Source organism: Ulvibacter sp. MAR_2010_11, from assembly GCF_002813135.1.
Lineage (GTDB): Bacteria > Bacteroidota > Bacteroidia > Flavobacteriales > Flavobacteriaceae > Altibacter.
In genome coordinates this window covers 2,304,897-2,362,346 of record NZ_PHTY01000001.1, presented here as the reverse complement: position 1 = coordinate 2,362,346, position 57,450 = coordinate 2,304,897, and the positions used below count along the sequence as shown (strand labels likewise).

General features: G+C 39.5%; 59 protein-coding genes, 1 tRNA gene and 1 riboswitch (2 of these 61 running past the window's edge). Of the genes, 37 read left to right on the top strand and 23 right to left on the bottom strand.

Features of this window, described 5'->3' with window-relative positions; genetic code table 11:
* Positions 1-1,374 carry the 5' portion of a zinc-dependent metalloprotease gene (locus ATE92_RS10825; RefSeq protein WP_100803727.1) on the bottom strand. 1,035 nt of this gene lie to the left of the window's left edge, so the window shows 1,374 of its 2,409 coding nt (coding positions 1-1,374); it begins with the start codon at positions 1,372-1,374; its stop codon lies beyond the left edge, outside the window.
* A 373-nt stretch (positions 1,375-1,747) separates the two neighbouring features.
* Here ATE92_RS10825 and prfB point away from each other — a divergent pair.
* The 9 genes from prfB (at position 1,748) to hisIE (ending at position 10,121) form a co-directional block, all read left to right on the top strand.
* Positions 1,748-2,855 (top strand): peptide chain release factor 2 gene (gene prfB / locus ATE92_RS10820; protein WP_157809621.1). Its coding sequence is split into 2 segments (ribosomal slippage): positions 1,748-1,810 and positions 1,812-2,855, totalling 1,107 coding nucleotides; the frame shifts between segments, so codons are not numbered across the junction.
* Between the two features lie 380 nt (positions 2,856-3,235).
* Entirely contained in the window at positions 3,236-4,093 is an 858-nt protein-coding gene (gene hisG / locus ATE92_RS10815) for an ATP phosphoribosyltransferase (protein WP_100803726.1), read from the top strand.
* Complete coding sequence (hisD, locus tag ATE92_RS10810; protein ID WP_100803725.1) at positions 4,093-5,391, top strand: histidinol dehydrogenase; 1,299 nt, start codon at positions 4,093-4,095, stop codon at positions 5,389-5,391. Before hisG ends, hisD begins: the two co-directional genes overlap by 1 nt.
* On the top strand, positions 5,375-6,406 hold the full coding sequence (gene hisC, locus ATE92_RS10805) for a histidinol-phosphate transaminase (RefSeq protein WP_100803724.1): 1,032 nt from the start codon (positions 5,375-5,377) through the stop codon (positions 6,404-6,406). The genes hisD and hisC overlap by 17 nt, the downstream gene beginning before the upstream one ends.
* Entirely contained in the window at positions 6,403-7,494 is a 1,092-nt protein-coding gene (gene hisB, locus ATE92_RS10800) for a bifunctional histidinol-phosphatase/imidazoleglycerol-phosphate dehydratase HisB (RefSeq protein WP_100803723.1), read from the top strand. Before hisC ends, hisB begins: the two co-directional genes overlap by 4 nt.
* A complete protein-coding gene (hisH, locus tag ATE92_RS10795; protein WP_100803722.1) occupies positions 7,491-8,069 on the top strand; it encodes an imidazole glycerol phosphate synthase subunit HisH in 579 nt (192 codons plus the stop codon). Before hisB ends, hisH begins: the two co-directional genes overlap by 4 nt.
* The gene (gene hisA / locus ATE92_RS10790) at positions 8,066-8,779 is read left to right on the top strand and encodes a 1-(5-phosphoribosyl)-5-[(5-phosphoribosylamino)methylideneamino]imidazole-4-carboxamide isomerase (RefSeq protein WP_100803721.1); all 714 of its coding nucleotides are present in this window, start codon (positions 8,066-8,068) and stop codon (positions 8,777-8,779) included. The genes hisH and hisA overlap by 4 nt, the downstream gene beginning before the upstream one ends.
* Positions 8,773-9,525: an imidazole glycerol phosphate synthase subunit HisF gene (hisF, locus tag ATE92_RS10785; protein WP_100803720.1), complete on the top strand. Its 753-nt coding sequence runs from the start codon at positions 8,773-8,775 to the stop codon at positions 9,523-9,525. Before hisA ends, hisF begins: the two co-directional genes overlap by 7 nt.
* Entirely contained in the window at positions 9,522-10,121 is a 600-nt protein-coding gene (gene hisIE / locus ATE92_RS10780; protein WP_100803719.1) for a bifunctional phosphoribosyl-AMP cyclohydrolase/phosphoribosyl-ATP diphosphatase HisIE, read from the top strand. The genes hisF and hisIE overlap by 4 nt, the downstream gene beginning before the upstream one ends.
* A 319-nt stretch (positions 10,122-10,440) precedes the next feature.
* Here the strand turns inward: hisIE and ATE92_RS10775 are convergent, their stop codons facing one another.
* Entirely contained in the window at positions 10,441-11,052 is a 612-nt protein-coding gene (locus ATE92_RS10775; RefSeq protein WP_100803718.1) for a TetR/AcrR family transcriptional regulator, read from the bottom strand.
* A 121-nt stretch (positions 11,053-11,173) separates the two neighbouring features.
* Here ATE92_RS10775 and ATE92_RS10770 point away from each other — a divergent pair, with 121 nt between their 5' ends.
* The 7 genes from ATE92_RS10770 to ATE92_RS10740 all read left to right on the top strand — a co-directional run bounded on the left by ATE92_RS10770 (position 11,174) and on the right by ATE92_RS10740 (position 18,535).
* Positions 11,174-11,950, top strand: a complete 777-nt coding sequence (locus ATE92_RS10770) for a sterol desaturase family protein (protein ID WP_100803717.1) — start codon at positions 11,174-11,176, stop codon at positions 11,948-11,950.
* A 118-nt stretch (positions 11,951-12,068) separates the two neighbouring features.
* Positions 12,069-13,154 carry an alkene reductase gene (locus ATE92_RS10765; RefSeq protein WP_100803716.1) on the top strand — a complete coding sequence of 362 codons (1,086 nt, stop codon included), beginning with the start codon at positions 12,069-12,071 and terminating at the stop codon, positions 13,152-13,154.
* A gap of 114 nt (positions 13,155-13,268) precedes the next feature.
* Entirely contained in the window at positions 13,269-13,700 is a 432-nt protein-coding gene (locus tag ATE92_RS10760; protein ID WP_157809620.1) for an ester cyclase, read from the top strand.
* 15 nt (positions 13,701-13,715) lie between these two features.
* Positions 13,716-14,726 (top strand): NAD(P)-dependent alcohol dehydrogenase, encoded by a 1,011-nt coding sequence (locus ATE92_RS10755; RefSeq protein WP_100803714.1) that lies wholly within the window; start codon positions 13,716-13,718, stop codon positions 14,724-14,726.
* Between the two features lie 56 nt (positions 14,727-14,782).
* A riboswitch (TPP riboswitch) is annotated at positions 14,783-14,879 on the bottom strand.
* Positions 14,880-15,064: 185 nt separating this feature from the next.
* A complete protein-coding gene (locus ATE92_RS10750; protein ID WP_100803713.1) occupies positions 15,065-15,541 on the top strand; it encodes a hypothetical protein in 477 nt (158 codons plus the stop codon).
* 83 nt (positions 15,542-15,624) lie between these two features.
* Positions 15,625-15,966, top strand: coding sequence for an arsenate reductase family protein (locus tag ATE92_RS10745; protein ID WP_100803712.1), 342 nt, complete (start codon positions 15,625-15,627; stop codon positions 15,964-15,966).
* An 85-nt stretch (positions 15,967-16,051) separates the two neighbouring features.
* Entirely contained in the window at positions 16,052-18,535 is a 2,484-nt protein-coding gene (locus ATE92_RS10740) for an outer membrane beta-barrel family protein (RefSeq protein ID WP_100803711.1), read from the top strand.
* Between the two features lie 68 nt (positions 18,536-18,603).
* Here the strand turns inward: ATE92_RS10740 and ATE92_RS14050 are convergent, their stop codons facing one another.
* Positions 18,604-18,804, bottom strand: a complete 201-nt coding sequence (locus ATE92_RS14050) for a hypothetical protein (RefSeq protein WP_157809619.1) — start codon at positions 18,802-18,804, stop codon at positions 18,604-18,606.
* Between the two features lie 158 nt (positions 18,805-18,962).
* On the opposite strand from ATE92_RS14050, the gene fumC reads away from it, so the two are divergent.
* Both fumC and ATE92_RS10730 read left to right on the top strand, forming a co-directional pair.
* Positions 18,963-20,357: a class II fumarate hydratase gene (gene fumC, locus ATE92_RS10735; protein ID WP_100803710.1), complete on the top strand. Its 1,395-nt coding sequence runs from the start codon at positions 18,963-18,965 to the stop codon at positions 20,355-20,357.
* Between the two features lie 152 nt (positions 20,358-20,509).
* Positions 20,510-21,823 carry a 7TM-DISM domain-containing protein gene (locus ATE92_RS10730; protein ID WP_100803709.1) on the top strand — a complete coding sequence of 438 codons (1,314 nt, stop codon included), beginning with the start codon at positions 20,510-20,512 and terminating at the stop codon, positions 21,821-21,823.
* A 64-nt stretch (positions 21,824-21,887) separates the two neighbouring features.
* Here ATE92_RS10730 and ccsA read toward each other — a convergent pair whose 3' ends face one another.
* From ccsA to ATE92_RS10715, 3 genes are all read right to left on the bottom strand, one after another.
* A complete protein-coding gene (gene ccsA, locus ATE92_RS10725) occupies positions 21,888-25,058 on the bottom strand; it encodes a cytochrome c biogenesis protein CcsA (protein WP_100803708.1) in 3,171 nt (1,056 codons plus the stop codon).
* A gap of 71 nt (positions 25,059-25,129) precedes the next feature.
* The gene (locus ATE92_RS10720) at positions 25,130-25,528 is read right to left on the bottom strand and encodes a group III truncated hemoglobin (protein WP_100803707.1); all 399 of its coding nucleotides are present in this window, start codon (positions 25,526-25,528) and stop codon (positions 25,130-25,132) included.
* A 2-nt stretch (positions 25,529-25,530) separates the two neighbouring features.
* The gene (locus ATE92_RS10715) at positions 25,531-25,818 is read right to left on the bottom strand and encodes a hypothetical protein (RefSeq protein WP_100803706.1); all 288 of its coding nucleotides are present in this window, start codon (positions 25,816-25,818) and stop codon (positions 25,531-25,533) included.
* A 153-nt stretch (positions 25,819-25,971) separates the two neighbouring features.
* On the opposite strand from ATE92_RS10715, the gene ATE92_RS10710 reads away from it, so the two are divergent.
* The 8 genes from ATE92_RS10710 (at position 25,972) to ATE92_RS10675 (ending at position 34,753) form a co-directional block, all read left to right on the top strand.
* Complete coding sequence (locus ATE92_RS10710; RefSeq protein WP_100803705.1) at positions 25,972-26,736, top strand: Rossmann-like and DUF2520 domain-containing protein; 765 nt, start codon at positions 25,972-25,974, stop codon at positions 26,734-26,736.
* Complete coding sequence (locus ATE92_RS10705) at positions 26,720-27,253, top strand: HAD family hydrolase (protein ID WP_100803704.1); 534 nt, start codon at positions 26,720-26,722, stop codon at positions 27,251-27,253. The genes ATE92_RS10710 and ATE92_RS10705 overlap by 17 nt, the downstream gene beginning before the upstream one ends.
* A 17-nt stretch (positions 27,254-27,270) precedes the next feature.
* The gene (locus ATE92_RS10700; protein WP_100803703.1) at positions 27,271-28,185 is read left to right on the top strand and encodes a geranylgeranylglycerol-phosphate geranylgeranyltransferase; all 915 of its coding nucleotides are present in this window, start codon (positions 27,271-27,273) and stop codon (positions 28,183-28,185) included.
* A 79-nt stretch (positions 28,186-28,264) separates the two neighbouring features.
* The gene (locus ATE92_RS10695; protein WP_100803702.1) at positions 28,265-28,852 is read left to right on the top strand and encodes a Maf-like protein; all 588 of its coding nucleotides are present in this window, start codon (positions 28,265-28,267) and stop codon (positions 28,850-28,852) included.
* Between the two features lie 34 nt (positions 28,853-28,886).
* Positions 28,887-29,828 (top strand): septum formation inhibitor Maf, encoded by a 942-nt coding sequence (locus ATE92_RS10690; RefSeq protein WP_100803701.1) that lies wholly within the window; start codon positions 28,887-28,889, stop codon positions 29,826-29,828.
* Between the two features lie 6 nt (positions 29,829-29,834).
* Positions 29,835-30,395, top strand: coding sequence for a mechanosensitive ion channel domain-containing protein (locus ATE92_RS10685; protein ID WP_100803700.1), 561 nt, complete (start codon positions 29,835-29,837; stop codon positions 30,393-30,395).
* A 57-nt stretch (positions 30,396-30,452) separates the two neighbouring features.
* Positions 30,453-32,951: a PIG-L family deacetylase gene (locus ATE92_RS10680; RefSeq protein WP_100804417.1), complete on the top strand. Its 2,499-nt coding sequence runs from the start codon at positions 30,453-30,455 to the stop codon at positions 32,949-32,951.
* 113 nt (positions 32,952-33,064) lie between these two features.
* Entirely contained in the window at positions 33,065-34,753 is a 1,689-nt protein-coding gene (locus ATE92_RS10675; RefSeq protein ID WP_100803699.1) for a sodium:solute symporter, read from the top strand.
* A gap of 25 nt (positions 34,754-34,778) precedes the next feature.
* Here the strand turns inward: ATE92_RS10675 and ATE92_RS10670 are convergent, their stop codons facing one another.
* The 6 genes from ATE92_RS10670 to ATE92_RS10645 form a co-directional block, all read right to left on the bottom strand.
* Positions 34,779-36,128 carry an NAD(P)/FAD-dependent oxidoreductase gene (locus ATE92_RS10670; RefSeq protein WP_100803698.1) on the bottom strand — a complete coding sequence of 450 codons (1,350 nt, stop codon included), beginning with the start codon at positions 36,126-36,128 and terminating at the stop codon, positions 34,779-34,781.
* A gap of 39 nt (positions 36,129-36,167) precedes the next feature.
* Positions 36,168-37,025 (bottom strand): DUF2207 domain-containing protein, encoded by an 858-nt coding sequence (locus ATE92_RS14235; protein ID WP_100803697.1) that lies wholly within the window; start codon positions 37,023-37,025, stop codon positions 36,168-36,170.
* On the bottom strand, positions 37,010-37,843 hold the full coding sequence (locus tag ATE92_RS14230) for a DUF2207 domain-containing protein (RefSeq protein WP_157809618.1): 834 nt from the start codon (positions 37,841-37,843) through the stop codon (positions 37,010-37,012). Before ATE92_RS14230 ends, ATE92_RS14235 begins: the two co-directional genes overlap by 16 nt.
* Before the next feature lie 108 nt (positions 37,844-37,951).
* A complete protein-coding gene (locus ATE92_RS10655) occupies positions 37,952-38,512 on the bottom strand; it encodes a LemA family protein (RefSeq protein ID WP_100803695.1) in 561 nt (186 codons plus the stop codon).
* 151 nt (positions 38,513-38,663) lie between these two features.
* Complete coding sequence (locus ATE92_RS10650; RefSeq protein WP_100803694.1) at positions 38,664-39,512, bottom strand: YitT family protein; 849 nt, start codon at positions 39,510-39,512, stop codon at positions 38,664-38,666.
* Positions 39,513-39,845: 333 nt separating this feature from the next.
* Complete coding sequence (locus ATE92_RS10645) at positions 39,846-40,688, bottom strand: DUF2911 domain-containing protein (RefSeq protein ID WP_100803693.1); 843 nt, start codon at positions 40,686-40,688, stop codon at positions 39,846-39,848.
* 110 nt (positions 40,689-40,798) lie between these two features.
* Here ATE92_RS10645 and ATE92_RS10640 point away from each other — a divergent pair, with 110 nt between their 5' ends.
* The 3 genes from ATE92_RS10640 to ATE92_RS10630 all read left to right on the top strand — a co-directional run bounded on the left by ATE92_RS10640 (position 40,799) and on the right by ATE92_RS10630 (position 42,550).
* Positions 40,799-41,464 carry an MIP/aquaporin family protein gene (locus ATE92_RS10640; RefSeq protein ID WP_100803692.1) on the top strand — a complete coding sequence of 222 codons (666 nt, stop codon included), beginning with the start codon at positions 40,799-40,801 and terminating at the stop codon, positions 41,462-41,464.
* 163 nt (positions 41,465-41,627) lie between these two features.
* Positions 41,628-41,864 carry a (4Fe-4S)-binding protein gene (locus ATE92_RS10635; RefSeq protein WP_100803691.1) on the top strand — a complete coding sequence of 79 codons (237 nt, stop codon included), beginning with the start codon at positions 41,628-41,630 and terminating at the stop codon, positions 41,862-41,864.
* An 89-nt stretch (positions 41,865-41,953) separates the two neighbouring features.
* Complete coding sequence (locus tag ATE92_RS10630) at positions 41,954-42,550, top strand: tRNA (guanine-N1)-methyltransferase (protein ID WP_100803690.1); 597 nt, start codon at positions 41,954-41,956, stop codon at positions 42,548-42,550.
* 30 nt (positions 42,551-42,580) lie between these two features.
* On the opposite strand, the gene murA is transcribed toward ATE92_RS10630, so the two are convergent.
* The 3 genes from murA to ATE92_RS10615 all read right to left on the bottom strand — a co-directional run bounded on the left by murA (position 42,581) and on the right by ATE92_RS10615 (position 44,928).
* Positions 42,581-43,894 carry a UDP-N-acetylglucosamine 1-carboxyvinyltransferase gene (gene murA / locus ATE92_RS10625; RefSeq protein ID WP_100803689.1) on the bottom strand — a complete coding sequence of 438 codons (1,314 nt, stop codon included), beginning with the start codon at positions 43,892-43,894 and terminating at the stop codon, positions 42,581-42,583.
* Between the two features lie 17 nt (positions 43,895-43,911).
* Positions 43,912-44,571 (bottom strand): DUF4290 domain-containing protein, encoded by a 660-nt coding sequence (locus ATE92_RS10620; RefSeq protein ID WP_100803688.1) that lies wholly within the window; start codon positions 44,569-44,571, stop codon positions 43,912-43,914.
* A gap of 66 nt (positions 44,572-44,637) precedes the next feature.
* Positions 44,638-44,928 (bottom strand): DUF493 family protein, encoded by a 291-nt coding sequence (locus ATE92_RS10615; RefSeq protein WP_100803687.1) that lies wholly within the window; start codon positions 44,926-44,928, stop codon positions 44,638-44,640.
* 83 nt (positions 44,929-45,011) lie between these two features.
* Between ATE92_RS10615 and ATE92_RS10610 the strand changes: the two genes are divergently transcribed.
* From ATE92_RS10610 to ATE92_RS10590, 5 genes are all read left to right on the top strand, one after another.
* A complete protein-coding gene (locus tag ATE92_RS10610) occupies positions 45,012-45,548 on the top strand; it encodes an AAA family ATPase (protein WP_100803686.1) in 537 nt (178 codons plus the stop codon).
* A gap of 5 nt (positions 45,549-45,553) precedes the next feature.
* Positions 45,554-47,452 (top strand): ATP-dependent DNA helicase RecQ, encoded by a 1,899-nt coding sequence (locus ATE92_RS10605; protein ID WP_100803685.1) that lies wholly within the window; start codon positions 45,554-45,556, stop codon positions 47,450-47,452.
* Positions 47,453-48,400 carry a methionyl-tRNA formyltransferase gene (gene fmt, locus ATE92_RS10600; protein WP_100803684.1) on the top strand — a complete coding sequence of 316 codons (948 nt, stop codon included), beginning with the start codon at positions 47,453-47,455 and terminating at the stop codon, positions 48,398-48,400.
* 185 nt (positions 48,401-48,585) lie between these two features.
* On the top strand, positions 48,586-48,858 hold the full coding sequence (locus tag ATE92_RS10595; protein ID WP_100803683.1) for an HU family DNA-binding protein: 273 nt from the start codon (positions 48,586-48,588) through the stop codon (positions 48,856-48,858).
* 138 nt (positions 48,859-48,996) lie between these two features.
* A complete protein-coding gene (locus tag ATE92_RS10590; protein WP_100803682.1) occupies positions 48,997-49,557 on the top strand; it encodes a YqgE/AlgH family protein in 561 nt (186 codons plus the stop codon).
* On the opposite strand, the gene ATE92_RS10585 is transcribed toward ATE92_RS10590, so the two are convergent.
* The gene (locus ATE92_RS10585) at positions 49,554-50,390 is read right to left on the bottom strand and encodes an aminotransferase class IV (protein WP_100803681.1); all 837 of its coding nucleotides are present in this window, start codon (positions 50,388-50,390) and stop codon (positions 49,554-49,556) included. The genes ATE92_RS10590 and ATE92_RS10585 overlap by 4 nt on opposite strands.
* 84 nt (positions 50,391-50,474) lie before the next feature.
* On the bottom strand, positions 50,475-50,861 hold the full coding sequence (locus ATE92_RS10580) for an START-like domain-containing protein (protein WP_100803680.1): 387 nt from the start codon (positions 50,859-50,861) through the stop codon (positions 50,475-50,477).
* Between the two features lie 229 nt (positions 50,862-51,090).
* On the opposite strand from ATE92_RS10580, the gene ATE92_RS10575 reads away from it, so the two are divergent.
* Positions 51,091-51,164: transfer RNA gene (locus ATE92_RS10575), tRNA-Met, on the top strand.
* A gap of 28 nt (positions 51,165-51,192) precedes the next feature.
* Here ATE92_RS10575 and hisS read toward each other — a convergent pair.
* Positions 51,193-52,560, bottom strand: coding sequence for a histidine--tRNA ligase (gene hisS / locus ATE92_RS10570; RefSeq protein ID WP_100803679.1), 1,368 nt, complete (start codon positions 52,558-52,560; stop codon positions 51,193-51,195).
* 131 nt (positions 52,561-52,691) lie between these two features.
* Between hisS and ATE92_RS10565 the strand changes: the two genes are divergently transcribed.
* A complete protein-coding gene (locus ATE92_RS10565; protein ID WP_100803678.1) occupies positions 52,692-53,933 on the top strand; it encodes an ABC transporter permease in 1,242 nt (413 codons plus the stop codon).
* 52 nt (positions 53,934-53,985) lie between these two features.
* On the opposite strand, the gene ATE92_RS10560 is transcribed toward ATE92_RS10565, so the two are convergent.
* From ATE92_RS10560 to rpsF, 4 genes are all read right to left on the bottom strand, one after another.
* Entirely contained in the window at positions 53,986-54,459 is a 474-nt protein-coding gene (locus ATE92_RS10560) for a DUF6495 family protein (RefSeq protein WP_100803677.1), read from the bottom strand.
* A gap of 122 nt (positions 54,460-54,581) precedes the next feature.
* The gene (gene rplI / locus ATE92_RS10555) at positions 54,582-55,034 is read right to left on the bottom strand and encodes a 50S ribosomal protein L9 (protein WP_100803676.1); all 453 of its coding nucleotides are present in this window, start codon (positions 55,032-55,034) and stop codon (positions 54,582-54,584) included.
* Positions 55,035-55,049: 15 nt separating this feature from the next.
* Positions 55,050-55,346, bottom strand: a complete 297-nt coding sequence (gene rpsR / locus ATE92_RS10550) for a 30S ribosomal protein S18 (RefSeq protein ID WP_034258573.1) — start codon at positions 55,344-55,346, stop codon at positions 55,050-55,052.
* 3 nt (positions 55,347-55,349) lie between these two features.
* Complete coding sequence (rpsF, locus tag ATE92_RS10545) at positions 55,350-55,691, bottom strand: 30S ribosomal protein S6 (protein WP_100803675.1); 342 nt, start codon at positions 55,689-55,691, stop codon at positions 55,350-55,352.
* Positions 55,692-55,915: 224 nt separating this feature from the next.
* Between rpsF and ATE92_RS10540 the strand changes: the two genes are divergently transcribed.
* The gene (locus ATE92_RS10540) at positions 55,916-56,629 is read left to right on the top strand and encodes a LytTR family DNA-binding domain-containing protein (protein ID WP_100803674.1); all 714 of its coding nucleotides are present in this window, start codon (positions 55,916-55,918) and stop codon (positions 56,627-56,629) included.
* Here the strand turns inward: ATE92_RS10540 and priA are convergent.
* Positions 56,626-57,450 carry the final stretch of a primosomal protein N' gene (gene priA, locus ATE92_RS10535; RefSeq protein ID WP_100803673.1) on the bottom strand. The gene runs 1,626 nt beyond the window's last position, so the window shows 825 of its 2,451 coding nt (coding positions 1,627-2,451); its start codon lies beyond the right edge, outside the window; it ends in the stop codon at positions 56,626-56,628. The two genes, ATE92_RS10540 and priA, sit on opposite strands and share 4 nt — an antisense overlap.

The following is a 57,450-nucleotide window of genomic DNA, read 5'->3' as shown; positions in this document are numbered from 1 at the left end:
TCCTGTAGCATATGCGCTACTAAAATCTACTTCTCCGTTTCTCAAAGTGAGGGTTGGATGCGGATAATCCATCACGCTGGCTCTGCTAGTAGTACTTGCGGCAAAGTTGTGTGCAAATCCCAGGGTGTGTCCAACTTCATGTGCCGAAAGTTGTCGTATTCGAGCCAAAGCCATTGACAGCATTTGGTCATGATTGTCGTCTCTTTCTGCAAAGGGTTTGTTCATTAGGGCCTGAGCAATCATAAAATCCTGACGAATTCGCAGACTTCCCAAACTCACATGCCCTTTAATAATTTCACCGGTGCGCGGATCGTTGATGGTAGAACCGTAGCTCCAACCACGAGTAGATCGATGTACCCACTGAATTAAATTGTAACGCACATCCATTGGATCTGCATCTTCCGGCAGCAATTTCACCTGAAACGCATTTGTATATCCAATGGCTTCAAACGCCTCGTTCCACCAACGCGCTCCTTCCAAAAGTGCGGAACGAACAGGTTCGGGAGTTCCGGGATCCAGATAATAGATTATAGGTTCGACCGCCTCACTTTTTGCAAGTGCCGGGTTTTTCTTTTCCAAATGGTGGCGTGTTATAAAACGTTTGGTAATAGGCTCCCAGATTGGCGTGCTGTAGTCCATGTACGTCATGGGATACGACCCGCATCGCGAATCGAAAGCACGAGGTTTGTAGTTGTTTTTTGGCAATTCCACAAAACTGTGGTGCTGAATCACAGAAACCGAATTGGCATTAGGTGCCACAGTTGGTAAATTAGGCCCGGTGGACTCTCCTACAAAGGTGAGCATGGCTTCAAACTCCACATTCTTTGGAAAAGCCTTGGTGCGTTCCATCCATAATGCGTTGCGATCTTTATCCAATTTGTAAGTACCCTCTTTTCCTTTTTTAAGATTTTCGGCAATGCCGTGTGCATCAAGCAGTAAAAAAGGAGTGAGATCTATTATATGAGTTTTTCCTTTCGTCTCTTTAATTTCGAAACCGAATAAGACCGACTGTGCAAAGGCTTCGGTGATGGATTTTTTTTCAAGTTGGTTATCGGTATTGGCCCGATATTGCATGTTTGGCTGTATAAGCAGCAATTTGTTCCCGGCCTTGACAAATTTTACAAGTTCTCCCCCACCCAATTGTCCGCGATCCAGACCAATATCATTGGAACCCAAGCCGGTGCGTAACGAATGCACGTATAAAAATTCTTCATCTAAGGTATCGACTTCAAGGAAAATAGATCCTTCGGCTTCGGCGTAGTGAAAATTAAAAAACCCTTCAAATTTTTGCAGGTTCTTCTTTTTTTCCAAAAATTGTGCGGTTACGGTGGTTATTCCGAAGAAAACTACTAGAATAAATGTAACATACCTCATAATCAATCCATTTCGTTAGTAATTCTTCAATTAACGCGAACCTATCGAGTTTGCGGTAAGAACTACTTTACAGTTAGCTAGGGCTAAAACTATAAAATTCGACGCAGCTTTTTAAAAATTTAGCTAAAATAATGCGATTAGCATTTCCATTTCTTCCCGCCTGAACGTAGAGTACTGTACACCCAGGTTGATTCGTTTTCTTGGGACAAGACAAATGCGAAGCATTCATGAATTCAGAAAAGTAATATTAAGGCATAAATGAAGAAAATGAATGAAATAAAAAAATAAATAAGATTTTTACATTGTACAAGTATGCGCTACTTTTACACCAATAAGTTCAATAAAATTCTACCCGCTTTTGCGGGCAATAAATATGATAACACAAGATCAGATTAGAGATCTTAGAGATCGCCAGGATGCGTTAAGGAGGTATCTTTGACGTTGCCGGTAAACGTATTGAAATAACCAACGACGAAGAGAAAACCTTCGATCCCAATTTTTGGAACAATCCGCAGGAAGCCGAAGCCTTCATGAAGGTTCTTCGGAATAAAAAAAAGTGGGTAACCGACTATGAAACGGCTGTCACACTCACTGACGACGCCGAAATTCTATTCGATTTTTTTAAGGAAGGGGAAGGAACTGCCGAAGCTGTAGAAGCACGTTTTGCTGAAGCACTGGAAACCACCGAAGCTTTGGAGTTCCGTAACATGTTAAGCGAGGAAGGAGACGACCTGAGTGCGGTGTTGCAAATCACTGCCGGCGCAGGCGGCACTGAAAGCTGCGATTGGGCACAGATGCTTATGCGCATGTACCTTATGTGGGCCGAAAAGAACGGTTATAAAGTAAAGGAACTCAACTTTCAGGCCGGTGATGTGGCAGGAGTGAAAACCGTCACCCTCGAAATTGAAGGCGAATATGCCTTTGGATGGTTGAAAAGTGAAAACGGCGTACATCGTTTGGTACGTATCTCTCCCTTTGATAGTAACGCCAAGCGACATACCAGTTTTGCGAGTGTCTATGTTTATCCATTGGCCGATGATAGCATTGAGATAGAAATAAGCCCCAATGACATTTCCTGGGATTTTGCCCGCAGTAGCGGCGCCGGGGGACAAAATGTAAACAAAGTGGAGACCAAGGCAATTTTGACGCACAAACCTTCGGGAATTGTAATTCACAATTCGGAAACCCGTTCCCAGTTAGATAACCGAGAAAAAGCCATGCAAATGTTGAAATCGCAGTTGTACGAAATAGAATTGCGGAAGCAGCAGGCGCAGCGAGCAGAAATAGAGAATAGCAAGATGGCGATAGAATGGGGATCTCAAATTCGAAATTATGTATTGCATCCATACAAATTGGTAAAAGACGTGCGTACCGGCTACGAAACCGGTAATACCGAAGCCATGCTGGACGGATATATTGATGAATTTCTAAAGGCGTATTTGATGATGACAGGGCAGAAAGCGAAGAGTGATGAGTTGTAAAACGATTGTAGATTTACGATCGTAGATTTACGATTTGGGATTTGGGATTTGGGATTTGGGATTTCGGATTTACGAATTACGATTTACGATTTACGATTTAAAAAATTTATACCTTTTTCGCGTTTCGCTATTCCCCGTTCACTGCTCACGACTCAACAAAACCCCTAAATGTTTTGGAGAATAAAAAAATTAGTCTAGCTTTGCCCCTCAATAAACAAACATGAATTTTAATCAATTACATCATCATCATTTTCATACTTGCTCTCAGGCGAGGTGTTGATGATATGTGTTGAATTCACAATATATTATAAACCCGTCTGAGTAATCAGACGGGTTTTTTGTTACTCTTCGGTATTACTCAGGCGTTATTTCAAAACAAAATGAGTATCCTAAAAATTGCAATCCAAAAAAGCGGCCGACTCAATGAAGAGTCCATCAAATTGCTCGAATCCTGTGGTATTAAAATCGACAACGGTAAAGACCAGCTAAAAGTCGCTGTCCCTAATTTTCCAATAGAATTGCTATACCTGCGTAATTCGGACATCCCGCAATATCTGGAGGACGGGGTTGCCGATGTCGCCATTGTTGGGGAAAACCTCCTTGTAGAAAAAGAAAAAGACGTGGCCATTGTGCAACGACTCGGATTTTCGAAATGTCGAGTGTCCCTGGCAGTTCCCAAAGAGGTGTTGATAGACGATTTGGAGTATTTTAACAACAAGAAAATTGCCACTTCCTACCCCAATACGCTGAATGCTTTCCTAAAGAAAAATAATATTCAATCTGAATTACACGTGATTTCCGGCTCGGTCGAAATCGCTCCCAACATTGGGCTCGCAGACGGCATCTGCGATATCGTTAGTTCGGGTTCTACTCTATTCAAAAACGGTTTGCGGGAAACTCAGCTTATTTTAAAGTCTGAAGCTGTGCTGGCAAAATCGAACAATTTATCGGAAGAAAAAAACGAAATACTCGAACGTTTACTTTTTAGAATCCGCGCCGTGTTAAAAGCAAAAAACACCAAATACATTTTAATGAATGTCCCTAACGATCGTGTGGAAGAGGTGAGTCGTATCCTTCCGGTACTCAAATCACCAACCATTCTTCCTCTGGCCGAAGAAGGCTGGTGTTCATTGCATTCCGTAATAGATGAAGACACCTTTTGGGACGTAATTGACGAGTTAAAAATTGCAGGTGCTGAAGGAATTCTAATTGTACCCATCGATAAAATCGTATTGTAATGAAGCTATTTAATCAACCTCCGAAACAAGAATGGGACGCTTTGTGCCGCAGACCGGTACACGCTCAGGAATCAATGGATGAAACTATTTCCGAAGTGCTGAAAAATGTAAAAAGATATGGAGATGTGGCGCTTCAGACTTACTCCAAAAAATTTGACGGTCTAGACGTATCAAATTTTTCAGTAAAAACAACCGAATTTCTGCAGGCAGAGAAGGCAATCAGTTCTCAATTGAAAGACGCCATCAATCTGGCAAAGCGCAATATCGAAAAGTTTCATACTGCGCAAAAAGAGGCTGTAACTGTTGTCGAAACTACTTCAGGCGTTGCCTGCTGGAGAAAAAGTGCTGCCATCGAAAAGGTCGGGCTGTATATTCCGGGAGGAACCGCTCCCCTCTTTTCAACCATTCTCATGCTTGGAATTCCGGCGAATCTTGCGGGATGTAGGGAAATCGTTCTATGCACTCCACCCAATAAAGCAGGAGAAATTGATCCTGCCATCCTTTACACCGCACAACTTGTGGGTATTACTAAAGTTTTCAAAGTGGGTGGCGCCCAAGCCATCGCAGCTATGGCTTATGGTACGAAACAAATTCCGCAGGTCTATAAAATTTTTGGCCCCGGAAATCAATATGTTACAAAAGCGAAAGAATTGGTGCAACAAGGCGGAATCCCCATCGATATGCCGGCCGGACCCAGCGAATTGCTGATCATTGCAGATAGATCTTGCGTCCCGGAATTTGTAGCTTCCGATTTGCTTTCACAGGCCGAACACGGAGCCGACAGTCAGGTACTTCTTTTATGCGAATCGAAGCAAGTTATCGAGAAAGTCATGAATGAGGTCAAACAGCAGCTGTTGAAGCTACCTCGAAAAGCAATTGCCGAAAAAGCGCTGGCAAATAGCATGGCAATTTGTTTCAACTCATTGGAGGAATGTATCGATTTCAGCAACAGTTATGCCCCCGAACACTTAATCATCGCTACGGAGAATGCTACAAGTTTGGCTGAATCCATTATCAATGCCGGCTCTGTATTCCTTGGAAATTATAGTTGTGAAAGCGCAGGTGACTACGCCAGCGGAACCAATCATACCTTACCCACCAACGGATTCGCCCGAAACTACAGCGGTGTTTCTCTGGAAAGTTTTGTTAAAAAAATTACGTTTCAAAAGCTTTCGGCCGAAGGACTTGCGAATATTGGCCCCAGTATCGAGCTGATGGCAGAGGCTGAAGGACTTTATGCACACAAAAATGCAGTGACAATCCGATTAAAATCTTTACAAAATGATGGAACTAAATAAACTGATACGAAAGAATATATTGGCTCTCAAACCATATTCCAGTGCACGCGACGAATTTTACGGAGACATCGGTATATTTCTGGACGCCAATGAAAACCCGTATGGAACTTTAAATAGATATCCTGATCCTTACCAGCGAAAATTAAAGGCTGTGCTCAGCGAACAAAAAGGAGTTGCGCCCGATTCGATTTTTATTGGTAATGGCAGTGACGAAATAATTGATTTGTTGTTCCGTATGTTCTGTAATCCGGGGCAGGATAAAGCCCTAACCTTCTCCCCTACATACGGAATGTACGATGTTTCAGCTTCAATCAACGACGTGGAACTTTTAAAAATTGAACTGAATGCGCAATTTCAAATCGATCTTGATTCACTGCCGCCGTATTTAAATGATTCAAGTTTAAAACTCATTCTGCTATGTACTCCCAACAATCCCACATCAAACTGTATCAATCCTGAAACTATTGAAGCGATTTTAAAGACTTTCTGTGGAATTGTATTGGTCGATGAGGCGTATATCGATTTTAGTGAAAAACCCTCATATATTGAAAAGCTCAGTGAATATCCTAATTTGGTCGTGAGTCAGACACTCAGTAAGGCGTACGGTCTTGCCGCTGCGAGAATTGGAATCGCTTATGCAAATCCGGAGATCATTTCTTTTCTGAATAAGGTAAAACCGCCTTATAACATCAGCGCGTTAAATCAGCAAGCTGCAATAGACGCGCTGCTCGATAAAGAGAAGTATGAATCTAACAGTCAACTCATTCTAACCGAAAAAGAAAATCTGGTTCAGAGACTCAATTTACTTCCAATCGTGTATCGAATTTACCCTTCAGATACCAACTTTTTATTGGTTGAGACGGAAGATGCAAATTTAATTTACGAGCAATTAGTAAGCATGAATATTATTGTTCGCAACCGAAACAATGTAATACGAAACTGCCTGCGAATTACCATAGGCACTCCTGAAGAAAACCAGCTACTTATAAATGCTTTAGCAACTATTAAATTATGAAAAAAGTACTTTTTATTGATCGTGACGGAACCCTTGTAATGGAACCACCGGTTGACTTTCAATTAGACAGTTTAGAAAAACTCGAGTTCTATCCCGGAGTGTTTAGCGGATTGTCGAAAATTGCACGTGAACTCGATTTCGAACTCGTCATGGTTACCAATCAGGACGGACTCGGCACCGAATCTTTTCCGGAAGAGACCTTTTGGCCTGCCCACAACAAGATAATAAAGGCTTTCGAAAATGAAGGCATTATTTTTAAAGCGGTGCTTATTGACAAGAGTTTTCCTGAAGAAAATGCCACAACGAGAAAACCGGGAACCGCATTGCTTAACAAATATATGTACGGAAATTACGATATGACGAATTCGTTTGTGATTGGAGATAGAGCGACCGACATTCAACTTGCTCAAAATTTAGGCGCTCAGGGAATTTTTATTGGCGAAAATTGTGAGCTAGAGACCGCCTTGACAACAAAAAGCTGGGAAACTATCCATCAATTTCTTGCAGCTCAGCCCCGTAAAGCAAAGCGAATCCGAAAAACAAATGAGACCAATATTGAAATTGAACTGAACTTGGATGGAATAGGGAAAAGTAAAATTGACACCGGAATCGGGTTTTTTGACCACATGTTGGAACAGCTTTCAAAACACGGCATGATGGATCTTGATATTTCGGTGGAAGGAGATCTTGAAATTGACGAACATCACACCATTGAAGATGTCGCAATCACGCTGGGAGAGGCGTTCGCTGAAGCCTTGGGTTCAAAAAAAGGAATTGAACGCTATGGCTTCCTCCTCCCTATGGACGATTGTTTGGCGCAGGTTGCTATCGACTTTGGCGGGCGTCCCTGGCTAGTATGGGAAGCCGAATTTCAGCGTGAAATGATTGGAGACATGCCTACCGAAATGTTTATGCATTTTTTTAAATCTTTCAGTGATGGTGCCGAATGCAACCTCAACATTAAAGCGGAAGGCAACAACGAACACCACAAAATAGAATCTATTTTCAAGGCTTTTTCAAAAGCTATAAAAATGGCGAAACAGCAAACAACCGATTATTCAATCCCAAGTACTAAAGGAATCTTATGATAGCCATAGTAAAATACAATGCCGGAAACATTCGCTCCGTTCAGAATGCGATCAACCGATTGGGATATGCTTCGGTCATTACGGATGATCCCGAGGAAATTAACGCTTCAGAAAAAGTAATTCTTCCGGGTGTAGGGGAAGCCGCTTCGGCTATGAGATACCTCAAGGAACGGAATTTGGATACGGTTATAAAAAACTTGCAACAACCTGTACTGGGGATATGCCTGGGGCTTCAGTTGCTGTGTTCTGAAAGTGAAGAAGGAAATACACAATGTCTCGGTGTATTTGAAAATAACGTGAAACGATTTGAAGGAAGTGAATTGATACCGCAGATGGGATGGAATGAATTGAGCGAATTGAAAAGTCCGTTATTCCGAAATATTACAGCCGGGGCCGATGTCTATTTTGTACACAGTTATTTTGCTGAATTAAGTCAAGAAACGATCGCCACCTGCAAGTACATCCAACCATTTAGTGCGGCACTGCATAAAAACAACTTCTTCGCAACACAGTTTCACCCTGAAAAGTCGGCAGATGTTGGTGAACAAATTTTACGAAATTTTTTAAAGTTATGAGAATTATCCCTGCAATTGATATTATAGATGGTAAGTGCGTACGTCTTACGAAAGGCGATTATAGCACAAAAAAAGTATACAATGAAAATCCGTTGGAAGTGGCCAAGCAATTTGAAGCCGCCGGACTTCGCCACCTTCACCTGGTAGATTTGGACGGCGCCAAATCGGAAGGCATTGTAAACTACAGGATCCTAGAGCAAATTGCAAGTGAAACAAGTTTACAAGTAGACTTTGGCGGCGGATTAAAAACCGATGAAGATTTGCGTATCGCCTTCGAATCGGGCGCCAAGCAAATCACCGGAGGGAGTATTGCAGTGAAAAAAAGGGAGCTATTTCTATTATGGCTCAGAAAATATGGTCCTGAAAAAATTATACTCGGAGCAGATTGTTTGCAAAGAAACATTGCTACTAATGGGTGGTTGAATAATTCGACCCTGGATGTAATTGAATTTATTCAGGATTATGAAACCAAAGGAATTAGAAATGCAATTTGCACGGATATCGCGAAGGACGGCATGCTGGCAGGACCTTCCATCAAATTATATCAGGAAATATTAGCTGAAACAAACATCCGACTTATTGCCAGTGGCGGTGTTTCAAGTATTGAAGACTTAATTGAATTAAAAGAAATAGGCTGTGAAGGGGCTATTCTGGGCAAAGCCATTTACGAAGGAAATATCACGCTTAAACAATTAGAAAAATTATGTTGAAAAAAAGAATAATTCCCTGTCTTGATATCCAGAATGGGCGGACAGTTAAAGGAGTCAATTTTGCAGGAATTCGGGATGCCGGTGACCCAATTGAACTCGCCAAAAGATATGTTAAGGAAGGAGCAGACGAGCTCGTTTTTTTGGATATCACTGCCACAATCGAAAAACGTGAAACTTTGATCGAGTTGGTTGAAAAGATTGCTGCTGAAATTAATATTCCTTTTACCGTGGGAGGAGGAATTAATTCGGTAGAAGATGTATCGAGAATCATTGTAGCGGGAGCCGATAAGGTTTCCATAAACTCTTCAGCAGTAAAAAGACCAGATTTGATTCAGGAAATTGCGATGGCGTTCGGGAGTCAGTGTGTGGTAGTTGCCATAGACACAAAATTTATAAATAGCGAATGGAAAGTCTTTGTGCACGGAGGAAGAATAGCAACAGAGCTTAAGACAGTAGATTGGGCGATCCAAGCCGAAGATTATGGCGCAGGTGAAATTTTGTTAACCTCCATGAATAATGACGGTACAAAGGAGGGTTTTGCTTTAAACATTACAGCCCAGGTTTCTGAAAGTGTGAACATTCCTGTAATTGCTTCCGGCGGGGCTGGCAGTAAGGAAGACTTCGCAAAGCTCTTCATCACAACGAGAGCCACCGGCGGATTAGCGGCTAGCATATTTCACTACAACGAAATTCGCATCCCTGAACTTAAAAATTATTTAAAAACCAAGCAAATACCCATACGATGAAGATTGATTTCAAAAAAGGCAACGGATTAATTCCTGTGATTATTCAGAATAATACCACGTTACAAGTATTAATGTTGGGATATATGAATGAGGAAGCTTTCAATACAACCAAATCTGAAGGAATTGTAACTTTTTACAGCCGAAGCAAAAAACGGTTATGGACCAAGGGCGAGACTTCGGGAAACAGTCTAATCGTAAAAGACATAAAAGTGGATTGTGACAACGACACCTTGTTAATTAAAGCCCAGCCCCAAGGACCTACTTGTCATACCGGTGCAACATCGTGTTTTGGGGATGGAACTAAAGGTTTTTTATATAGTTTGGAGCAAACAATTGCCAAGCGAATCGAAGAAAACAATCCAGAATCCTATACCAATCAATTGTACAAAAGAGGCATTAATAAGGTGGCCCAAAAGGTTGGTGAAGAGGCAGTGGAAGTAATTATTGAAGCCAAAGACGACAATAAAGAATTATTTAAAAATGAAGTCGCAGATTTGTTATATCACCTGTTGCTGTTGCTTCGAATAAAAAATGTTTCACTAAGTGATATTGAAGATGTGCTTAGGAAAAGAGGCGGTGAAAATGTTGGTAAATGATGTAAGAGGCTAGAAAAAAGCGGAAAGATCAAAGAATAAAGACAATTCAGTATTTACGATCTACGATTTGGAATTTGGGATTTGGGATTTGGGATTTACGATTTAAGATTTAAGATTTAAAAAATCTATTCCCTTTTGGCTTTTCGCTTTTCGCTATTCCCCGTTCACTGCCTACCTACGGTAGGTAAACTCACTACTCACTACACACTACTCACTACTCACGTTTAGCTAATTCACTAATCCTCTAATTAACCAATCCCTATTCCCTATTCCCTATTGACTATTCCCTATTGACTTCTCACCATTCACGATTCACGATTCACTTTTTCTCAAAAAGCAATTCAAGATAATTTTTAAGGTGGTGTAAATGTCGGACAGTGATATCTGGATCATTCATTGCTCTTGCAACTACAAAGGCACCTTCAAATACCACGGTTACGTGGTCTGCAAGGGATTGGACATCAATATCGGTTTTGGTCTTATAATCTTTGAGTACTTCCTGAATCAGTTTGGCAATTGTCGTTCTCCACAGAACAATTGATTCTAAGATACGGTCCAATACTTCCGGCTCAAACTGCTGTGGTTCATAAAGGTAAGATGCATAAAGACATCCGGGAGGTTCGTTTTGACCCGTTTCCGCATCAATAAACACTTGAATATATTCTAAGAGACGATTCAGTGAATTACCCTTAAACGACTCCGTCCTCTCCAATGCATCGTTCAATCTGGCCGTGTCTTCCTTGGCAAACTCCTCAATTAATGCCATTGCGAGGGCATTCTTGGTCTTAAAATGATAAAAAAATGCACCCTTTGTAATACCTGTCTTTTCTAATATTTGATCGATACTCGTACCCGAAAAACCGTGCTTGAATATCAGCGCTTTCGATTCGAGTAAAATTTTATCTCTAGTAGGTTTTCCATCTCTTGCCATACCGTAAATATAAAAATTTTAAACAAACTAGTTGGTTTAATTAAAATAAATTTTATTTTTGTACCGTCTAGTCGGTTTACCGATGTGACTAAAAAAATTTAATCAATTAAAACAATACACAATGGAACAGATTATTTCGCAATTACCCACTCCTACTGAGGTGATCTTTAATCCGATCTCGTATATGGTTTTCGCCATATTCGGAGGATTAATGTTATGGGAAGCATTTTTCCCTGCAAGAGAATTACCAAAAGTTAAATTTTGGAAATTAAAAGGCATCCTGGCCTTTATTCTCTTTTTATTCCTTTCCTCCTATCTGCCGCTCCTTTGGGATGGTACTATGGCAAAATACCAGCTATTCAATCTTACCGGTCTGGGAACATTAGGGGGTGCGGTTGTAGGTGTGATACTATACGAATTTGGCGAATATGTTTGGCATCGATCTTTACATAAGAGTGATTTTTTATGGAAAGGATTACATCAGTTGCATCACAGCGCAGAACGTGTCGATACTTTTGGAGCATTTTATTTAAGTCCGTTAGATATGATAGGCGGCACGATTGTCACCAGCTTCTGTTTGGTATTTATAGCCGGTTTTTCCGCGGAAGCGTCAACCTTAATAATAATCATAACAACGTTTCTATTTATTTTTCAGCATAGCAATATCAAGACGCCTACATGGATTGGTTATGTAGCGCAACGTCCGGAAGCGCATACTGTCCACCATGCAAAAGGCATACACGCCTTCAACTATGCAGGACTCACCTGGTTCGATATCATCTTCGGCACTTTTAAGAATCCCAAAAACCATGAATATGAAACAGGATTTTACCCGGGAGCTTCCGGCCGAATTAAAGATATGCTCTTATTCAGGGATATTTCAGAAGAAAAGAGTTGAAAATGCCTTTCTAGATGCAACTTCAAAGTTGTCATATACAAAACGCAGGGTTAAACACCTCCACCTTTTCTTTAAGCATAAACCAAAGACCGAAAAAGTAAATAATTACTAAAGCAAAATGAAAAATTCTAAATTACTTACAGCGTTCACATCCAAAACATTACAACTAAAAAATCATGTCGTTATGGCACCTATGACAAGGTCCCGTGCTTTTGGAAATGTCCCGAATGACATAATGGCAACTTATTACACCTTACGCGTAGAAGCCGGGTTAATTATCACAGAAGGAGTATCTCCCTCAAAAAACGGCTTGGGCTACCCTAACATTCCCGCTATATACTCTGAGGAACAAATAGTCGGATGGAGAAAAATAGCTCGGGCCGTGCACGAAAAAGGAGGTAAAATTTTCTTGCAAATCATGCATACCGGCCGAATTGCACATGAATTGAATTTGCCTCAAGGAGGAGAGATTATAGGTCCGTCGGCCATACAAGCTCCGGGAGAAAATTATACCATCGAGGGACCTAAGGCCAATGGCGTGCCACGGGAAATGACAAAACAAGATATCGAGCAAACGCAAAACGAATATGTTCAGGCAGCTAAAAATGCCATAACGGCCGGTTTTGATGGTATTGAAATTCACGCGGCCAATGGCTATTTACCCAATCAATTTTTGGACAAAGGGGCCAATCAAAGAAAAGATGAATACGGCGGATCTGTGGAAAACAGATGCCGATTCGTCCTCGAAACCACTCAAAAGATCGCAAACGCTATTGGCGCTGAAAAAACAGGAATTCGAATTTCACCCTTAGGTGAGTTTAATGGCATGGTTTTTTATATGGAAATTTATCAAACATACAACTACTTAGTGGAGCGGTTAAATTCATTAAACCTATCTTATTTACATTTGGCAAAAATGTCTGATGCCGTCCCCGATGAGTATTTAGAAGAATTAGCAACTACATTCAATGGCGTAGTTATCTTTAACGGAGGATATGGCTATAATCTTTCAAAAGCAGAAAAAATTCTTTTAAAAAATGACAGGTATTTAGTTTCAATTGGTTCCCCTTTTGTTTCTAATCCGGATTTAATAAAGCGAATTGAATTAGAAGCCGAGTTAAACGAAGTTGATGTAAATACATTGTATACTTTAGGGGAAGAAGGGTACATAACGTATCCGACCTTAGAGCAGTGTTTGAAATAATTTTTTAATTCAAATAATTGCTATTCTAATTGTAATAGCGGATTATCCACTGAATTTCTAATCGAGATTTATAACTTAAATAATGCAACCATGAAGAATTCACAGCAACATTCCGTGAGACGGAATCCCGAGGAACTCGTACTCGAATTTTTTGACAGAGTCTGGCATGCACCCCATGAACTGGATGCGATTGACCAATTAATGACTGAAAACTATGTAATCACCACTGCCGGTAAGGTCATCACTGGACGGGCTGCATTTAAAAATTGGGTAGCAGAATTTCATCGACTCTTGCTCGATGCAAAAACGGAAAGTCTGGACATTTTCTACAACGAGGATCATGATAAGGTTGTTTCACGTTGGATTTGCTCAGGCAGAAACAATGGATTATTCGCGCTGGAAGCCGATGGTAGATTCGTTTCATTTTCGGGGATCGCCATATGGTCGATCCGTGAAAACAGACTATCTGAATGCTGGGCCGAACGCAGCGCGCATGAATTATATCAAGAATTAATATCAGGAAAAAAGGAAAATAATTTTGTGTAACACTTACCACAAACTATGAAAATATATAGAATTCAGAATAATAAGCTTGAGCTTACTGAAGAAAACATTCCGAACATCAAGAACAACGAAGTTCTTGTAAAAATTAAGGCATTATCCTTAAACTACAGAGATTTGCTGGTCACCGAAGGCATTGCACATTGGAAACCAAAAGAAAATAGAGTTCCATTTTCTGATGCTGCCGGTGAAATCGTTGAAATTGGCGAAAGCACCAGCCGATTTAAAGTAGGTGACAGAGTTACCAGTTTGATTCTCCCGAATTGGGAACAGGGTAAACTATCTCCCGAAAAAATAAATGTTGCAATTGGTGGAGCTTCCAGTGACGGTGTTTTGGCCGAATATGTTGCCTTTCCCGAAAATTACTTTTGTAAAATCCCGGATTATCTTAGCTACGAAGAAGCTGCCACGCTTCCTGTTGCTGCGCTCACGGCTTGGAATGCAGTTATTGAGCAATCTAACTTGAAGCTAGGAAATACCATTCTTATTATCGGTACCGGAGGCGTTTCATTATTTGCCTTACAGTTTGCAAAACTGGCAGGTTATAACATCATCATTACTTCGAGTAGTGATGATAAGCTTAAAAAAGCCAGGGCTCTAGGGGCGCATCATACTATAAATTATAAAACCCATAAAGATTGGATACAGGAAGTATTGGATCTTACCGCGGGCCAAGGTGTGGATCAGGTAGTAGACGTTGTTGGTGGCAGCCATATTAGCGAATCCTTAAAATGCATTAAAAGCGAAGGAATTATAAGTATGGTTGGTGTTATTGACGGTACAACAGTTGGCTCAATAAATACCGGGACCATTATGTATAAATCAGCAAAAATTCAAGGTATTGAAACCGGTTCAACCGAAATGTATCAGCGTATGTTAATTGCAATGGATCTGCATAAAGTTAATCCTGTTATTGAAAAAATATTTGCTTTCGATAAAGTTGATGAAGCGTTAAATTACTTAAAAAAGGGAAGTCATTTCGGTAAAATTTGTATTGAATTACCGGAATAGGATGTGAGAAAAAAGAAGTAAAAAACAAAGGGAACAAGATATTTGAAAATCTAGCTCCCTTTGCAAATCATATTCCTTCTGCTGGCATTATCCTTTTCGAAGTTCAACGGGTATAATCTCAGCTGTTAGACTTAAGCACCCCGATATGATAGTCCAATAAAAGTACATAAAAATATCATACCATCAATCTCTTTATCAAAACTTTAACAGTAGAGTTTAATGAATTTCCTTTTGAAATTAAGCATGGCTTTATTATACATGGCCTATTGTAAAAACTGTGACAAATTAGTCTGATTAATATTGAGTACTTTTGGGCTTTGGTAATTCGAAACATCTCTATGAAACCTGCAAGCCTCGCACAACTTAAAAAAGAACTGAAGCACAAGTCAAGTGATGAGCTCGAGGCGCTAGTTTTACGACTTACCAAGCACAAAACCGAAAACAAGGAACTCCTCACCTACCTGCTCTTTGAAGCGGACGATGAGCCCGGTTTTATTGAACGTGTAAAGAAAGATTTAGACGGCCTGTTCGAAGAAATTAATACCAAGAACATGTACTACATCAAAAAAGGAATCAGAAAAATTCTGCGCACCCTTAAACGATACATCCGATATTCTCAAAACAAAGAAACCGAGGTAGAACTCCTCCTCTATTTCTGTGAAAAGATGGCGGCTTTCCACCCTTCCGTTGCAAAGAATCAGGCTATGCTATATGTTTTTCAGAAACAAAAAGAAATGATTGCAAAAAAAGTAGAGGCCTTACACGAAGACCTGCAATACGATTATACATTAGAGCTGGAACGAATTGAAATGTAACTGTTGAAAAAAAATAAAACACAAGAGAGAAGAGAAAAAAGACCTCGCACATCGTAAACCTCAAAACCCAAAACCCAGTACCCATGATTACCATCTATCATAACCCCCGCTGCAGTAAATCCCGAGAATGTCATGTTTTTTTAACATCAAACAGAAAGGACGTCCGGATAATCAATTATATGGAAACCCCATTTAGCAGAGACCAACTTAAGGAACTCATAAAAATGTTGGGGATAAAACCGAAACAATTGGTGAGAACATCAGAGCCTCTTTGGAAAGCGAAATTTAAAGGCCTGAATCTATCGGACGCAAGAATTATCACCACCATGTTAAAAAACCCGGTTTTAATTCAGCGGCCCATAGTAGTAAACGGCAGTAAAGCCGTGATTGCGCGTCCGTTAGAACGTATCGATTCAATTTTATAATTTCAATCTCCTTTTTTAACACAAATTTGGCACAATAGGGTTAAACCCACCCCTATTTTCGCAGTCCAATCTGCTAAAACCACTTATGAAAAAGTATTTTCAGCTATTGTTGCTACTCGTTGCAACTATTTCACTAGCTCAGCGTCCGCAAAATGACTCCCCGGTAACTATCACGGGTAAAATTATGGAAGAAGGTACCAACCTTCCCTTAGAATATGCGACTGTTGCGTTTATAGACAAGGATTCGAAAATAGTAAACGGTGGTATCACAGACGATAAAGGTGAATATAGTCTCCAAATTATCCCGGGAATTTATACAGTACAGTTCGAATTTATATCCTATAAAACCAAACAACTAACAAATCAACGGTTGTTTCAAAATAGCACGCTTACTACGATGACGCTTGCTTTGGATGCCTCGAGTTTAGACGAAGTGGTTATTAGAGCCGAAACTACCGAAGTTCAGGTGCGTTTGGATAAAAAGATTTACAACATAGGAAAAGACCTTACTACCAGCGGTGCAACCGTGAGTGATGCACTCAACAATGTTCCTTCCGTAAATGTTGATGTGGAAGGTGCTATTAGCTTGAGAGGGAATGAAAACGTACGCATCCTTATCAACGGTAAACCTTCGGCAATTGCCGGATTTGGATCTACCGATGCTTTACGCCAGCTGCCTGCCGAAGCTATTGACCGTGTGGAGGTGATTACATCTCCTTCAGCGAGATACGATGCAGAAGGAACCGCAGGCATTATTAATATCATTCTTCGTAAAGAAAAAACACTGGGCCTTAACGGCTCTCTTCAAACCAATTTAGGCTGGCCACTCAATAGCAGCGCAACGGGAAATATTAATTTACGAACCGATAAGTTTAATATTTTCAATACAACAGGAGTGCGTTACAGCGATGCTCCCGGAAACGCTTATTTCGAAAATTTATATTTTTCTGAAACACGTGAAAATCCGTTTGTGACTGAAAAACGTGAGTATGACAGATTGCGAAAGGGAATAAATACCAATTTGGGGATTGAATATTTTTTAACAGATGATTCCTCAATAACAGCTACAGGATTCTTCAGAACCGGTGATAATTCGACCGAAACAACCAATATCACCAACGAATTTAATCAGTCGAACGATTTAGCCGTCACGCGTATACGTACAGAAACTGAGGCCGAAGATGATAAAAGCTATCAGTTTTCATTGAATTACGTGAATAATTTCAGCGATGATGGGCATAAGCTTACTGCCGACCTGCAATACGAAAACGATACCGAAACAGAGTTATCTCTAATTGAAGAGATGAATACCTTTCCTTCTTTTGAACGCCTTTCTTCGGAAGACATTACTACCAAGGAAAAGCAAAAGGAGTATTTGGCACAGATAGACTATGTTTTGCCAATAGGTGAAAACGCTCAATTTGAAGCAGGTTACCGTGGAAATTTTGAAGAAACCGTTACAGATTATGTGCTTTTAGAAGAAGTAGGAACTTCCGGTACTTTTGTTCGGAATGATAGCCTCTCGAACATTTTTACGTACAATGAGAATGTAAATTCGGTGTATTCTCAATATGGAAACAAGTTTGGGCAATTTTCATTTTTGTTGGGTTTACGTGTTGAAAACACACAGTTGAAGGGAAAAGTGAATGCAGATGATGTCACAGATACCAACGATGATATCAATATCAACTTCGATAAAAATTATACCGGCCTCTTCCCTACCGTGAATTTAATTTACGAGCTTGGCGAACGAGAAAATATTACATTAGGATATAACAGACGTATTAACAGACCGCGTAACTGGTATATCAATCCGTTTCCATCGAGATCCAGTGAAGCCAATGTGTTTCAGGGGAATCCCGATTTAAATCCGGCCTACGCCAGCGCATTCGATTTAGGATATTTGCGACGATGGGATAAAATTACACTTACAAGTTCTATCTACTATCAATACGAAACAGATGCCTTTGAGCGTATTCAGGAAGATACCGGAGAACTTACTTCAAACGGAATTCCTATTATTAGAACACTTCCTATTAACTTGTCTACCAATCAACGGTACGGTTTTGAAGCCGGTGTATTGTACAATCCCACAAATTGGTTACGATTAAATGGTAGTTTCAACTTTTTCAAGTTTGTGACAGAAGGAGTTTTTAACGACGTGGATTATGGCGCCGAAAATACAAGCTGGTTTGCACGTGGTAGCGCAAAAGTTACACTTCCGGGGAACGTAGATTGGCAAACCAATGCTTTTTATATGGGGCCTTCTAATAATTCGCAAACTGAGACAGAAGGTATGCTTTCGGTAGATTTGGCCTTGAGTAAAGATATCATTAACGACAATGCGACGTTGGGATTTAATGTAAGTGACTTATTCAATACAAGAAAAAGAAAATCATTCACCGAGACCGATACGTTTAGGAGTAATAGTGAATTTCAATGGAGACAGCGACAATTTACACTTTCCTTTACCTATAGATTTAATGAGAAGAAGAAACGTGAGAGAGGTCGTGGTGAAAGTGGTGGTGAAGACTTCGAATTTGAAGGCGGAACTAAGGCAATCCCGTAATACTCAGTTAATTGCAAAAAAAAAGGATCTGTTTTCACAGATCCTTTTTTAATATTTTAAATTGCTAATTAGCTGATTTTTTCATTCTTCTTTGCTTCACGCTTTAATTTCCAGTTTTCATACAACGCACCACCAATCCAATACGGAATAAAGGAAATTAAAAAAATCATCAACCAAAATCCAATGGTCAAGATGGTCAAAAATGCTAAAAATCCTAGGTACTGATCAAAATCGAACATAATAAAGTGTGTTTTTTTATGATGGTTCAAAGATAGTAGGATTTTTTCAGAAAAAATAAAACATTTTAAAAATCTTACATTTTATTATTCTGAAGAATTCCCAGCCGGTTCTACACAAATCTTCGGGTTTTTCACTTCCAACTTAGGCGATAAAAAAGTACCTTTGTACTGCGTTTGAAACAACTAATATGGACTACAGAATAGAAAAAGATACCATGGGCGAGGTACATGTGCCGGCCGATAAATTGTGGGGAGCACAAACGGAGCGTTCCCGAAATAATTTTAAAATTGGATCGCCGGCATCCATGCCTTTGGAAGTGGTATATGGGTTTGCTTATTTAAAGAAGGCTGCAGCCTATTCCAATTGTGAATTGGGAGTACTTTCGGAAGAAAAAAGAGATTTCATTGCTAAAGTATGCGATGAAATTTTAACCGGAAAACACGATGACCAGTTTCCGTTGGTGATTTGGCAAACCGGAAGCGGCACCCAAAGCAATATGAATGTAAATGAGGTTATTGCAAACAGAGCACATCAAATAGCGGGAAAAACTATTGGTGAAGGTGAAAAAACACTTCAACCCAATGACGATGTGAACAAATCGCAGTCGTCCAACGATACCTTTCCTACAGGGATGCATATAGCAGCCTATAAAAAATTAATTGAAGTCACAATTCCGGGAGTACAACAGTTGCAAAAAACCCTGACTAAAAAAGCATCCGACTTCAATAATGTTGTAAAAATAGGTAGAACGCACCTTATGGACGCCACTCCCCTAACCTTAGGGCAAGAATTTAGTGGTTATGCAGCGCAGCTGGATTATGGTTTAAAAGCGCTTAACAATACCTTATCTCATTTATCAGAGCTTGCTTTGGGAGGTACGGCTGTAGGAACAGGAATTAATACACCCAAAGGTTATTCGGAAAATGTAGCGGGATATATTGCGAAATTTACCGGATTACCCTTTATAACGGCCCAAAACAAATTTGAAGCTCTGGCAGCACATGACGCCATCGTAGAATCACATGGAGCTTTAAAACAACTGGCAGTATCACTTAATAAGATTGCAAACGATATTCGAATGTTGGCCAGTGGTCCGCGTAGCGGCATTGGTGAAATTACTATTCCTGCAAATGAGCCGGGATCTTCCATCATGCCCGGAAAAGTGAATCCAACCCAATGCGAAGCCTTAACTATGGTTTGTGCACAGGTAATTGGTAACGATATGGCGATTGCTGTAGGCGGGATGCAGGGACACTACGAATTGAATGTATTTAAACCCCTAATGGCAGCTAATTTTCTACAATCTGCCCAATTATTGGGCGATGCCTGCGTATCTTTTGATGAGCACTGTGCAAAGGGCATAGCACCCAATTATGATGTAATAAAAAAGCAATTACACAACTCTTTGATGTTGGTGACTGCCTTAAATACTAAAATTGGCTATTATAAGGCTGCCGAAATTGCCAATACTGCCCACAAAAATGGAACAACGCTTAAAGAAGAAGCTGTCGCATTGGGATATCTTACTGCAGAAGAATTTGATGCCTGGGTAAAACCAGAAGATATGGTAGGCGAAATATAGCCGGTAAGAGAATTTGGCCATAAAATTGCAAAAAGAGCTTTTCGTACGAGAAGCTCTTTTTTTATGTTTATTATCGATTAAATGCAAAAAAGTTAGATGAAATGTAAATTTTGTGTATATTCGAGTACCCAAATTATTAAACCCTACTTATTATGAGGCTACGATTTTTACCCCTCGCGTTGTGTCTTCTATTCGCTTTTTCAGGAAAAACCACTATGGCTTTTACTCCCGAAAAATCAACTGCTGTTATCTTTAAAAGCCTTGAATTTAAGGCACTTTCAGAGAAAGCAAAGACGGATAAACTTCTGAGAAAAACATCAGAAATACAACTTGAAAACACATCCTACAAATCGCCCAAAACGAGTATCGCTTACAACGATGTCGCCGGCGCTCGAGAATCCTTATTTTCAGAAAATGAGGAATTTTCCTACAAAAATGATCAATTAATTTCCAGTGAAATTGTAAGTACTCGCGAAAAAAGTAATGCATCGAGTACCGTTTTGGTTCAAAATTCAGCACAAACCTTTAAAAATGGAATGTACTACGGTTTTGCCCTCATGGTTATCTTGTTAAACCTTGTATGCTATTTCCTATTCGACGAAAAGATCTTTTTACATTATTTTTTAGCACTCACCGGAATTGGTTGCACATTTTTACTCAATGATGGTTTGATAATGACCATTGGAGCTGACAATGCAGCAACCTTTATTACCATCCAATCGGGTTTTCTACTTATCACAGTAGGATTTGCCGCCTGGTTTGCTTCAAAATACCTATCACTTAGTGAATTTTACCCTAAACTTCGATGGACTACCATGGCCCTGTTGGGCACGGTATCAGTGATTATTGCTATGGCATGGGTGACAGAAAGTATTGTACTTGCAAGCATCGCAAATAGCTTGTCACTTGGAATCATGGTTTCTTATTTTGTAGCCGGTGTTTTACTATTCAGCAAAAAGAACTATGCGAAATTCTATGTAATTGCTTCGGCCATTCCTTTGCTTTTTGCAGTCGACTTTTTTGTGTTGAAAAACTTCGGATTTGAATTTTTAGGAACACAACCCGTACACTTAAAAGCTGCCGTGTTAGTAGAAATGCTGGTTTTAACCTATGCTATTATGTATCGTATGAAAGCAATCAAGGAAGAAAGTATGCTTCGCCAAACCGAATTGCGCATCTTTTTGAAACGCCAGGAAGTGATGAACCGGAAGAATGCGGCCAAGCTTATGGAAGATGTGTATCTTGAAAACTTAATTATGCATTACGATCTTGACGGTTTGGAAATAAAGTTACTTCAGTACATTTCGGAAGGGAAAGACAACTCTAAAATTGCCAGAAAGCTCAAAACGACCGAACACGACATTGAAGAGCTCACCAAAGAACTGTATACAAAACTTGAAATTAGTGAACACATACAGGAAGATTATCGCATGGTGGACACACAACCAGACTATATTTATAATTAGCCCCCCAATATATCCCCAAATCTATTCCAACTAAATAGAAAGAGAAGGGTAAGCCGTTAAAAGCTTATCCTTTTTTTATGTAGTATTTTTTATAGCTGAAATAGGCTGCAATACTCAGTAAAACTGCAAAACTTACAATGTAGTACACAAAGGTTGGTGTGGCCGGTGCATCTCCGCTCGCATACGAATGCAAGCCGCTTAAATAGAAATTCACGCCAAAATACGTCATCATAATGGATGCGTAGGCAAACATTGCCGCAACATTAAACTGCCATCTACCGCGTAAGCCCGGAACCAAACGCATGTGAATTACAAAAGCATAAATCATAATACTTATCAATGCCCAGGTTTCTTTCGGATCCCAACCCCAATAACGTCCCCAGCTTTCATTGGCCCACATGCCTCCCAGGAAATTACCAATGGTAAGCATCACCAAACCAACGGTAAGGCTCATTTCGGTAATGATGGTGAGTTCCTTAATATTGAGGTCCATTCGCTTATGGTTATTCTTTGTTGTTAGCAACATAAGCAATAAAGTGGTAGCCGCTAGAATCATCCCTAGCGTAAAGGGGCCATAACTGGCAACAATCACCGCAACGTGAATCATCAACCAATAACTGTCTAATACGGGCTGTAAGTTGGCGATAGCAGGGTCTAGCCAGTTTAAATGGGCTGCCCATAGAATTATAGATGCCACAAATGCCGTTGATGCGACAGTAAGATCACTTTTCCTTCCAAATGCGAGTCCGAAGAAGACCGTAGCCCATGCCACATACACTACCGACTCGTACGCATCACTCCACGGGGCGTGTCCGCTTATATACCAGCGCATCGCCAAACCAATCGTCATAAGTGCAAAAAGAGCCCAAATAATGTATTTAAACACTTTTACAATACTGTTAACCACTTTTGCTTGGGTAAAAATCTGAATGATGATAAAAAGAAACATCAATGCACCCAGTGTCACAAAATATTTATACAGGCGGTTAAATAAATCGACCCGATTGTATATTATTTCGGCTTTGATTTTATTTTCTGAAGGCATTACCTCTTCTCCGTATTTCTTCTGAAACTTGGTAATTCCCGCTAAAATCTCTTCAGCTTCGGTATAATCACCCGTTTTTCGGGCCTCCCTGAGTGTTTGAAAGTAAATAGGAAGAATGGTTCTTGTTACTGTAGAATCCATTCCTTTGAAATTTGCTTCGTTCAATTCGGGGTACGAAACCCATTTGTTGTTTTCACTATTGGGCAACGGAAAAATTTTCAAAATACTCCCGCTCAAAGCCTGATTCAAAACATAAAAGTTCTCATGCGCCTTGATAAAATCTTTTTCAAACTGATTGGGATTCGTCTTTTTGGTCGCAGCCTCAAGATAGGGTTGCAGTTTGTAGTTTGCGTTTTCGTCGAAGAGATCCAGTAACGAAATTTGACTAACATCTTCCGCAGCTCCTACAACATGGCGGATGCTGTCGTTTCCTCGCTTTAAAGCAATAATTGGAACCTGAGACCACAATGCGGGAAATTCGGTCATGGATATAAACACCTGATTGGCATCCAGACCTTCGTAACTGTCTTTTTTACTCACTTTACGCAACAATTCGCTGGCAAAGGTGTTTATGGGCTTCATTCGCCCGTTATCCTGAATAATAAGGTGTGCAAACTTGGCGGCGTGATCCTTACTAACCGCATTGGCCAACAATACCGAATCTATCTGAGTTTTGGTCGCTTTGGTGTGCTTCGGGTTTATATTATTTTGTGCGAACCCTGAAAAAGAAAATAAAATCAGAAACATTGTTAATAGCTTCGATTTTTTCGATTTTACCTTGTCGAGCATTCTTTTAAGCGCTCCGAAGCGCGAGTTTCGATCGAACAAGATGGCCATGAGTCCGAAATACAACAACAAATAACCAATGTAGGTAATCCAGGTACCCCAGGCATCTTTGTTGATGGAAAGTACCGTTCCTTTTTCATCGGGATCGAAAGAAGCCTGAAAGAAGCGATAGCCCTTATGGTCCAGCACATGATTCATATAAATATCGTAATCGAAAAAGTCGGTTTCAGAATCATTTACTGTAATCTTACTTTTAAACGCCGAGTAACTGTTCTCGGTTCCCGGGTATTTGTCGGCTATAAAATCGTTCAGCGTAATGCTGAAAGGCAAATCGTATTGTTTGGAACCATAGGTGAGATATACAAACATCCCTCCTATTTCAGTTTTTACGGGGTCGGGCAGGTTGCCTTTTCCTCCCAGCAACTCTACTGTTTTGGTTTCAGTTCCTGTTGCAACATCTACAATAAGCGCATCCTGATTGGTGGGTTCGGTTTTAGGAGCTTGAACAATGCCGTAACTTCCTTTTGTTACCGGTTCAGGGACTACAAATGACATGCCTCCCAATTGATACAACGACCGAAGCTGTAGCGGCTGCGTACTATCTTTAACTACTATGCCCTGCATTTGGTCTGCCATTCTCATAAAACTGCCTTCAAAAGGAGCATCGATGGTATAACTGCCATCCGGGTGATATCCTATGTTTATAGCCCCTTCGGTAGGCAAGTTTACTGCAAACAGGATATTGTGAATATTGGTAATCTGGCCTAATTTAATCCAATGATCATGTCGGCTTCCATCTCCGGCTTCCACAATTTTCAAATACTCTTCCCCTTCTTCGGACGGAATTAAACCTTCCTTGGCATTTTTTATAAAATCTTTGTAGGTAATGGTTACGGGTTGCTGATTGTAATCGGTTGTGATAGTAAAATCATTGTCCAGGCGTTCCGAGAGCAATAGTTTTTTGGGTGCCACCTTTCTTCGCTGCGGCACGCCATCCACCACGTAATCCCCATCGATAAAGGCTGTGAGATAGGTTTGATCTGAAAGCATTCGGTTTTCGGTAGCCCCTTCACGAATACGAATAACCCCCTCATAACCGATATAACGGGTAATAAAAGCACCCATGAGAATTAAGATAAACGCAAGGTGAAGTGAAAGGGTTGTCCATTTTTCTTTTTTGTAAAGTCTGAACCGAAAGATATTTCCCAAAAAGTTAATTACAAAAATTCCCATAATGGCTTCGAACCACCATGCGTTGTAAATAAGAGTTCTAGTGTAAGGTGTAGGAGATGTTTCGGCAAAGCGATCCAACCATGTTCCCGCGGCCATAGCAGCGGCAAAAACCAAAAATAAGACAGCGGTAAGACGTGTTGAAAAAAGGATAGCAGCTAATTTCTTTTGCATGAGGCTAATTTTGGGTGCAAATTTAGGTAATTACAACCATTTAAGCTACTTAATTTTATGTTAGAAATAGATTAAATGGACTCACTTTTTCTTGCCTCAAACATACTAATATGAAGAAATGTTCCCATGTTCCGCGCTCTGTTCTTTGCTATTTGTGCTGTTTCGCCTTCAAATAACTCATCAATGGTCTGAAACCACAGATTGAGCCAGGTTCCAAAGTGTAATTCATTAATTTTCCCGTCTACTTTTTTATCGACTTCAATATGTTTCAGGATAGGATTTCCCGAATACGATTTTTTGAAGAAAAGATTCGTTTCCCAAAAATCGCTAAGGTGTTCAAAATGATGTTCCCAGTCCCTGATAATTCCGTTAAATATAGGACCCAAAAGCGCGTCTGCTCTTACCTTTCCGTAAAAGGTAGTCACCAAAAAGGCCACGTCTTCTCTGGTAGATAAATCGGTTTTTTCCAATGTTAAATTAAATTGATAATTATAAATAAAGTGTTCAATAACAAACTTACAACTAATAAGCCAAATGAAAATTTTGGTTTCAATTGTGCCAAAAGTGCAGCGTTGTAAAGCATACTTAAGGAAACGCACAAGGTTAATTCAATAAAAGTGACCGCAGAGAAACCATTGGAGAGAATTAACATGGCTGCAATCGAACCCACACAGCTTTGCAAAATAATGGTGAGAGGGATATACATATAGTAATCTTCTTTAAAATCGGCCAACAAGTGATCTAAGGTTGCAACTTTCATAGTAGTATGGTTTAATTTTAAACAAATTTACGTCTGTAACAACCTGCTTTTCTATGATATTTATCATACTCACTATGAAATTTTATGAAGTCCCGCCGATAATTTTAAAACGGGGAATTTAAAAGAGGCAACAAAAAGTTTTACCTTCGCCCCATGATTCGAATTGTTTTTATAGGATTTGGAAATGTCAACTATCATTTATGTAGTACTTTATATAATATGAGCAATGTTTCTGTTAATCAAATATATAACAGAAATAAAGTTGAAATAAAATCTGTTCTGAAATCAATTCCTGTTACCTCACAATTATCCAAAATAGAAGAAGCAGATATTTATATTATCGGCATCCCGGATGATGTTGTAGGTTCGTTTTCGGAAACGCTACCATTTAAAAACAGGCTTGTAGTTCATACATCTGGTGGCGTTGCAATGGAGGTACTTTCGAAACAAAACCGAAGCGGAGTGTTTTATCCTCTGCAAACTTTTTCGAAGGAGCGGGTTGTGGATTTTAAGGAAATTCCAATCTGTGTGGAAGCCGAAAATGCATCCGATTTAAAACTTTTAAAAACCCTTGGGGAAACCATTTCAGAAAAAGTGGTGGAAATTAATTCGGAAGAACGTGCAAAACTCCATCTGGCCGCAGTGTTTGTGAATAATTTTGTCAATCATTTGTATCGTGTAGGGCATGAAATCACTTCAGAAAATAACCTGCAATTCGATTTATTACAACCGCTTATTGCTGAAACAGCCCGCAAAATTGAAACGCTAACCCCTTCCGAAGCGCAAACCGGGCCCGCAAAACGCAACGATTTAAAAACAATTGAAAAACATTTACATTTGCTGAAGGACAGTTCGCATAAAGAATTGTATCAACAACTAACGCAAGCCATACAAAAGACCTATGGAAAAAAGCTATAAAGAATACTTACAGCATATTACCACCTTTGTTTTTGATGTGGACGGGGTGCTTACCGACGGGACCATACAGGTAACAACAAGCGGCGAGCTGTTTAGAACCATGCATACCAAAGACGGATTTGCTCTAAAGACCGCTTTGGAACAAGGGTTTAAGGTGTGTATTATTTCGGGTGGCACAAATGAAGGTGTTCGAAACAGACTGCAAGGTTTGGGCTTAACCGATATTCATCTAGGCGCCCACCACAAAACCGAAACTTTAAACCGATATCTCCAAAGCGCGAATGTAAAACGGGAAAATGTTTTGTTTATGGGCGATGATATTCCCGATCTGGAAGTTATGCAACAAGTAGGTCTGCCTTGTTGTCCGCAGGACGCCGTTCCGGAGATTAAAGAAATTTCTACGTATGTGTCCCATAAAAATGGCGGAAAAGGCTGTGTACGCGATGTGATTGAACAGGTACTGAAAGTGCAAGGAAAGTGGCTTTCTAACGGTGCAACCAGTGCCAAATACGATTAACTGAGGTTTCGTTGTCCATGAATATACTTAAACTAATTCGTCCGCTTAATCTATTGTTAATTGCTTTTATGCAAGTGGCCCTAAAATTCGGACTCTTCCTTCCCTTTGAAGCCGCAACTACATTAACTACTTCTCAATTTACCCTCTTAGTAATGGCTACGCTGTGCATTGCCGCCGGAGGAAACGTCATCAACGATATCTACGATGTGGCGATAGATCGTATTAATAAACCCTCTAAAGTACTCGTGGGCACTAAAGTTTCAGAAAACACTGCCAATCGTTGGTACCTAATATTAACAACAGCAGGAGTCGGCATCGGATTTTACCTGGCAAACAGCATCGAAAAACCCGGTTTTGCAGCGTTATTTGTGATAATTGCTGCTCTTCTCTATTTATATGCATCCTACATTAAAGCGATGCTTCTTGCCGGAAATGTATTAATTTCTGCTCTGGTAGCTATGAGTATTCTAATTGTAGGACTGTTTGAGTTGCTGCCTGCGATTGTGCCCGAGAATCAGGCGTCACAGTGGGTCATTTTTAAAATACTACTGGATTTTGCAATGTTTGCCTTTGTACTGAATTTAATTCGGGAAATAGTAAAAGACCTGCAGGATATCAATGGCGATAAAAAGGGAGAAATAAATTCGTTAGCCATAGCCCTTGGACGAAAAAGAGCGACTACGATCGTGTTTGTACTCGGCGTTTTTACCATGTGCGGTATCATCTATTATATGTACGTAAACCTGTACAGCTCGCAACTGGTGATTGGATATTTTTTATTGTTCATTATAGGCCCACTACTTTATTTTTGTACAAAGGCCTGGAGTGCGGCAACAGAGAAGGATTATACCAAACTTTCATGGCTTTTAAAAGTAATTATGTTCTTCGGAATAGGTTCCATGCTATTGTATAGATTTGTTCCAATTGCATGATTCAATTTTATAAACACAAGAAAAATTCCAAATACCAAATACCAAATTCCATAACCCAAGACTCAGAACCCCGGTAAAAATGCTAAAGACACACCTTAAAAACTACAACATAATTCTCGCCTCGGGATCACCACGTAGGCAGGCATTTTTTAAAGATCTGGATGTCGATTTTGCTATTGAGGTACGTGAAATTGAAGAATCCTACCCCGATTCACTAGTGGCTTCTGAAATTACCGATTATCTCGCACAATTAAAAGCTTCGGCCTTTGAGGATCTTGCCGAAAATGATGTGTTAATCACCAGTGATACTATTGTATGGAAGGACGGAGTCGCCATCGGAAAACCCAAAGATGCTGAGGATGCTAAAAACATGCTGCGCAATTTAAGCGGGGAATTGCACGAAGTAATCACCTCTGTTTGCTTCACGAGTAAGAACTTTCAGAAAACAATTCACGACACAACCAAAGTATGGTTTAAATCTCTTTCCGAAGCTGAAATAGAATACTATCTCAACACCTACCAACCCTACGACAAGGCAGGAAGTTACGGCGTACAGGAATGGATTGGCTATATCGCCATTGAAAGACTGGAAGGTTCCTATTTTAACGTAATGGGATTGCCAACACATCTTGTTTACAAAACGTTAATGGGGCTGCCTTTACGCTGATTTTGTAGTATTTTTACGTTAAAATCCAATGCTAATGAAATTTCTTCTTTACAACACGCTCGTAATATTCTTATTCCTCACCCTTATAACATCTTGTAATTCTGTTGAAAAAGACACAGATCCTTTGGGAGTTTCAAATTCCAAAAAGGACAAAAGGGAGCCGAAGCCCCGAAATTTAAGCGAAGAATTTAAAGCGTATTGGTACAATGGAACGGCCGAAATTACATCTTATGACCTATCGCAGGAACGCTACGGAGAAATACGGGAAGGGAGCGCAGTGACAATTTTTGTAACGGAAGACTTTTTGCCTTCGGAGCAGGTAAAAGCAAATAACTATTCTGAAGAAAATATTTCGGTACTGAAATTAAATCAGATGAAAAACTTTCTCACCGGCATTTACCCATATTCTATCATGTCCAGCACATTTAGTCCTGTAAAACACACGGGGCATGCGTTAAAAGTGAGTAATTCGGTGCAGGAATGGTGCGGTATGGTATATGCGCAACTCAACAATAAAAATGATTTTGAAATTGAGGCATATTCTTATTTTGAAGGAGAGGCCGACCAATCCATTAAATTGCCTAAAGCCTGGTTGGAAAATGAATTGTGGAATCTAATCCGTATTAACCCCGAAGAACTCCCAACCGGTGATATCTCGATTATTCCATCGTTCGAGTACTTGCGATTACGGCACAAAAAGTTAGATGCATATCCTGCATTTGCCGGTTTAAAACAGGGTGATTCTCTTACCTCGTATTCTATCAATTATCCCGAATTGCAGCGACAACTGGTGATTTACTTTAACAGTACCTTTCCTTACGAAATTGAAAAATGGGAAGAAACCAACGCTACACAGCCTCACGACACTTTGAGATTAAAAACAACCGCTACAAAAATGAAGCGAATTCGTACCTCCTATTGGACACAAAACAGCAATAAAGATGTAATTTTACGGGATTCACTTGGTATAAAATAAAAGACAATGTTTTTAGAAGAATATCTTCCACAACTTATTAAAACTGCAGCTCATATTGTAATATTTATCATATTGCGATTGATTCTAATAATGCTGGTAAGGCGTTTCGCAAAAAATTCGGAAAGAATAGAACACCGTACAGGACTTATTCTCAAGTACATTGACTTCGCTATTATCTTTCTTATGATAATGGGAATGATTCTTATTTGGGGAGTAGAATTTAGTGATTTGGGATGGGTAATGTCTTCTGTTTTTGCAGTTATAGGAATCGCATTTTTTGCCCAATGGTCTATCCTTAGTAATATAACCAGCGGTATAATCATGTTTTTTACCTTTCCATATAAAATTGGAGATTATATCAAAGTTCACGATAAAGAGTTTCCGATGGAAGGTATAATTGAAGATATAAAAACATTCCATTTGGTATTACGAACCAATCAAGGAGAATTTGTAACATACCCCAATAGTTTAATGCTTCAGAAAGGCGTAAGTGTCATAAAACCCGATCACATTGATGACTTTTTGCATGAAGACGATAAAAATGTTAAAGAACAGCCAATAGATTAATCTCCTTTTTGAATTTGGGTATATTTGGGAATACAAGAAAAATTCAAAGAAGTACACATGCGTAAATTTTTAGTTCCTCTCTTTCTTTTATTGTTTTGCTTTTCAACAATAAACGCCCAATCTCCTCAAAAACCTTCTGCTTCCGAAATATATCACAGCCTTCAAAAATTAAATTTTCTGGGCTCGGCATTGTACATTGCAGCACATCCGGACGACGAGAATACCCGTCTAATTTCGTTTCTTTCCAACGATGTAAAAGCCCGAACTGCCTACCTTTCCTTGACGCGAGGCGATGGCGGACAAAACCTTGTAGGACCCGAAATTCGTGAATTGCTAGGGGTGATTAGAACTCAGGAATTACTGGCTGCCCGACGCGTAGACGGCGGACAACAAATCTTTACACGCGCCAACGATTTTGGATATTCAAAACATCCCGATGAAACTTTGGAAATCTGGAATAAAAACGAAGTTTTAGGCGATGTGGTTCTTGCCATCCGAAAATTTAAACCCGATATTATTATCAATCGGTTTGATCATCGCAGTCCGGGAAGTACACACGGCCATCATACTTCTTCTGCCATGTTGAGTTTTGACGCATTCGATATGGTTGGAGATACCACAAAATATCCCGAAACGGTTAAAACCTACGGTGCCTGGCAACCCCGGCGCCTCTTTTTTAATACTTCGTGGTGGTTTTATGGGAGTCAGGAGAATTTTGATAAAGCCGATAAAACCAATTTAGTGGAGGTTGAAACCGGAAGTTATTATCCTTCATTGGGTCTATCGAACGGCGAAATTGCGTCGTTAAGCCGAAGCATGCACAAATCGCAAGGCTTCGGAAGTACCGGAACACGTGGGAGTCAGACCGAATATCTCGAATTTTTAACAGGAGATTTCCCCGCAGACAAATCGAATTTATTCGACGGAATCAATACCACCTGGTCTCGTTTGGAAGGTGGCGCTGCGATTGGAACCATTTTGGCGAAGGTTGAAAAAGATTTCAATTTTAAAAATCCTTCAGCAAGTATCTCGGAATTGTTAAAAGCATACGATTTAATTAGAAAACTTCCCGAAGGCTACTGGAAAACGGTAAAGATGGAAGAAATTAAAGATCTTATTGCCGACTGTGCCGGCTTGTATTTGGAAGCAGTGGCAAATGAGCAAAGCATATCCCCTAAGGGTGCTGTAAAGGTGACCATCGAAGCAATAAACCGTTCGAATGTTCCCATAAAACTTAACTCGGTGGCGTCTTCGGTAATTGTGTTTCCTGCTTCACTGCAAGCCACTACCCTAACTCAAAATACACCTTATACCCTCGAAAGCGTCGATGGGACATTTTCAGCAACAAAATACAGTGCGCCCTATTGGCTGAGTGAAACAGGCACCTTGGGAATGTATAGAGTGGATGATACTAATTTGATTGGTCTGCCTGAACAGACCAATCAATTTCCTGTGACGTTTCATCTTACTATTGAGGGAAGACAAATAAGTTTTGACCGTAACATAGTGTATAAGTTTAACGATCCTGTAGACGGGGAAGTGTATCGTCCATTTGAAGTAATCCCGGATGTAACCTCCTCTATCCCCGAAAAAGTACTCATTTTCGCAACAGAAGCCTCAAGAGAAATTCCGGTAATTGTACAATCGGGCCGTGATAATATAAATGGAACCGTCACACTTCAGCATCCAAAAGGATGGGTGGTCTCCCCTGCTCAACATGTTTTCAATATTGCCAAAAAAGGACAACAACAAACCCTTGTCTTTACTGTACAGCCGCCAAAGGAACAAAATGACGGCTATTTCAAGCCTTTATTGCAAATTGGCGATGTGTTTTACAACAAAGAGCTTGTTACAATAGACTACGACCATATTCCGTTTCAAAGTGTTTTATTACCTTCGGAAGCACGGGTGGTGCGACTTGATATTCAGAAAAAAGGACAACAAATTGGTTATATAAACGGTGCAGGTGACGCGATCCCCGAAAGTTTAAAAGAAATTGGCTATACCGTTACCACTATCGAACCTTCGCAAATAACTTCAGAGAATTTACAACAATTTGATGCGATTGTAGTTGGAATTAGAGCTTATAACACAGTTCCCGAACTGGATTACAAACAAACCGAACTCAACAATTACGTGCAAAACGGAGGTACTTTGCTGCTTCAATACAATACGAGTCGGGGAATGAACGATACCGATTTTGGGCCGTTATCCCTTAAACTCTCTCGCGATCGGGTTACCGATGAAAATTCAGAAGTAGAAATTTTAGCACCCGATCATCCTGTCCTGAACACCCCAAATAAAATTACACAGGACGATTTTAAAAACTGGGTACAGGAACGCGGACTCTATTTTCCGGATGAGTGGGCGGCAGAATTCACTCCTATTTTGGGAATGCACGACAAGGGAGAACCTTTGACCAAAGGGTCTTTACTGGTCGCCAAATACGGAAAAGGGCACTATATTTACACAGGATTGAGCTTCTTTAGAGAACTTCCGGCGGGAGTTCCCGGAGCATATCGCCTGTTTGCCAATTTACTCTCCTTAGGAAATTAATATGACTGAAGAAAATCAAAAGTTCGTCTGGAAATGGAAATACACGGTGGTATTACTTTTAAATGCCCTGTACATCGTCATCTTCTATTTTTTAATGCAACACTATACCTAATATGCAGCAAATAGACTGGATTGTACTTGGGGGAACCCTACTCTTTATTGTTCTTTACGGGACCTATAAAACACGTGGGAGCAAAAACGTGACCGACTACCTCAAAGGGGGTAGCGATGCCAAATGGTGGACCATTGGTTTAAGTGTTATGGCTACTCAGGCCAGTGCTATCACCTTTTTATCTACTCCGGGACAGGCGTTTCACGACGGAATGGGGTTTGTGCAGTTTTATTTCGGATTGCCAATTGCGATGGTGGTTATCTGTTTGGTTTTTATTCCAATCTACCACCGACTCAAAGTCTTTACGGCCTACGAATATTTGGAAACCCGTTTCGACTTAAAAACGCGTACGCTAACAGCAATTTTGTTTTTAATTCAGCGAGGACTGGCAGCCGGAATAACCATTTTTGCACCGGCTATCATACTATCGGCAGTGTTGGGATGGAATCTTATTTACCTCAACGTCATTATTGGTGTTTTAGTTATAATCTATACTGTAAGTGGTGGCACAAAGGCCGTAAGTGTTACGCAAAAGCAGCAAATGGCTGTGATATTTGCAGGGATGTTGATCGCCTTTTTATTAATTCTGAATTATTTACCACTAGACATAACCTTCTCTAAAGCATTGGAAATTGCAGGTGCCAACGGGAAAATGGAAATTCTGGATTTTTCGTTCGATTTTGACAATCGTTACACTTTTTGGAGCGGAATTATTGGCGGAAGCTTCCTCGCTCTGTCCTACTTTGGAACGGATCAAAGTCAGGTGCAGCGGTATCTTTCAGGAAAATCGGTGCGTCAAAGTCAGATGGGCATGATCTTTAACGGCCTACTAAAGGTTCCAATGCAGTTTTTTATATTGTTGGTAGGAATCATGGTTTTTGTTTTTTATCAGTTTAACAGCTCCCCTTTACACTTTAATCCTGCTGCTGTAGAAGATGTAATGGCTTCCCCCTATGCACAGGAGTATAAGGATTTGGTCACTGAAAAAAATGCGTTGGACGAACAACTTATTTCGAAGCAATTGGCGTTTACAACGACAAACAGTGCTTCAGAAAAAGAATTGTTGAAAGAAGAGATTCAGATTATCAATGTCACTGAAGATGAATTACGGGAACAATCCAAAGCAATCATTAAAAAAGCCAATCCCGAAGCCGAAACAAATGATAAGGATTATGTATTTATTCATTTTATTCTCAACAATCTGCCGCGAGGCTTAATTGGACTATTGCTGGCTGTAATTTTAAGTGCTGCCATGTCTTCCACGGCCTCCGAATTGAATGCCTTGGGTTCTACTACAACCATCGATCTTTACAAAAGGAATGTGGGTGTTCGCGATGACAAGCACTATGTAAAGGCGTCCAAATGGTTTACATTGTTATGGGGGATTATCGCTATTTTAGTGGCCTGCATTGCTAATCTATTCGATAATTTAATTCAGCTGGTAAATATTATTGGTTCTATTTTCTACGGAAATGTTCTCGGAATCTTTTTACTTGCCTTTTTTATTAAATATGTGAAAAGTAAAGCTGTATTTACAGCCGCAATTATCACCCAGGCAATCATCATCTATGTATGGTGGATTGACCTTATGCCCTATTTATGGCTGAATTTGGCAGGTTGTGCTCTGGTTATGGGGATTGCGATAGTTTTGCAATCGATGCTTCCTAAAAAAGAAAACGCTTCTGAATAACCAAAAGAATTCAAATAAATAAAATTTAAATCATATCGGCTGCGGCTTCCCCTGTATTGATGGCGCCTTCCATAAAGCCTTGCCAATCGGCAAGATGCTCTCCTGCAAAGTGAGTGTGTAAAAAGGATTCCTCTAAAATTGGTCTCACTCTAAACCATTGGTCTTTTCCATACAATGCATAAGCCCCTTTCGAATACGAATCGTTGCCCCAGTAATAATTTACCTGATTCTTTAACTGAGATGCAACATTTCCAAAGTGAGGTTGTAAGGTCTCATTGATCATTTTGGCATTCCATGCATCTGTCTGATTGGCAATCACTGCAGCTTTTTCACCAACACTATACGAAATAAGCACCCCTTGCCCCGATTTCTGATTTTTGGTACCATGATAGAAATAATGCGGACTCTGATCGGTAATCATATCGAAACTTTCGTCTTTCCAGAACCGCTGATTAAAGAGCATTGCGTGTTTGTTAATACGGGCGTACTGTAATTCATTCAATGCATCAACTTTTTCGGAAGGTAATCCCGGGTGCCAATCAATTTTTTGCATTGCAAAGGTGGGAATGGTACAAATAATTTTATCGGCTTCGAACACCTTGCCATTTTCACAATACACTTTTACCTTGCTGTCCTGAACTATTCGGGAAACCGTATGCTTCAGAAGGATCTTTTCTTTTCCTATTTTTTCTGAAAGCCTTTCAGCAAGCATTCCGTTTCCGCCTTTGATCTTTAAATCCATTTCGTTATTCTCACTGCTTTCGGCATATTCGGCAATCGCGGCAAAGGAAGAAACCTGACGGATACTTTCACCAAAATCGGTGCTGTCCAACAATTCTCTGATATCCAGATCACGACCATCGCAGCCATTGTTCACCAAATAACGCCACCAGTCCATTTTGTCCATCACCAGCTTTTCCTTATCGGTTAGATCTGCATAGTCTTCCAGCATTTTGTTGAGCTTGGTGTTCCATCCTTCACTGTAATCCCAGGCGCCGGCGGGAGAATAGTCTCCTTTATAAAGAAGATGGGTATTAAACTGATTGTTGAACAATTCCAGATTCATCTCACCGCACAAAGCGTGTATTCTCTCGTGTGAATTTCCAACCCATTCTCCTCCCAATTCGATAACCAAATCGTCTGTCATCTTATGTGAAAATACCCTTCCTCCAATTCTATTTCTACTTTCCAATATAGTAACATCTACATTTTTGTTTTTCAGCTTGTACGCGGCTGCCAGGCCCGAAAAACCTGCGCCAATAATTACTACTTTTTGTTTTATAGGTGAAAATATATTTCTGAAATCGGGTGCAGGTAACAAAATACCGCCTGAGGCAACCGATACTTGTTTGATGAATTTTCTACGTGTTGTCATGGTTTTATCATTTAGAGGTTAGTTGAAATTGTAGCCATATTACCAGCTTCCACCGCCACCGCCGCCAAAACCCCCACCGGAGGATCCTCCTCCGCCGGAAGAACTACTGGAGGGTGCACTAACCATGGTCGATTGAGCCGAAGACATTGCGCCGGAAAAAGAGCGGGAAAAGTTATTCATATTCATGTGATGGTTTCCTTGAGATGAATACCAACTGGGAGGCGCCATGTGTAAAGCGTCAAATTTTTTCGACCACCTATCGAACAATCCGAAGGCCAGGGCATAACTCATGGTACTTTCAAAATACGTTGGATCTTCAGAGAGCAGCATTTTCAGTTTATTTTCTTCAGCAACTTTAACAAACTTCTTAAATCCCTTCAATTCTGCAAAAACCTGATTCCCTTTTGAATTTTTCTTAACCATATGAACATTCACAAAGGCCAAAACAATACAGGTTAAAAGCACTGCAAACGCGCCCAAAAGCCCCCAGATAAATAGGACCAAAGGAAATAGGACAATAGCGAGAACTACCAACATACCTAAGTTAACATTTTTTACACTTTTGGAATCGGCTTCATAATAGGGTTGGGCTTTCTCATTAAGTAGGGTGCGGGATTTGGCCATTGTAGTATAGAAAGTATTTTTAAGACTACTCACCTTTACATCTTTTGAGGTAGAACTGTCGAAACTGCCAAACAAACCTTTGAACATCTTCTTTTCGTATTCAGGGGCGTTGTCCGGTAGCATTTGCAAACGCGTTAGTATTGTATCGTTGGCACTCAACCAATTATTCTTTGGAATTTCTTGAATTTTTATAATTCCACGTGCGCCCCAATATGGGATCAGTGAAATTAAATCGGAGTTATCATCCTTGTCGTTAATTAAGAAACCGGCCATTGCTGGGTCGATGTTCTTGGGGGATAGTAACTAGTTACTCCAATCACCCTATCATCCTTGCCAAATTTTTTCCAGATGATATAAAAACACATTATCAAGAAACCAATAATGAATACATATCCGTAGTTTGTCCAAAATGGCCAAAAAGGTTTAATTTCTTTAATTGAGCCAGGAGGCAGTGTAAACAGAACCGTAACACTCTGTCCGGGATAGGAAACAAAATTATTCAAGCTCTTTCCTTCAAACACGCCATTGTCATATGTCACTTCGATGTCTTGTGCAATAGTGGTGGTTCCGGTGATTCCGGAATAAACGTAAAAATTTTCTCTATTGGCAGAATGATTTTCGGGAAGGTGAATTGTAAAATCAATCTTATTAAAATTAGCCCACCACCCGTCGGGTTTTATGTTCCAATAAAAATGAATTCCATCTTCTTCAAATAAAAACGCATTGTGTACCCTGTACTTAATCTCGTAATGTTGGGGCCCCATTAGGGTGATATTGGCATCTCCAATTTTTATCTCGAGATTATCGCTCATCTTTTGAACAAAATCGAAGGGTGATTCGAAGTGATAGCCCGGAACTTCAATATTGCTGATTTTTATCTTCCGCTTTTCCTGATTACCATCGGAAGTAAGTAAATCATAGTTAGTTTGGATGGTGCGATAAATTCCGTGTTTTGGAATTTGAAAATAGAGGTCGTAGTTTTCGACTACATCGAAATAACCTTCTTCACTTAAATGAATATCTACCTTGTAATAGTCTACTCTAAAGTCTTGAGCAAATCCTGTGCATATCGCCCAAAAAAGAGCAATCACTAGCATCGTATTTTTCATCAGCATATAAAAATTAATCTGTTAATCCTTATTATTCGCCGGGGATAGCTGCTTTTTGCTAAAATTATGTTGAGGAGTTGTATGCTTTATTTAAGAAAAATCCACTTTTACATTTTCTCTGCTTGCTTGATCGGTTTCAAAGAAATCGAAATGTTGATACTTAAACACACCTATAAAAAGGACTCCGGGAAAGCTTTCGCCGTACGTATTGTTTTCACGTACCGAACCGTTGTAATAGCGTCGGCTGCGTTCCAGGTTTTCTTCAATTTCGTTTAATTTTGCCTGCAAATCCAGATAGTTTACGTTAGCCTTTAGCTCGGGATATGCTTCGCCGAGTGCAAAAATACTTCTAAGGGTTTGTTGTAACTGATTTTCGGCTTTGATTTTAGCATTAATATCGTCTTGCGGCACTTGCATTGCGGCATTTCGGGCATTTATTACGTTTTCGAGAGTAGATTTTTCATGAGAGGCATAGCCTTTTACGGTTTCAACGAGATTTGGTATAAGATCATATCTGCGCTTAAGAGCCACGTCAATGTTACTCCATGCATCTTTAACCAGATTTCTATTTTTTGCAAATCGGTTAAAAACACTCACCATTACTAAAGCAATTATTAGTGCAAGGCCTAGAAGAAGCAGTAAAGTAATCATTCTGTTAGATTTAATTAAAAACGTACGTTAGTTTTCTCATTCTGAATATCTAAGATACTCTATTTTATATATTATCCAACAATAGATTTGAGACCAATTATTTTCAGAAGAAAAAACGCTTCTAAATACTTTCAGAAGCGTTCTTGATTATTCAACTATTCGATTCTAACACTGAGATTGTAGCATCCGGATCAATCTTGTATATTATACTTTCTATAGTTGCCAGATTTTTTTTATTCTTGGTAATTAAAATAATCTTTCCGTTAGAATCGTGGTGAACCAGTTTTAAAATACCATTGGTTGTATTCTTTTTATAGACTAATTCGTCCTGGATTAGCATGTTTTTCTTTGAAAAGACGAGGACGGTTTTATTTTGAACAGACTGTTTAATGTAATATTCTATGGTTTTTCCAATAGCGATTATTGCGATAATACTATAGGCAGCCATTGTAAAGTCTTCAAAAACAAACATTCCCATGGCGATAACAATACCATCAATTATAAATATTAATTTGCTATACGGAATCTTTATTTTCTTCATCAGTATCTGAACCAGCACATCGTTACCTCCGGTCGTTGCTCCGGCGTTCATTACTAAAGCCACAGCCAATCCAATGATTACGCCTCCAAAGAGAGAAGAAACCAGAATGTCGTCTATAAAAACTTGTGTATCGGTTATTAAAGAAAAGAGGTCTATACAAGTTGAAATAAGCACCATGGACAGAGCAGTCTTTATTCCATTTTTGATGCCCAACACCTTGCTACCCCATAAAAACAATGGAATATTGATAAGTAAGGCGACACTACCAATGGAGATACCCGTTACCTCATTAATTACAATACTCAATCCCAAAATACCTCCCGGCACCACATTATGAGGAATAATGAAAAGTACATAGGCAATCGACAGTAAAACCGAACCGATACATACCCAGGTATAGCTCTTTAATTCTGTTAGAAATTGTGCTTTAGTAAGTTTTAGTGTGGCTATTTTTTTCATGATATTAGGATTAAAAAAAATCCCTTTGAATTTGATATCAAAGGGATTTAAAAATCTTTTAGGATTGGTTTATTCTCTTCAATATCTGTGTATAGGGGTATGCTTACGCACCGGTAGCGCATTCATACAACTAAAAATATTGTGTTTTAAACCTTTCATTATGGGGCAAATTTATAACTTATAATTAAAACTCTCGCCAACTAAATTACAATTTTTTGAAATTTAAGTGTTCCTTTTGATATTCAAATTTATAGCATTCAGATTCAAATTCTATAAAAAAACGCCCCGATTTCTCGGAGCGTTCAAGTTGATCTCTCTAAAGTGTAAGCAACATTACAGTGCTCCCCACTCCTTTAATGATTTTTGATTTAATGCAATATAATCATCATTTCCGGCTGCCTTTGCCATTTCCAACGATTTTTGAGCGGCTTTGATAGCTCCCTTTTTATCACCAGCTTTCGCATAGATTAGCGATTGTTGTCTGAAATACCAAAAAGCATCGCTTTTCAATTCAACTGCTTTGTCAATCCACGTTTTCGCTTTGTTGATGTCTTTGCCGGATTCTAAGTAATACACTGCAGCAGCATAGTAGTCGTTTGCAGCAGGACCATTCATTACCTGATCGATGCTGGCAGCAACCATTTTATCGGTTCCAAATTTAATAGGCACGCCAACGTAGGTCTTTTCCCAAAGTATTCCAAGATTGGCCGAATCGTTTGTTACATCGTCAAAAGACATGGTAAACGACTCAATATCCATAGGCATTGGATAAGCTTCCGCTTTTACCTTAGCTGCAACTTTTGCATCATCCCAGGTTTGAGGTGTTCCCCAGTTATTGGAATCGCTATAAAAATAAACTTCCCAAAACTGAGATCCGGGCTTAGTGTAAACCGCATAGCTTCCGGCTTTCAGCACAGTACCTCCAACGGTAACATCGTCACTAAAAGTAATTTTTGTATTTGCGTTAGCTCCGGTACGCCATAATTTATCGTAAGGTACTAATCCGCCAAATATCGTTCTACCTTTCATTGCAGGTCGAGAATATTCTAACGTTACATCGGTCAATCCAACCTTTTGTTCAATTTTTTGGGAAGGACTTGGTGCAGGAGTTTGAATTTGTGCGTAGGCCCCTATTGAAATAAGCGCCACACAAACTAAAAGAAATAATTTTTTCATTGGTGTATATTTTAAGTGAATTTTAAGAGTTACGAAGTTACAACAACGCTTTTTTTAAAAAGTTAACAAAAACTTAAATTAGGTTGTAATAAGTATCCTACCTTTGTCTTATGAAAAGATATATAGCTGAAGCTATTGGAACTTTTGCTCTCGTTTTTTGCGGGACAGCCGCTATTGTCATCAACGATTTTACCGGGGGTGGCGTCACACATCCCGGAGTTGCCATTACATTTGGTCTTATTGTAATGTGTATGATATACGCGTTTGGAGATATTAGCGGAGCCCATATTAATCCGGCAGTTACCATTGCCTTTGCCTACGCAAAAAAGTTTCCTTGGAAAGAGGTGCCAGCATATGTTATTTCACAATTATCAGGAGCTTTTATCGCGAGTGCAGTTTTATTATATCTCTTTCCGGATTCTGAAACATTAGGAGCTACACTACCACAAATAGACTTGCTTCGTGTTTTTATACTAGAGTTATTATTATCCTTCTTTTTAATGCTGGTTATAATAAATGTCTCAACCGGGTCTAAAGAAATTGGCGTGACTGCCGGAATTGCTGTTGGTGGTATTGTTATGCTGGAGGCCATGTTTGCAGGTCCAATTACAGGTGCCTCCATGAATCCTGCCCGTTCTGTTGCTCCGGCAGTGATGTCGTGGAACTTAGACGGACTCTGGCTTTATATTGTAGCGCCAATTATTGGGTGTTTGCTCGCGGTTATGAGCTGTAAATTAGTAAAGTCGGAACAGTGTTGTGAAACGCCTTCCCATTAAAAATCATAGAGCTTAAATGCTGATTCCTTATGAGTTACAAAACTTTCGAAAAAATCAATTTGTAAGAATTTTCTAAATATTTTGTTAATTATTAGGATTAATTGCATATATTTATCGACATAATTGAATATAAGGTATATACATAACCCCCAAATGTACGCTTATGGAAACCTATGACAATGAATTCACCAATGGTGAAATTACCGTAACATTTCAACCCAAAAAATGTATTCACGCCGAAAAATGTGCTAAAGGCCTTTCTGAGGTATTTAGGACTACAGTGATTCCGTGGATAGATTTGGATGGTGCTGAAACCGAAAAAATTATACAGCAAATTAAAAAGTGCCCATCAGGTGCGCTTAATTTTTGTTATAACGACGCTTTAGTTTCTGTTAAATAAATTCTAATTGCTGTTGTTTTTTGGGAAGTATTACACAATTTTTCTACTCTTGCAGTGTTAAGTAACCATTATAGCCTAACTCTGAAAAAATGATTCGAAAACTAGTATCCCTACTTCCCCTCCTTTTTGTTGCCCTGTCCCTTTCTGCGCAAGAAGAACAGCAGGAAAAACCTGTTGTTAATACCCTGGACAATCAGTTTGTCGAAATATTCGATAAATCCAATGACTATCAAGAATACAAAGTAGTTAAGAAAACCCAGTTAAATGGATTGCGCAAAAACGTGTTGGATTCGGTTGCAGCTTTGGAATCTATTATCGATACTGCCTATGTTGAAATTAACGACCAGAAAACTAAAATCGCCGATCTTACACAAGAACTAAATGCTACCCAGACAAATCTGGCAAATTCAAAAGAAAAAGAAGACGGCATAATCCTCTTTGGGGTACTTACCAGTAAGACTACTTATAATCTTATTATGTGGGCGATTATTGGAATCCTTTTAGCAAGTCTTGGTTTGTTTGTCTACAAATACAGAAACAGCTATGCAGTTACCAAAGAAGCAAAAGCTCGCTTGGAAGAAACCGAACTCGAATTTGAAAAACATCGTCAAAAAACGCTGGAAGAACTGCAACAACTAGGTAGAAAATTGCAAGACGAGATTAATAAAAACAGAAAGTCTAAATAAAAAAAGCCTCCAAAATGGAGGCTTTTTATTTTAGGATTCAATCCTAGTTATCTTGGCGCCAATGGCTCGTAATCTGCTATCTATATCTTCATAGCCTCTGTCAATCTGCTCTATATTCTGAATAGTGCTCGTTCCATGTGCGGAAAGTGCAGCTATTAATAAGGAGATTCCCGCTCTAATATCGGGAGACACCATGGTAGTGGCTTTCAGGTTGGATGCAAAATTATGCCCAATCACAACGGCTCTGTGCGGATCGCATAAAATAATCTTCGCACCCATATCAATAAGTTTGTCGACAAAAAACAACCGACTTTCAAACATTTTCTGATGAATCAATACACTTCCCTTTGCCTGTGTACATACAACCAGAACAATACTCAGCAAATCCGGTGTAAATCCGGGCCAGGGTGCATCGGCCACAGTTAGAATGGAACCGTCTATATACCCCTGAATTTCATATTCATCCTGTGAAGGGATGTAAATATCGTCACCCTTCTTTTCCAAAGTAATTCCCAGCTTTCGAAAGGTATCGGGAATCAATCCCAGATTTTCCCAACTTACATCTTTAATCGTAATTTCACTCTTTGTCATTGCGGCCAAACCAATCCAACTCCCAATTTCAATCATATCGGGTAAGATTCGGTGGGTACAGCCTCCTAATTGCGTAACCCCTTCAATGGTGAGCATATTAGAACCTACCCCGCTAATTTTAGCTCCCATGGAGTTCAGCATTTTACATAACTGCTGTAAATAGGGTTCACACGCCGCGTTATAAATAGTGGTGGTTCCTTTGGCCAGAACAGCTGCCATTACAATATTGGCAGTTCCTGTTACTGAAGCCTGATCCAATAGCATGTATGTTCCGGTAAGTCCGTTGGGTGCTTCCACCCCATAAAATCGTTCTTCCTTATTGTATCTAAAAGTTGCTCCCAAATTAATAAAACCTTCAAAATGGGTATCCAGTCTTCGGCGACCAATTTTGTCTCCTCCCGGACGAGGAATATATCCTTTGCCGAAGCGAGCCAACAACGGACCAACAATCATGATAGAACCTCGTAACGAGCTTCCCTCCTGTTTGAATAATTCCGACTCGAGGTATTCAAGTTTTAAATCATCCGACTTAAAAGCATATTTGCCTTTGGCTAGTTTTTGGGTTTTTACGCCTAAATTTCCGAGAATTTCGATGAGTTTATTCACATCCCGAATGTCGGGAATGTTCTCTATGATTACTTCTTCGGGGGTTAATAATACGGCACAAAGTATTTGCAGGGCTTCATTTTTAGCACCCTGTGGACGAATTTCACCTTTTAACTTGTGGCCGCCCTCAATTTGAAAAGTTCCCATGGTTTGGAGTAATGGTATTAGTAACGCTTGCGGTTACGATTGTTGTTGCTCTTGTAGCTTTTCTTAGTAGTATTGCTGGTGCTGTTGGTACTATTAAATCTCTTTTTGGTTTTTAAAAGATCGTGTGCATTGGAGAGATCTTCATCGCTGTTCTTCAGATTTATTTTTCCGTCGGAAAGCTCGAAAAGATGCTTAAAGATTACATCATCTTCAACCGTGTCTTTATTCCAGTTGAGGAAGCACTTTTTCATATGATTGGCAATGGTTAGCACCAAGCCTTCTTTCATTTCACCATCTTCCCAGCTATTGGCTACATCAATCATACGTTTGATATTGTTTCCGTAGAAACGATATTTCGGATAATTCTGTGGATATCCCAACGGTTGCGGGCGCTCCATCAATTCTTCTCTTGAAGGTTTGTCGAAAGGTGAATCTGCATCCAGTTTAAAATCGGATATTATAAACAGCTGATCCCACAATTTATGTTGAAAATCGGGTACATCCCGTAAATGAGGGTTTAGGTTTCCCATAACCGCAATAATACTTTTGGCTACTTTATTTCGCTCTTCTTTGTCTTCTTTGGAGATGGCATAATCTACCATTTTCTGAATGTGACGACCGTACTCAGGAATAATCAACTGAGGTCGTTCTGTATTGTATTCTAAATTGTCTATCAAAATATAATTGTTATAATAAGGAGGGTTTGTGTTTCGGAAGTAATTCTCTGTTGCAAAATACTAAATTTATAGAGAAATAACTCCTTCAATGTTAGAAACTTCAAGATATTTTTCGATTACCGCCTCGGGAGATTTCATCTTCACCTTTATGGAAACACTTGTATAGGTACCTTTTGAAGAATCTCTGGTTTGAATCTCGGCATCCATATTGTCAAAAATAGCTTCTATTTCCGCGATTTTTTCCAAATCGGAAGGAACAATAAATTTATATAAATACGGAGCCGGCCAGAGCGTATCATCGGTAAGTTGTTGTTTAAGACGTTCGTAAAACTCCTTGGTATTTTTATCTTGTTTCATAAGCAATTCCTGTAATAAAAGCAGCGCAAAGATACACTTTAGGTGTCAATAATATTTACGTACTTTGTATAAAATTGAAACGCTTGAAAACAAAAAGAATTGTGATTTCCGGTGGTCCCGGCTCAGGAAAAACCACATTAATTTCTCAGCTCGAACAAAAAGGGTACGCCTGTATGCACGAAATATCCCGAGATGTTATTAAAGAGGCTCAAAATGAAGGGATTGAACAATTGTTTTTAGAAAATCCCTTATTGTTTAGTCAGAAGTTACTGGAAGGCAGGCTGCAACAATTTAACGAAGCCGAAGACTTTTCGGGACCTTATTTATTTTACGATCGCGGGATGCCGGATGTCACTGCCTATATGGATTATATACATTCCCATTATCCCACTAATTTTACGGATATATGTGAAAACAATCGCTACGATTCGATTTTTTTATTACCTCCCTGGGAAGACATCTATCGGCAGGATAACGAGCGGTACGAATCTTTCGCTGAAGCCGAAAAGATTTATCATAATCTATTGCTTGGGTATAAAAAATACAATTATGATGTGACCGAAGTACCTGTTGGCAGCGTAGAAAACCGAATTAATTTCATCCTTTCAAACCTCCATTAATCACTTTGAATACTCCATTACAATTGCTGTCCAAATACTGGGGATTTTCTTCCTTCAAACCCTTGCAGGAAGAAATCATAGCATCGGTGTTGGAAGGAAAAGATACTGTTGCACTACTTCCAACCGGAGGCGGGAAATCGTTGTGTTTTCAGGTTCCTGCATTGGTAAACGACGGAATTTGCATTGTAATTTCCCCTTTGGTCGCCTTGATGAATGATCAGGTAAAAGCCCTGCAGGACAAAGGCATCAAAGCTTTAAGTATCACCGGAGGAATTGGCTTCGATGCATTGAGAACACTGCTGGACAATGCCACCTATGGTAATTATAAATTTTTATACCTGTCACCCGAAAGACTGCAACAGGAATTGGTTCAAAACGCCATAAAACAGATGAATGTTCAGCTAATTGCCGTTGACGAGGCACATTGTATTTCGCAATGGGGAAACGATTTCAGACCGGCTTATAAAAACATTACCGTTTTACGCGAACTGCATCCATTGGTTCCCATCATAGCCCTTACAGCTACAGCAACTCCCGAAGTACTTCAGGATACTATAGCCGAATTAAAACTGGAAATACCTGCAGTGTTTCAAAGTTCCTTTACCCGGGAAAATTTATCGTATCAGGTAGCTTTTGAAGATGATAAACTATACCGAATTCAGCAGCTTTTACAGAAAAATATCGGATCTGCTATTGTCTATGTTCGAAGCAGAAGTAGCGCGGTTGAAACGGCAAATCATTTGAACTCCCTGGGAATCACCGCCACTTTTTATCACGGTGGAATATCTAAAAACGACAAAGAATCCCGACTGGAAGCCTGGAAAAACAATCAAGTTTCAACTATGGTGGCAACCAACGCCTTTGGGATGGGAATTGATCACCCAACAGTGCGTTTTGTAGTTCATACGCAATTGCCAGAAAGTTTGGAAAGCTATTTCCAAGAGGCCGGACGAGCTGGCAGGGATGGCCAATACGCCTGCGCCATTGTTTTGTACAACGAATACGATAAAATATTAATACAAAAGCAGTTTGTAGCATCGCTTCCCACTCCAAAGGACCTGAAAGCATTATACCGAAACCTGAGTAACTATTTTCAAATTTCGTACGGTGAGGGGGAGTTTGTGCAACACGATTTCAGTTTTACCGACTTTTGCACGACCTATCAACTTAATACATTACTTACTTACAATGGCTTGAATACGCTGGATCGCTTGGGGATACTGCAGTTGTCGAAAGAATTTGGCAGGAAATCGAAGGTGGAATTTAAAGTGCCGTCAAGTGTGGTGCTCACCTACTTCGAAAAGGATATGTTGGCTTCGGTTATTGGGAAAACCATCTTAAGACTGTACAGCGGAATTTTTGACACTCCTACATTTGTCAATCTGGAATTGGTAGCAAAAAAAAGTGGGCAACCCATTTCAGAAATAATAAATACGCTGAAAAAATTGCAACGCGATGAACTCTTAGATCTTACTTTGTTTGAAACTGATGCCACACTTACATTTTTAGTGCCGCGCGAAGACGACAAGACCATCAATGTTGTTGCCAAGGAAGTAACCGATTTAAATCTGAAAAAAACAGAACAAGTTAGGAGCGTCCTTCGGTATGTAGAAAATAATAAGGTATGCCGAAGCAAACAGTTGGTAGGATATTTCGGTGAAGCTGAAGCTTCAGATTGCGGGATATGCAGTGTATGTACTTCAAAGAAACCTTCAGGCAATAAAAAGGAAGTCGCGCTTATTTCAGAAAAGATCCTTCAGTTACTGGAAGAACACCCAATGAATTCGCGTGAGATTTCAGAAAAACTTACTTTTACCGAATCTAAAATAGTGCGTGTGTTGCAATTACTCATGGATTCAGAAAAGATCACAGTCAATACAAAAAACCAATTTTACAGAACCTAAATGAGAGATATTCGAATTGTATTTATGGGAACCCCCGATTTCGCAGTTGGGGTATTGCAAAAACTGGTGGAAGCGGATAAACACATTGTGGGTGTAATTACAAGTCCGGACAAGCCTGCAGGCCGTGGACAAAAACTAAGACTCTCGGCAGTGAAGGAATATGCGCTATCCCAAAATCTCACGGTTTTACAACCCACAAATTTAAAGGACGAAGGATTTTTAACCGAATTGAAAGCTTTGCATGCTAATTTACAGATTGTAGTTGCTTTTAGAATGCTTCCCAAAGTAGTATGGGCAATGCCCGAATACGGTACGTTTAATTTACATGCTTCCCTCCTTCCGCAATACCGTGGTGCGGCGCCCATTAACTGGGCAATTATAAATGGAGAAACCAAAACCGGTGTTACTACCTTTTTTATTGATGAAAAAATTGATACCGGGGAAATTATTCTGACTTCGGAAACTGAGGTTGCAAAAAATGAAACTGTGGGAACACTTCATGATAAGTTAATGCATCTTGGCAGTGAACTGGTAGTTGAAACCGTTGCCTTGCTTGAAAAAGGACAGGTCGCAACAAAATCACAACCCCAAACAGCAATATTAAAGGAGGCGCCCAAATTAACCCCTGAAAACACTCAAGTTGACTGGTCACAGTCCGCCGAAACTATCGACGCGTTTGTACGTGGCCTTTCCCCCTTTCCGGTTGCCTGGACAGTTTTGCAAAATGAAAAGGACGAATTGAAGGTAAAAATATTCCAAAGTTCTCCTCAAACTGAAGCACATACTAAGAAACCCGGAACGATCATCGCTTCAAAAAAGTCACTAAAAGTAGCAACAGGAAATGGCTACCTATATATTAAGGAAATGCAATTACCGGGAAAACGTAAAATGGCAATTGGGGATCTTTTAAATGGATATACTTTCACCGAAGATGCCAAAATGTTGTAAAGCCTTGCTGCTACTGATTTTGTTAAATTTGATGAAAACAGGGTCATCTTTATTAACAATGGCTCTAAGTTATCAACAAAAACAGGGATTTAGCCCGTCATTACTTGCGTGAACCGATAATCCGATTAAATTTGTAGAGCAATTAATTGAAGTTTAACCAACAATTTAATTTTAAACAGTAAACTATGAACAAATCAGATTTAATCGATGGAATGGCCGAAAGCGCCGGAATCACCAAAGCAGCTGCAAAAAAAGCGTTAGAGTCTTTCTTAGGTAACGTAGAAAAATCTCTTAAAAAAGGTAACAGAGTATCTTTAGTCGGTTTTGGATCTTGGTCAGTATCTAAAAGAGCTGCCAGAGAAGGAAGAAACCCTCAAACTGGAAAAACTATTAAAATTGCTGCTAAAAAAGTAGTTAAATTTAAAGCAGGTTCAGATTTAGCAAGCAGTGTAAATTAATTTATACACCAACTAAATTCTGGAAACCCTTCTTAACACTATTAAGAAGGGTTTTTTAATTTCCAAAAGTGTAGTTTAAATATATAATGTTGTTTTTTAACAAATTAATACTTAGATTTAATTCAATAAATACTACAGATGACCTCATTAAAACCAACCAAAGGAGTGCTTCTAGTTGCTGAACCTTCTATTATAGGTGACGTTTCATTTAACAGATCTGTGGTGTTACTTGCCGAATATAATGAAACCGGATCTGTAGGTTTTATTCTCAACAAACCTTTGGAGTACAAATTAAAAGACTTTATTCCTGAGGTGAATTCAAATTTAACCGTGTATAATGGTGGTCCGGTAGAACAGGACAATCTGTACTTTATACATAGAATCCCTGAAATCATCCCGGACAGCATTGAAATTTCCAACGGTATTTATTGGGGTGGTGACTTTCAGGCCATTGCCGGTCTATTACAGGAAGACTCTCTTAAAGAAGATCAAATTCGTTTCTTTTTGGGGTATTCGGGATGGGCCAGTGAACAACTAGAACAAGAGCTAGAAGTAAATAGTTGGGTAGTTGCTCCCAATAACTACAAGAACGATATCATAGGAAAATCGTACAACAATTTCTGGAAGGAAAAAATGATTGAATTTGGTGGTGACTATGTTATTTGGTCCAATGCGCCGGAAAATCCTATCTTCAACTAACCCAAGCGGGCTTTTACGTTTAATTTTGCCAATAACTCTTTCGCCACAGTGTTGGTGTATTCCTTTTTACGATATTTTGTAACAGGTTGAATTCCTAGAATAGTGTTTGTAATAAAGATTTCGTCCGCCTTTTGCAATTCGAAGGGGGATACAGAAGCCTCCTCTAAAATATAATCGGGTAACTGTCCCAGTATGTCAATGATTTGTTTCCGAAGAATTCCGTTTAAACAACCGTCGGCTAAGGGAGGTGTTTTAATTTTATATCCGTTTACCAAAAAAACATTCCCGTTAAGCGCCTCTATCACCTGCTTGTTTTCATTTAACAACAAACAATTACTATAATCGTTCTCCTCGGCAAAGATGCTTCCCAACACGTTGATAGTCCTCCCGGTCGATTTTAAGGTGGAAAGTAAACCCGAATTTACGTAGTGATCCTTAAATAATTCAATAGTATAAGGTTGCTCATCAAGAGTATAAAACGGTGTGCTTAGTGATTCGACGGTAATAAAATATTCAACATCACGAGTTTGGGGAGTGTATTTGCCCCCAGCCTTTCTCCAGACCAATAATTTTATTCGATAGGCATGTGATGAATTTTCTTGTGAAGCAATTGTTTTCTCAATTTCCTCCTCGAGAAATTCCATCGTAAAGTTCATGGGAATTTCCATACGAAGAATACGCATAGACGCCATAAGTCGGAAATAGTGATCTTCCCAAAATAAAATTTTTCCGGCCGACACTTTGATGGTTTCAAAAACGGCGTCGGCGTATTGAAGGCCTCTGTTTTCTGAAATTTCGGAAGATGGAATTATTTTACCGTTGAGATTGAGCATAAAAAAACCGTTCCTTTTTATATGGAACGGTGCAAAGATACTATATTTTATGCCTAGGCTAAAGTTTCAGCCGGTCTCTGTTTTCTAGGTAGAACCCAAAATTTGTTTCAAATTGGAAATCATGTTTTCCCACAGCATTTTTCCTTCTTCCAACTCGTCTTCTTCGGCAAAATCGGTTACCATTAAAGAAACATCTTTTGTGATTTCGTCAACCTGAATCCGCAGTTCAAAGTAGTAGTCTTCCTCTTCATCTTCCATCCATCGAAACTTAATTCGTTCCCCACTTTTCTTCCCGATTAATTTTGCTTTTTCTTCACTTTCAGACCAGATAAAGGTGAAGAATTCACCTCTGGAATTTACATTGTCTGCGTACCATTCACTCAACCCGCTGGGGGTTGAAATATATTGATATAAAAGAGATGGAGATACATGTATTGGAAACTCTATCTCGTATTTTATTTTGTCATCCATAGTTGTAGTTAGCGGAAGCCCAATATATAGATTTTAAATGTAACCCGTAAATGAAAGCTAGAATTTTTTTTGACGAAAAATATTCTTTAAAAAAGTGAATTGAATCTTTGCGCTAGATGATTTTGTTTCTATCTTTGCCGTCGCAAATACGGAGAGGTAGCTTCCGCTTTCGTTACACTACGGACGGACAAGCACCTTCGCTGAGGAGAAGCGGAATATCTTAGAAAATGGCGAGGTAGCTCAGGTGGTTAGAGCGTCGGATTCATAACCCGGAGGTCTCGAGTTCAAGTCTCGATCTCGCTACAAAAAACCTTCCACCCGGAAGGTTTTTTTATGAGAACATTTTGGTTAATGTTTCAATATCTATGGTTTCCTGCTCTCCACTCTTCATGTTTTTAAGTGTAAAAGATTGAGAATTTATTTCTTTTTCGCCTGCCAGCACCACAAAAGGAATGTTGCGTTTGTCTGCATAGCCCATTTGCTTGCCCATTTTGGCGGCATCGGGATACAATTCGGCAGTAACACCAGAACGGCGTAATTTTGTAATCGCTTTCATAGCATACAATGATTCGGCTTCACCAAAATTGATAAAAAGTACTTTGGTAACTTCCGAAACGGTTTCGGGAAATAAATTCAAATCTTCCAACACCAGATAGATTCTATCCAAACCGAATGAAATCCCAACTCCGCTCACGTCTTTTAGTCCGAAGATGCCGGTAAGATCATCATAACGGCCTCCCCCGCCAATACTCCCCATATTTACTGCTTTGGGTGCGGCGACTTCAAAAATAGCTCCTGTATAGTAGTTAAGACCTCTGGCCAGAGTAACGTCTATTTCAAGCGAAGCGGTCTCAAGTCCTAATTCTGAAATCGTGGCATTGATAAATTCAAGTTCAGCAACACCTTTTAAACCGGTTTCTGAAGTAGCCAGGAGGGTTTTTAGCATTTGCAACTTGTCTGAAGCCGTTCCCCTGGCTTCAAACAGAGGTTGTACTTTTGCGATGGCGATTTTAGAAATTCCTTTGGAAAGCATTTCGGTTTTTACACCCTCCTCTCCTATTTTATCCAGTTTATCAAGCGCTACCGTAAAATCGATGAGTTTGTCTTCGGCACCAATTACTTCGGCAATACCGCTTAATATTTTACGGTTGTTTAATTTGATGGTAACACCTTTCAGATTTAACTTCTGAAAAACAGCATCGTACAATTGTACCAGTTCTACTTCCTGCCATAAGGAATCACTTCCCACTACATCGGCATCGCACTGAAGAAACTCTCTGAATCTTCCCTTTTGCGGTCTGTCTGCGCGCCACACCGGCTGAATTTGATAGCGTTTAAAAGGAAAGCTAATGTCATTCTGATTCTGCACTACATACCGTGCAAAGGGAACGGTAAGGTCGTAACGAAGGGCTTTTTCAGAGATTTTTGATGTCAACTTTCCGCTGTCTTTTTCGGTATATAAAGCATCATCCACCTTATTTAAATAATCCCCACTGTTCAGAATTTTAAAAATCAATCGATCACCTTCTTCCCCGTATTTCCCCATTAAGGTCTCACTGTTTTCAAACGAAGGGGTTTCAATAGGTTGAAAGCCATAGGTAGTAAAGCAACTTTTTATGGTATTCATAATATAGTTACGCCGTACCACTTCGGCAGGTGAAAAGTCTCTGGTTCCTTTTGGTATGGAGGGTTTCTTCAATGTGTTATTATTAATTAATAATTATTAATAGTTCATTATTAATTCTCTCCTGCAAATATCTTAAATTATTAGGGAAATTGTAACTTTATAAGCAGATTATAGTCTAACGATAAACCCTTCACCCAACCTCTATGTTTTCACTCTTTCGAGAAAATGTTCGCATTGCATTAGATTCTATTAAGAGTCAGATGCTTAGAACAGTTTTAACGATCGTTATCATAGCTATTGGCATCTTTGCTTTGGTGGGAATTCTCAGTCTGGTTAAGGCACTTGAAAATACTATCTCCAGTGATTTTGCTTCCATGGGAGCAAACACATTTAATATTCAGCGATACGAATTTACCGTCCAACGAAATCAGGGTGGGGAAGTTGAAAAGGTCAACCCCATTATTAGTTACGACAATCTGCGTGAGTTTGTAGACAAATACGACTATCCTTACACCCAAACTTCAGTTTCATTTCAAGGGACGGCCAGAGCTGAAGTAAAATTCGAAAACGAAAAAACCGACCCGGAAGTACAGGTTTACGGTGTAAACGAACACTATCTGGAAAATACAGGAACAAAGATAGATCGTGGAAGAGAGTTTACTTTTTTTGACATTGAAAACAACAATAAGGTATGTTTAATTGGTGCCGATTTTCTGAAAAGTATTTTCAGGAACGACGATCCCATCAATAAAACCATCAGTATACGCGGTGTGAAATTTAAGGTAGTGGGTGTGTTAGAGTCTAAAGGGGCAACTTTTGGAAACAATCAGGATCTTAAAGTACTTATCCCTATTCAGGTGGCACGAGGTATTTTTACTGAACCCAACATAAACTACACCATAAGTGTGATGGTAGAAGACAAAGAAATGATGCAAGGCGCTCAGGATGCCGCTATTATGTCATTTCGGAACATACGAAGACTGAGTCCGCTGGAGGAAAATAATTTCGGAATTGAGCGCAGTGACGATTTAATTAACCGCATTGGAGAAATAACCGGAGTGCTGGAAATCGCAGCCTGGATAATAAGTATCATTACTATTTTGGGGTCATCGATAGCATTGATGAACATCATGTTGGTGTCGGTTACGGAACGGACCCGCGAAATTGGGGTGCGAAAAGCATTGGGCGCAACTCGCTCCACGATTTCCACGCAGTTTTTTATGGAAACCATCGTAATTGGTCAGTTAGGAAGTATTTTGGGAATCATCATGGGAATTATCGCGGGCTATGGAGTGTCGAAAATATTTGAATTTGATTTCAGCCTGCCGTGGGCAGCCATGATCTGGGCGACAATTATCACCTTTTTAGTCGCTGTGATTGCAGGTTCTTATCCTGCTTCCAAGGCAGCGCGTTTGGATCCTATTGAGAGTTTGCGCTACGAATAGCCTATTGCTTATTCTTTATTTTTATTATTTATTCTGAATTGGTTTTTCAGAATTAGCTACTTAATAATGCGTCAAAGAAATTAAACAATTCTCCCTTAGTAATTACTGCTCCTTGTTGAATAAGGTTAAAAACATCTCCGTATCTGTCTTCGGAATATACTTTGGTTGCCGTTAAAAATTCAACCGAATCAGAGCCGTAATTTTCCTGTAACCATTTGTAGTCTTCAGCGGTCGTAATATCCTTTGAAGCATCCAAAACTTTCACTACAATAAGTTGCATGTCTTTTTCTTTCAAACAAAACAGAAACAGTTGCCGGGCAGAAATATTTTCCAAATAGTTTGCCTTGCTTAATACTCCTTCCCATACCAAGTCGCTAAATACATCCAGCTCCTCTTCGGCAACTTCGGGCTTATCGGTTTTTAGTTGGGCCCATTCTTCGGCGGTAATGGATTGGGTCGCCAAAAAATTAATGAACTCCGGATGCAATTCGTGAAGCTGTTCTTTTGTTAATCGAGTGTATTTCATGATAGTGAAGGGTGAGCGGTGAGCGGTGAAGGGTTAAGAAATAAATAGTTTATTTTTCTAAAATTTTATAAAAAGAAAACCCCGACAATTGCCGAGGTTTTACTATAAATTCTAATTCGAGTTTATTTTGCTTCAGCAACCACGTCGAATGTGAAATTTGAAATCACATCTCTGTGGAAACGAATTGTTGCATCGTATTGTCCGGTGCGCTTAATGCTTCCTCCGGCAATAGTAATAAACTTCTTATCTACAGAAACACCTTCTTTTTCAAGTGCTTCAGCAAGATTAGCGTTTGTAATAGATCCAAACAATTTATCACCTTCTCCGGCTTTAGAAGCTATTTTAATTTCCAAACCATTCAGCTTGTCGGCTTCAGTTTGTGCGTCTGCGATAACTTTCTTCTCTTTATAAGCACGTTGCTTTAAAGTTTCAGCCAAAACTTTTTTTGCAGAAGGAGTTGCCAAAATAGCATGTCCTTGTGGAATCAAAAAGTTTCTTCCGTATCCGTTTTTTACAGTAACCAAGTCATCTGTAAAACCCAAATTCTCTACGTCTTTTTTTAATATAAGTTCCATAATCCTATCTGCTTTTTATTTTAATAAATCGGCTACGTAAGGCATTAAAGCCAAGTGACGTGCTCTTTTCACAGCAACGGCCACTTTACGTTGATACTTCAACGACGTACCTGTTAATCTTCTAGGAAGAATTTTACCTTGTTCGTTCACAAACTTCAATAAAAAATCCGGGTCTTTGTAATCTACATACTTGATGCCCGATTTCTTAAAACGACAATATTTCTTCGCTTTAGAAGTCTCTATGTTAAGAGGAGTAAGATATCTTATCTCTCCGTCTTTTTTTCCTTTTGCTTGTTGTTGTAAAGTTGCCATGGATTATGCTGTTTTTTTGTTATCACGAACTCTTCGTCTCTCTGCCCAAGCAATAGCGTGCTTGTCTAGGGCAACAGTAAGATAACGCATAATGCGCTCATCTCTTCTAAACTCAACTTCTAGATCGTTAATAGCTTCACCTGGAGTGGTGTACTCGAATAAATGGTAAAAACCACTTTTTTTGTGTTGAATTGCATAGGCTAATTTCTTAAGCCCCCAATTCTCTTTGGATATCATCTTAGCACCTTTAGAAACAAGAATATCTTCGTATTTCTTAACTGTTTCCTTTATCTGTTCTTCAGATAAAACGGGATTTAAGATGAAAACAGTTTCGTAATGATTCATAAAAAATCGTATTAATTATTGTTGTTAATCTCCGGCACTTTGCCAAGAGCGTGCAAAAATACTACTTTATTTCCTAATTACAAACCCTAATTTGACTTCTTTAAAACATACTTCTTTTCCTACAAAAAAAGTTAAAGTGATTAATTTTTACGACAAATGTTAAAAAAACTTGTCATTCATCGATTTTTTACTTATAATTGCTCTACTATTTAAACTATCTAACTGTGGATAAACCAATACTTAAGTGTGCAATTGTTGACGATTCTACATTGCAACGGCTTTCTATTGTAAAGTTAATTGAACATCACCCTTCATTGGATTTGGTGGCGGAGTACAACAATGCTATCGAAGCAAAGATGGGATTGGCCACAACCGAGATCGATTTAATATTTTTGGATATTGAAATGCCTATACTTTCAGGCTTCGATTTGTTGGATGATTTAACACACAAACCACAGATTATTTTTGTTACCGGAAAAACAAAATATGCCTTCAAAGCTTTCGATTACGATGCGGTAGATTATCTGCGTAAACCTATTTCGAAAGAACGCTTCCTGAATGCAGTCCATAAAGCGATTACCAATTACAAATTAAAGAATGACGACGGCTTCGACGAAGAAGACTTTATTTTTGTAAAAAGTAATCTGAAAAAACGTAAAGTTTTCCTGAACGAACTGCGTTATATTGAAGCGCTTGGGGATTACGTAAAGTTGGTCACCGAACACGATGCACTGGTTGTTTTATCTACCATGAAAGCTTTTGAATCGTTACTACCCAAGGACCGTTTTCTGCGAATTCACAAATCCTATATTGTAAATCTGGATAAGGTAGAACGCTACAACAGTAAGGTAATCGAATTGGATAAGGAACAACTTCCGTTAAGCCGAAACAGAAAGGCAGACCTGGTGGAAGCCCTTGCTGCTACTATGCGTACCTAATAATTATCTACATCTATTGTTACCTTAACGCTCGAAAATTCCTTAATCGAATTAAAACTTCTTTGCACTCCCGCAACGTAGTCTTTCGTTTTTGAAAGTGATAAGTCCTTCGGAATTTTAACCAGAATATTCGAAATATACTGATTCCTGATTCTCCCAACCGGTGGTGCTTCAGGACCCAAAACGTATTCATCCAATTTCATTTGTAACGCCTGCCCGTACCAGACGGATGCTTTTTGCATTTTTTGCTGATTGCGATCTTTAAAGGTAATTTTAATTAGGCGGTAAAAAGGAGGGTATTTGTATTGATAGCGCTCTTCGTTCTGCTGCTTGTACATACCTTCATAGTCATTCACACTTACCTGCTGCAGTATTTGATGATAGGGATTATACGTCTGAATTAGAACTTTGCCTCTTTTTTGGGTTCGCCCTGCCCTACCCGCTACTTGCTGTAACAGCTGAAAACTACGCTCATGGGCCCTAAAATCGGGGAAATTTAAAAGGTTATCGGCATTCATTACCCCTACCAGACTAATGTTTCGAAAATCCAATCCCTTTGCCAGCATTTGAGTTCCTACCAAAATGTCGATCTCTCCGCTGTCGAGTCCGTCTATAAGCTTTGCATAGGCATGTTTCCCTTTGGTAGTGTCCTGATCCATTCGGGCAATGCGATGTTCGGGGAATAAGGTTTTGAGTTCGGTTTCAATTTGTTCTGTTCCAAAGCCTTTCGAGTCCAGCGTTTCACTTCCGCAAGCCATACAGGATTGCAGCATAGCCATGTGGTAGCCACAATAATGACATCGTAATTCATTTTTAAACTG

Excerpts from the sequence above, each read along its gene's own strand:
- hisG (WP_100803726.1), top strand. The coding sequence starts at position 3,236 with ATGAGTATCCTAAAAATTGCAATCCAAAAAAGCGGCCGACTCAATGAA.
- hisD (WP_100803725.1), top strand. The coding sequence starts at position 4,093 with ATGAAGCTATTTAATCAACCTCCGAAACAAGAATGGGACGCTTTGTGC.
- hisC (WP_100803724.1), top strand. The coding sequence starts at position 5,375 with ATGATGGAACTAAATAAACTGATACGAAAGAATATATTGGCTCTCAAA.
- hisB (WP_100803723.1), top strand. The coding sequence starts at position 6,403 with ATGAAAAAAGTACTTTTTATTGATCGTGACGGAACCCTTGTAATGGAA.
- hisH (WP_100803722.1), top strand. The coding sequence starts at position 7,491 with ATGATAGCCATAGTAAAATACAATGCCGGAAACATTCGCTCCGTTCAG.
- hisA (WP_100803721.1), top strand. The coding sequence starts at position 8,066 with ATGAGAATTATCCCTGCAATTGATATTATAGATGGTAAGTGCGTACGT.
- hisF (WP_100803720.1), top strand. The coding sequence starts at position 8,773 with ATGTTGAAAAAAAGAATAATTCCCTGTCTTGATATCCAGAATGGGCGG.
- hisIE (WP_100803719.1), top strand. The coding sequence starts at position 9,522 with ATGAAGATTGATTTCAAAAAAGGCAACGGATTAATTCCTGTGATTATT.
- ATE92_RS10775 (WP_100803718.1), bottom strand. The coding sequence starts at position 11,052 with ATGGCAAGAGATGGAAAACCTACTAGAGATAAAATTTTACTCGAATCG.
- ATE92_RS10770 (WP_100803717.1), top strand. The coding sequence starts at position 11,174 with ATGGAACAGATTATTTCGCAATTACCCACTCCTACTGAGGTGATCTTT.
- ATE92_RS10765 (WP_100803716.1), top strand. The coding sequence starts at position 12,069 with ATGAAAAATTCTAAATTACTTACAGCGTTCACATCCAAAACATTACAA.
- ATE92_RS10755 (WP_100803714.1), top strand. The coding sequence starts at position 13,716 with ATGAAAATATATAGAATTCAGAATAATAAGCTTGAGCTTACTGAAGAA.
- ATE92_RS10750 (WP_100803713.1), top strand. The coding sequence starts at position 15,065 with ATGAAACCTGCAAGCCTCGCACAACTTAAAAAAGAACTGAAGCACAAG.
- ATE92_RS10745 (WP_100803712.1), top strand. The coding sequence starts at position 15,625 with ATGATTACCATCTATCATAACCCCCGCTGCAGTAAATCCCGAGAATGT.
- ATE92_RS10740 (WP_100803711.1), top strand. The coding sequence starts at position 16,052 with ATGAAAAAGTATTTTCAGCTATTGTTGCTACTCGTTGCAACTATTTCA.
- fumC (WP_100803710.1), top strand. The coding sequence starts at position 18,963 with ATGGACTACAGAATAGAAAAAGATACCATGGGCGAGGTACATGTGCCG.
- ATE92_RS10730 (WP_100803709.1), top strand. The coding sequence starts at position 20,510 with ATGAGGCTACGATTTTTACCCCTCGCGTTGTGTCTTCTATTCGCTTTT.
- ccsA (WP_100803708.1), bottom strand. The coding sequence starts at position 25,058 with ATGCAAAAGAAATTAGCTGCTATCCTTTTTTCAACACGTCTTACCGCT.
- ATE92_RS10715 (WP_100803706.1), bottom strand. The coding sequence starts at position 25,818 with ATGAAAGTTGCAACCTTAGATCACTTGTTGGCCGATTTTAAAGAAGAT.
- ATE92_RS10710 (WP_100803705.1), top strand. The coding sequence starts at position 25,972 with ATGATTCGAATTGTTTTTATAGGATTTGGAAATGTCAACTATCATTTA.
- ATE92_RS10705 (WP_100803704.1), top strand. The coding sequence starts at position 26,720 with ATGGAAAAAAGCTATAAAGAATACTTACAGCATATTACCACCTTTGTT.
- ATE92_RS10700 (WP_100803703.1), top strand. The coding sequence starts at position 27,271 with ATGAATATACTTAAACTAATTCGTCCGCTTAATCTATTGTTAATTGCT.
- ATE92_RS10695 (WP_100803702.1), top strand. The coding sequence starts at position 28,265 with ATGCTAAAGACACACCTTAAAAACTACAACATAATTCTCGCCTCGGGA.
- ATE92_RS10690 (WP_100803701.1), top strand. The coding sequence starts at position 28,887 with ATGAAATTTCTTCTTTACAACACGCTCGTAATATTCTTATTCCTCACC.
- ATE92_RS10685 (WP_100803700.1), top strand. The coding sequence starts at position 29,835 with ATGTTTTTAGAAGAATATCTTCCACAACTTATTAAAACTGCAGCTCAT.
- ATE92_RS10680 (WP_100804417.1), top strand. The coding sequence starts at position 30,453 with ATGCGTAAATTTTTAGTTCCTCTCTTTCTTTTATTGTTTTGCTTTTCA.
- ATE92_RS10675 (WP_100803699.1), top strand. The coding sequence starts at position 33,065 with ATGCAGCAAATAGACTGGATTGTACTTGGGGGAACCCTACTCTTTATT.
- ATE92_RS10670 (WP_100803698.1), bottom strand. The coding sequence starts at position 36,128 with ATGACAACACGTAGAAAATTCATCAAACAAGTATCGGTTGCCTCAGGC.
- ATE92_RS14235 (WP_100803697.1), bottom strand. The coding sequence starts at position 37,025 with ATGGCCGGTTTCTTAATTAACGACAAGGATGATAACTCCGATTTAATT.
- ATE92_RS10655 (WP_100803695.1), bottom strand. The coding sequence starts at position 38,512 with ATGATTACTTTACTGCTTCTTCTAGGCCTTGCACTAATAATTGCTTTA.
- ATE92_RS10650 (WP_100803694.1), bottom strand. The coding sequence starts at position 39,512 with ATGAAAAAAATAGCCACACTAAAACTTACTAAAGCACAATTTCTAACA.
- ATE92_RS10645 (WP_100803693.1), bottom strand. The coding sequence starts at position 40,688 with ATGAAAAAATTATTTCTTTTAGTTTGTGTGGCGCTTATTTCAATAGGG.
- ATE92_RS10640 (WP_100803692.1), top strand. The coding sequence starts at position 40,799 with ATGAAAAGATATATAGCTGAAGCTATTGGAACTTTTGCTCTCGTTTTT.
- ATE92_RS10635 (WP_100803691.1), top strand. The coding sequence starts at position 41,628 with ATGGAAACCTATGACAATGAATTCACCAATGGTGAAATTACCGTAACA.
- ATE92_RS10630 (WP_100803690.1), top strand. The coding sequence starts at position 41,954 with ATGATTCGAAAACTAGTATCCCTACTTCCCCTCCTTTTTGTTGCCCTG.
- murA (WP_100803689.1), bottom strand. The coding sequence starts at position 43,894 with ATGGGAACTTTTCAAATTGAGGGCGGCCACAAGTTAAAAGGTGAAATT.
- ATE92_RS10615 (WP_100803687.1), bottom strand. The coding sequence starts at position 44,928 with ATGAAACAAGATAAAAATACCAAGGAGTTTTACGAACGTCTTAAACAA.
- fmt (WP_100803684.1), top strand. The coding sequence starts at position 47,453 with ATGAGAGATATTCGAATTGTATTTATGGGAACCCCCGATTTCGCAGTT.
- ATE92_RS10595 (WP_100803683.1), top strand. The coding sequence starts at position 48,586 with ATGAACAAATCAGATTTAATCGATGGAATGGCCGAAAGCGCCGGAATC.
- ATE92_RS10590 (WP_100803682.1), top strand. The coding sequence starts at position 48,997 with ATGACCTCATTAAAACCAACCAAAGGAGTGCTTCTAGTTGCTGAACCT.
- ATE92_RS10585 (WP_100803681.1), bottom strand. The coding sequence starts at position 50,390 with ATGCTCAATCTCAACGGTAAAATAATTCCATCTTCCGAAATTTCAGAA.
- ATE92_RS10580 (WP_100803680.1), bottom strand. The coding sequence starts at position 50,861 with ATGGATGACAAAATAAAATACGAGATAGAGTTTCCAATACATGTATCT.
- ATE92_RS10565 (WP_100803678.1), top strand. The coding sequence starts at position 52,692 with ATGTTTTCACTCTTTCGAGAAAATGTTCGCATTGCATTAGATTCTATT.
- ATE92_RS10560 (WP_100803677.1), bottom strand. The coding sequence starts at position 54,459 with ATGAAATACACTCGATTAACAAAAGAACAGCTTCACGAATTGCATCCG.
- rplI (WP_100803676.1), bottom strand. The coding sequence starts at position 55,034 with ATGGAACTTATATTAAAAAAAGACGTAGAGAATTTGGGTTTTACAGAT.
- rpsR (WP_034258573.1), bottom strand. The coding sequence starts at position 55,346 with ATGGCAACTTTACAACAACAAGCAAAAGGAAAAAAAGACGGAGAGATA.
- rpsF (WP_100803675.1), bottom strand. The coding sequence starts at position 55,691 with ATGAATCATTACGAAACTGTTTTCATCTTAAATCCCGTTTTATCTGAA.